The 57,671-nt window shown below is 61.7% G+C and carries 41 protein-coding genes (1 of these 41 running past the window's edge); 25 read left to right on the top strand and 16 right to left on the bottom strand.

Features of this window, described 5'->3' with window-relative positions:
• Positions 1-696, bottom strand: partial view of a pyoverdine-tailoring dipeptidase-like protein PvdM gene (pvdM, locus tag H043_RS0124230; protein ID WP_027614032.1) — the 5' portion only. Its footprint begins 675 nt before the window's first position; only the first 696 of its 1,371 coding nucleotides appear in the window; it begins with the start codon at positions 694-696; its stop codon lies beyond the left edge, outside the window.
• Between the two features lie 320 nt (positions 697-1,016).
• On the opposite strand from pvdM, the gene H043_RS0124225 reads away from it, so the two are divergent.
• Positions 1,017-2,636, top strand: coding sequence for a hypothetical protein (locus tag H043_RS0124225; RefSeq protein WP_027614031.1), 1,620 nt, complete (start codon positions 1,017-1,019; stop codon positions 2,634-2,636).
• Positions 2,637-2,800: 164 nt separating this feature from the next.
• Here H043_RS0124225 and H043_RS0124220 read toward each other — a convergent pair whose 3' ends face one another.
• The 3 genes from H043_RS0124220 to H043_RS0124210 are packed head-to-tail and all read right to left on the bottom strand — an operon-like array spanning position 2,801 to position 7,346.
• Positions 2,801-4,192 (bottom strand): efflux transporter outer membrane subunit, encoded by a 1,392-nt coding sequence (locus H043_RS0124220; protein WP_027614030.1) that lies wholly within the window; start codon positions 4,190-4,192, stop codon positions 2,801-2,803.
• 7 nt (positions 4,193-4,199) lie between these two features.
• Positions 4,200-6,173, bottom strand: a complete 1,974-nt coding sequence (locus H043_RS0124215; protein ID WP_027614029.1) for a MacB family efflux pump subunit — start codon at positions 6,171-6,173, stop codon at positions 4,200-4,202.
• Entirely contained in the window at positions 6,174-7,346 is a 1,173-nt protein-coding gene (locus H043_RS0124210; protein WP_027614028.1) for an efflux RND transporter periplasmic adaptor subunit, read from the bottom strand.
• Positions 7,347-7,666: 320 nt separating this feature from the next.
• On the opposite strand from H043_RS0124210, the gene H043_RS0124205 reads away from it, so the two are divergent.
• The 7 genes from H043_RS0124205 to H043_RS0124175 all read left to right on the top strand — a co-directional run bounded on the left by H043_RS0124205 (position 7,667) and on the right by H043_RS0124175 (position 18,312).
• On the top strand, positions 7,667-8,149 hold the full coding sequence (locus tag H043_RS0124205; protein ID WP_027614027.1) for a sigma-70 family RNA polymerase sigma factor: 483 nt from the start codon (positions 7,667-7,669) through the stop codon (positions 8,147-8,149).
• A 134-nt stretch (positions 8,150-8,283) separates the two neighbouring features.
• Positions 8,284-9,618, top strand: a complete 1,335-nt coding sequence (locus H043_RS0124200; RefSeq protein WP_027614026.1) for a lysine N(6)-hydroxylase/L-ornithine N(5)-oxygenase family protein — start codon at positions 8,284-8,286, stop codon at positions 9,616-9,618.
• Between the two features lie 568 nt (positions 9,619-10,186).
• Positions 10,187-12,886 carry a magnesium-translocating P-type ATPase gene (gene mgtA, locus H043_RS0124195; RefSeq protein ID WP_027614025.1) on the top strand — a complete coding sequence of 900 codons (2,700 nt, stop codon included), beginning with the start codon at positions 10,187-10,189 and terminating at the stop codon, positions 12,884-12,886.
• A gap of 142 nt (positions 12,887-13,028) precedes the next feature.
• Positions 13,029-13,745, top strand: a complete 717-nt coding sequence (locus H043_RS0124190) for an MgtC/SapB family protein (RefSeq protein WP_027614024.1) — start codon at positions 13,029-13,031, stop codon at positions 13,743-13,745.
• 136 nt (positions 13,746-13,881) lie between these two features.
• Positions 13,882-14,316 (top strand): hypothetical protein, encoded by a 435-nt coding sequence (locus H043_RS0124185; RefSeq protein WP_027614023.1) that lies wholly within the window; start codon positions 13,882-13,884, stop codon positions 14,314-14,316.
• A gap of 142 nt (positions 14,317-14,458) precedes the next feature.
• Positions 14,459-15,085 carry a response regulator transcription factor gene (locus H043_RS0124180; protein WP_027614022.1) on the top strand — a complete coding sequence of 209 codons (627 nt, stop codon included), beginning with the start codon at positions 14,459-14,461 and terminating at the stop codon, positions 15,083-15,085.
• Positions 15,086-15,093: 8 nt separating this feature from the next.
• On the top strand, positions 15,094-18,312 hold the full coding sequence (locus tag H043_RS0124175; protein WP_027614021.1) for a transporter substrate-binding domain-containing protein: 3,219 nt from the start codon (positions 15,094-15,096) through the stop codon (positions 18,310-18,312).
• Between the two features lie 4 nt (positions 18,313-18,316).
• Here the strand turns inward: H043_RS0124175 and dkgB are convergent, their stop codons facing one another.
• Entirely contained in the window at positions 18,317-19,120 is an 804-nt protein-coding gene (dkgB, locus tag H043_RS0124170; RefSeq protein WP_027614020.1) for a 2,5-didehydrogluconate reductase DkgB, read from the bottom strand.
• A 291-nt stretch (positions 19,121-19,411) separates the two neighbouring features.
• Between dkgB and H043_RS0124165 the strand changes: the two genes are divergently transcribed.
• The 3 genes from H043_RS0124165 (at position 19,412) to H043_RS0124155 (ending at position 22,467) form a co-directional block, all read left to right on the top strand.
• Positions 19,412-20,278, top strand: a complete 867-nt coding sequence (locus H043_RS0124165) for a pirin family protein (RefSeq protein WP_027614019.1) — start codon at positions 19,412-19,414, stop codon at positions 20,276-20,278.
• 208 nt (positions 20,279-20,486) lie between these two features.
• Entirely contained in the window at positions 20,487-21,929 is a 1,443-nt protein-coding gene (locus H043_RS0124160) for a mechanosensitive ion channel domain-containing protein (RefSeq protein WP_027614018.1), read from the top strand.
• A gap of 97 nt (positions 21,930-22,026) precedes the next feature.
• A complete protein-coding gene (locus H043_RS0124155; protein ID WP_027614017.1) occupies positions 22,027-22,467 on the top strand; it encodes a carboxymuconolactone decarboxylase family protein in 441 nt (146 codons plus the stop codon).
• Between the two features lie 132 nt (positions 22,468-22,599).
• Here H043_RS0124155 and H043_RS0124150 read toward each other — a convergent pair whose 3' ends face one another.
• Both H043_RS0124150 and H043_RS0124145 read right to left on the bottom strand, forming a co-directional pair.
• Positions 22,600-24,192 (bottom strand): DHA2 family efflux MFS transporter permease subunit, encoded by a 1,593-nt coding sequence (locus H043_RS0124150; protein WP_027614016.1) that lies wholly within the window; start codon positions 24,190-24,192, stop codon positions 22,600-22,602.
• Positions 24,189-25,310, bottom strand: coding sequence for an HlyD family secretion protein (locus tag H043_RS0124145; RefSeq protein WP_027614015.1), 1,122 nt, complete (start codon positions 25,308-25,310; stop codon positions 24,189-24,191). The genes H043_RS0124150 and H043_RS0124145 overlap by 4 nt, the downstream gene beginning before the upstream one ends.
• Positions 25,311-25,653: 343 nt before the next feature.
• On the opposite strand from H043_RS0124145, the gene H043_RS0124140 reads away from it, so the two are divergent.
• From H043_RS0124140 to H043_RS0124130, 3 genes are all read left to right on the top strand, one after another.
• Entirely contained in the window at positions 25,654-27,381 is a 1,728-nt protein-coding gene (locus tag H043_RS0124140; protein ID WP_027614014.1) for a ShlB/FhaC/HecB family hemolysin secretion/activation protein, read from the top strand.
• Between the two features lie 113 nt (positions 27,382-27,494).
• Positions 27,495-31,964 (top strand): hemagglutinin repeat-containing protein, encoded by a 4,470-nt coding sequence (locus tag H043_RS0124135; protein WP_027614013.1) that lies wholly within the window; start codon positions 27,495-27,497, stop codon positions 31,962-31,964.
• Between the two features lie 333 nt (positions 31,965-32,297).
• Positions 32,298-32,678, top strand: coding sequence for a hypothetical protein (locus H043_RS0124130; protein WP_027614012.1), 381 nt, complete (start codon positions 32,298-32,300; stop codon positions 32,676-32,678).
• Between the two features lie 174 nt (positions 32,679-32,852).
• Here the strand turns inward: H043_RS0124130 and nhaA are convergent, their stop codons facing one another.
• Positions 32,853-34,061 carry a Na+/H+ antiporter NhaA gene (gene nhaA / locus H043_RS0124125; protein WP_049827947.1) on the bottom strand — a complete coding sequence of 403 codons (1,209 nt, stop codon included), beginning with the start codon at positions 34,059-34,061 and terminating at the stop codon, positions 32,853-32,855.
• Positions 34,062-34,285: 224 nt separating this feature from the next.
• Here nhaA and H043_RS0124120 point away from each other — a divergent pair, with 224 nt between their 5' ends.
• From H043_RS0124120 to H043_RS0124105, 4 genes are all read left to right on the top strand, one after another.
• Positions 34,286-34,663 (top strand): c-type cytochrome, encoded by a 378-nt coding sequence (locus H043_RS0124120; protein ID WP_027614010.1) that lies wholly within the window; start codon positions 34,286-34,288, stop codon positions 34,661-34,663.
• 94 nt (positions 34,664-34,757) lie between these two features.
• The gene (locus H043_RS0124115) at positions 34,758-35,258 is read left to right on the top strand and encodes a sigma-70 family RNA polymerase sigma factor (RefSeq protein ID WP_003223490.1); all 501 of its coding nucleotides are present in this window, start codon (positions 34,758-34,760) and stop codon (positions 35,256-35,258) included.
• Between the two features lie 40 nt (positions 35,259-35,298).
• Positions 35,299-36,282, top strand: a complete 984-nt coding sequence (locus tag H043_RS0124110) for a FecR family protein (protein WP_027614009.1) — start codon at positions 35,299-35,301, stop codon at positions 36,280-36,282.
• A gap of 98 nt (positions 36,283-36,380) precedes the next feature.
• Complete coding sequence (locus H043_RS0124105) at positions 36,381-38,804, top strand: TonB-dependent receptor (protein ID WP_027614008.1); 2,424 nt, start codon at positions 36,381-36,383, stop codon at positions 38,802-38,804.
• Between the two features lie 54 nt (positions 38,805-38,858).
• Here H043_RS0124105 and H043_RS0124100 read toward each other — a convergent pair whose 3' ends face one another.
• Both H043_RS0124100 and H043_RS0124095 read right to left on the bottom strand, forming a co-directional pair.
• Complete coding sequence (locus tag H043_RS0124100; protein WP_027614007.1) at positions 38,859-40,367, bottom strand: serine protease; 1,509 nt, start codon at positions 40,365-40,367, stop codon at positions 38,859-38,861.
• Positions 40,368-40,460: 93 nt separating this feature from the next.
• Positions 40,461-41,612, bottom strand: a complete 1,152-nt coding sequence (locus H043_RS0124095; protein WP_027614006.1) for an MFS transporter — start codon at positions 41,610-41,612, stop codon at positions 40,461-40,463.
• 370 nt (positions 41,613-41,982) lie between these two features.
• Here H043_RS0124095 and H043_RS0124090 point away from each other — a divergent pair, with 370 nt between their 5' ends.
• A complete protein-coding gene (locus tag H043_RS0124090) occupies positions 41,983-42,963 on the top strand; it encodes a DeoR family transcriptional regulator (RefSeq protein WP_027614005.1) in 981 nt (326 codons plus the stop codon).
• A gap of 128 nt (positions 42,964-43,091) precedes the next feature.
• Here the strand turns inward: H043_RS0124090 and codA are convergent, their stop codons facing one another.
• From codA to H043_RS0124065, 5 genes are all read right to left on the bottom strand, one after another.
• Positions 43,092-44,339: a cytosine deaminase gene (gene codA, locus H043_RS0124085; RefSeq protein WP_027614004.1), complete on the bottom strand. Its 1,248-nt coding sequence runs from the start codon at positions 44,337-44,339 to the stop codon at positions 43,092-43,094.
• Between the two features lie 14 nt (positions 44,340-44,353).
• Complete coding sequence (gene codB / locus H043_RS0124080) at positions 44,354-45,625, bottom strand: cytosine permease (RefSeq protein WP_027614003.1); 1,272 nt, start codon at positions 45,623-45,625, stop codon at positions 44,354-44,356.
• A 243-nt stretch (positions 45,626-45,868) separates the two neighbouring features.
• The gene (locus H043_RS0124075) at positions 45,869-46,681 is read right to left on the bottom strand and encodes an alpha/beta fold hydrolase (protein WP_027614002.1); all 813 of its coding nucleotides are present in this window, start codon (positions 46,679-46,681) and stop codon (positions 45,869-45,871) included.
• A gap of 202 nt (positions 46,682-46,883) precedes the next feature.
• Positions 46,884-47,240, bottom strand: a complete 357-nt coding sequence (gene queD / locus H043_RS0124070) for a 6-carboxytetrahydropterin synthase QueD (protein ID WP_007915588.1) — start codon at positions 47,238-47,240, stop codon at positions 46,884-46,886.
• 95 nt (positions 47,241-47,335) lie between these two features.
• Positions 47,336-48,415 (bottom strand): patatin-like phospholipase family protein, encoded by a 1,080-nt coding sequence (locus H043_RS0124065; RefSeq protein WP_027614001.1) that lies wholly within the window; start codon positions 48,413-48,415, stop codon positions 47,336-47,338.
• Between the two features lie 261 nt (positions 48,416-48,676).
• Between H043_RS0124065 and H043_RS0124060 the strand changes: the two genes are divergently transcribed.
• Genes H043_RS0124060 through H043_RS0124045 form a run of 4 tightly spaced genes read left to right on the top strand, consistent with a single transcriptional unit; the run spans position 48,677 to position 51,278 of the window.
• A complete protein-coding gene (locus H043_RS0124060; RefSeq protein ID WP_027614000.1) occupies positions 48,677-48,985 on the top strand; it encodes a PepSY domain-containing protein in 309 nt (102 codons plus the stop codon).
• On the top strand, positions 48,985-49,296 hold the full coding sequence (locus tag H043_RS0124055) for a PepSY domain-containing protein (protein ID WP_027613999.1): 312 nt from the start codon (positions 48,985-48,987) through the stop codon (positions 49,294-49,296). Before H043_RS0124060 ends, H043_RS0124055 begins: the two co-directional genes overlap by 1 nt.
• A 3-nt stretch (positions 49,297-49,299) precedes the next feature.
• Positions 49,300-49,968: a response regulator transcription factor gene (locus H043_RS0124050; protein ID WP_003223514.1), complete on the top strand. Its 669-nt coding sequence runs from the start codon at positions 49,300-49,302 to the stop codon at positions 49,966-49,968.
• Positions 49,965-51,278, top strand: coding sequence for a sensor histidine kinase (locus H043_RS0124045; protein WP_027613998.1), 1,314 nt, complete (start codon positions 49,965-49,967; stop codon positions 51,276-51,278). The genes H043_RS0124050 and H043_RS0124045 overlap by 4 nt, the downstream gene beginning before the upstream one ends.
• Positions 51,279-51,410: 132 nt before the next feature.
• Here H043_RS0124045 and H043_RS0124040 read toward each other — a convergent pair whose 3' ends face one another.
• Positions 51,411-53,558: a methyl-accepting chemotaxis protein gene (locus H043_RS0124040; protein ID WP_027613997.1), complete on the bottom strand. Its 2,148-nt coding sequence runs from the start codon at positions 53,556-53,558 to the stop codon at positions 51,411-51,413.
• Between the two features lie 454 nt (positions 53,559-54,012).
• On the opposite strand from H043_RS0124040, the gene H043_RS0124035 reads away from it, so the two are divergent.
• A complete protein-coding gene (locus H043_RS0124035; protein WP_027613996.1) occupies positions 54,013-55,332 on the top strand; it encodes a Na+/H+ antiporter family protein in 1,320 nt (439 codons plus the stop codon).
• Positions 55,333-55,527: 195 nt separating this feature from the next.
• On the top strand, positions 55,528-57,210 hold the full coding sequence (locus tag H043_RS0124030; protein ID WP_027613995.1) for a methyl-accepting chemotaxis protein: 1,683 nt from the start codon (positions 55,528-55,530) through the stop codon (positions 57,208-57,210).
• The last annotated feature ends 461 nt before the right edge of the window (positions 57,211-57,671 follow it).

Below are 57,671 nucleotides of genomic sequence, written 5' to 3'. Positions count from 1 at the left end.
CTTGACCGCCTGCTTGCCCAGATCCGAGAGACCGTCGAGGGCGTCCGGCGAATCATTGAGGAATGGCAGCGGCCGCGACGAATCCGCCCAGTCGTTGTTGCCGATGTAGCTGAAACCGAACATGCGCATGCCGCGCGCGGTCCACAGGTCCAGCAGGTTGAGGTCGTGGCCCAGCGGATAGGCGTTGAGCATGCTGATGAAAATCGCGAATTTGCCTTCGCCGTGCAAGCGCCGGAAGTCATCGGGGGTGTAGGCGATGGCCACCTGATTGGGGTAGTCGCGAACCATCCCGGAGATGATCTTGAAGCGGATTTCCTGCTGGTTGCGCGCCTCGTCGACGAAGCCGGGGGTTGGCTTGTGCGGGGCGTTCGGGCCGTTCCACATTTCCGGCCAGCCGAAGATGGTCAGCGCGGCGCCTGACAGGCGCCCGCGGTTGGCCTTGGCGAGGTCGAACTGGCCGTCGCCGTCCTTGTCGGCTTCGTGGCCATCGGTGCCGAAATTTTGCGTCAGGCTGACATGGCTGTCGAAAGAGAGCATGCGTTCGTGCAGCTCATCGGCCTGCTTCATGACTTTGGCCGGGTAGCCGAGGTCGTCCTTGAACCAGTGATGCCACACGGCAAAGCCTGCGCCGGCGCTGATCGCCAGGGCCAACGGCAGGCCGATGAATAGAGCCTTTTTCGAACGTGGTTTTGTCATTGCCATCTCAGTCAGGTTCGCCATCGAGGTGCAGGCGCGGGGGCCTTCGCTATCTGGGAAGAACGAGTGGTTGGCGGCAAAATTTAAGCCTGGTGCTGTGGCGAGGGGATTTATCCCCGATCGAGTGCGAAGCGCTCGCAAGGCCTGCCAGCGCAGTCCCTTCTGGTGTCGCCGCCAGCGTCGGATGGGAGTTGCTTCGCAACTCATCGGGGATGAATCCCCTCGCCACAAGTCATCATCGCCGGGCGCGTTAAATTTGTCGGGGCAACAAACGTTCTAGCTTGGATAAAGCCTGCTTCATGGCTGACACAGGTAGGGCAATGAAGATTTCTCGACGATGGTTCATGGCGGGCCTGGCGCTGACCGGCGCTGCCGTGCCTGCGGCGTATTTCGGGCATCGTGAATGGACGAAGCCGGACCCGACGATCACCCCGGGCGAAGCGTCTTTCGACGTCGCCGACATGGCCGGACAGCGCCTGGCGAATGCGTTGCGCGGGGTGTGGGATATCCGTTTCGAAGGTGCCGATGCCGGCCTCGAGGGCTTGCCGCTCAAGGGTCTGCAAGTGTTTCTCGACATCGGCCAGAAGGGGCGCGGCGTGTGCGGTTTTCTCGACACGCCCGAGCGCCTGCGTTCCGCTGAAACACCGCGTTACCGAATTCTGGGCGACCTCGCGAAAGCTGATGCGGCGAAGCTGAGCTGGCGCCTGATCGGTGCCGACGGCCAGATCAGCTATGAGCTGGAGATGATCCTCGATGAGGTCTGGGCCGACTTCGGCAATGCCGGCAGTGGCACCCTCAGCGGCAAGGCCTTGCGCCTGGACCGGTCGCTGGCCTTGCCGGCGCAGGACAATCGCTTCGTCGCCGTCAAGCGGCTGTTTCCCGAAGCGCGCGAGCGCACGCCGCTCAACCCGACGTTGCTGGCGTGGTTGATCTCTCCCGAGCATCGCCTGTTTCACCAGTTGTGGCATGCGACCCGGGACAAGTGGCACAAACTGCCCGAGGACAAACGCGAGGCCTTGCGCGGCATCGGCTGGCAGCCCGGCCCGCGCGACAAGGAGCGCGATGCCCGTGGTCCGCGCAAGGATCGCAATGGCTCGGGCGTGGACTTTTTCTTCATGCACCGGCACATGCTCGGGACGGCGCGCTCGATGCAGGAATTGCCATCCTGGGAGTTTTTCCCGCTGCCGCAGCCGGAGCTGGTCCGCGACCGCGTCGGCTTCGCCCGCTATTTCGACAACCACGACGGCACGGCTTTACCGCCGACCTGGACGGCGGCGGGTGATGACGAATTCAGTCAGTGGGTCAGCGACATCAAGACTGCCGAGACTTACGAAAGCAACTTTCAGGTCTGGGAGTCGCAGTATCGCGATCCGGCGTATCTGGCCCGGCTCACCCTCGGCCAGTTCGGCTCCGAAGTCGAGTTGGGCCTGCATGACTGGCTGCACATGCGCTGGGCCTCCGTGCCACGCGATCCGTCCAACGGTCAGCCGGTGCCGTTTGCCCGCGATCCGGCGGACTTCGCGGCGCGTTGGTACAACGCCGAAAATGATTTCCTCGGCGATCCGTTTTCTTCCCACGTCAACCCGACGTTCTGGCATTTCCATGGCTGGATCGACGATCGCATCGAGGACTGGTTCCGCGCCCACGAGCGGTTCCATCCGGGCGAAGTCACGCGGCTGCAGGTCAATGGCGTGCCATGGTTTGCCCCGGGGCGCTGGGTGGAAGTCGACGACCCGTGGCTCGGGCCGATCACCCATGGCTGCAGCACCACGCCGGGATTGCAGATGGGCAAGTCGGTGGAGATGGATCCGGAAACCATGAAGCTGGCGCTGCGCATCACCTTCATCACCGACGAGGAAAAACTCGCCGGCCTGTTCCGCCGCGTGCCGCAAAGGCCATGGTATGCGCGCAATCTGAAGCCTAAAACCAGCCCGGCTTGAGGGCTGCGTCATCGATCATTCGCGAGCAGGCTCGCTCCCACGGGTTCAGGTGTCAGCCCACAATGTCCGGGCTGACTTCTACATGAGAACGCATTCTTACTGATGGAACGCGTTCAAATGTGGGAGCGAGCCTGCTCGCGAAGGCGATCTGTCAGTCGCCGCAATTACAAGGTCTGCCACCCGCCACCAAGCGCCTTGTACAGCGCAATGCTCGCCTGCATCCGCGCCAGGCGCAGTTGCACGTTCTGATCCTGCGCTGCGTACAAGGTGCGCTGGGTTTCGAGGACAGTCAGCAAGTCTTCAGCGCCGGCCTGGTAGCGGCTCTGCGCGATGTCGAATGCGGTCTGCGCCTGATTCAGTTCTTCGTTCTGCCACAACCGCTGCTCATCCAGGCGGCGAATGCTATTGAGCGCTTTTTCCACATCGGCGAAACCGTTGATGATCGCCCCACGGTAAGTTTCCAGCAGCTCTTGCTGGCGCGCAGAGGCCTTGTCGCGTTCAGCGCCGAGGCGACCGTTATTGAAAATCGGTGCGACCAGTCCGGCGGTCAGGTTGTAGAAAGGGCTGCGGATCAAATCGTCGAACTGATTGGCGCCCGAGCCGAGTTGGGCGGTCAGGGTCAGTGCCGGCAACATGGCCGCGCGAGCGACTTTGACGTCAGCTTCGGCGGCGGCCAGTTGGGCTTCGGCGCGTGCGATGTCCGGACGATGCGTGAGCAACTCGCTGGGCACGCCAGCGGCGATGTCTGGCCATTGCAGGTGATCGAAGGACTCTGTCGTCGACAGTTGCTGCACCGGTCGGCCAAGCAGGGCGGCGAGGCTGATCAGCGCGTCCTGGGCTTGCTGTTGCACGCGCGGCAATTGCCATTGCTGGGCGGCGACCAGGCTCTTCTGTTGCGCCAGTTCCAGCGCGGTGGCTGAGCCTGAATCAAACCGCGTCTGCACCAGTTTCAGCACGCTTTGCGCGTTGGCCAGATTGAGTTCGGCGATGCGGCTCTGCTCGCGTAGCGACAAGGTTTGCGCATACGTGCTGGCAACGCCGCTGAGCAATGTCAGTTCGACCGTCGCCCGGTCGAATTCGCTGGCCTGCAGAGCGAACTGCGCACTGTCGCGCGAGGCGCGTTTGCCGCCCCAGAAATCGATTTCGTAGGTGGCGCTCAGGTTGGTATCGAAATAGTCCACCGCCTTGTTGCTGCTGTTGGCATCGAGTTGGCTGTAGCCATTGCCGCGCAGCAGTTTCTGCCGATTGGCATTCAGACCGGCCTTGACCTCCGGCAACTGTGAGCCGCCAGCGATGACGGTGGCCGCCTGCGCCTGATGCACTCGAGCAACGGCGGCCGCGAGGTCGAAACTGCCGACGCGAGCCTGTTCGATCAGACGATCCAGTTCCGGGCTGCCAAATTGCGTCCACCACTGCGGGTTGTTGCGGGCAACGCTGGCGCCATGGGGCGACTGCCAGGCAGTTGGCGTTTGCACGCCACTGTCCGGGCGCTGAACGGGACTGCCGCAGGCACTGAGGATCAGGCACACGGTCAACAGGCTGAGGCGCGGTTTCATAGATCGATCATTCACTGGTAAGGGCCGTGACCGGGTCGAGCCGGGCAGCTTTGCGGGCAGGCATGAAGCCGAAGACAACACCGGTGACCAGGGCGCAGCCGAACGCGCCGAGTACCGCCATCAAGGAAAAAGCCACGGCCACTTCGCTGAGGATCAGCACGCCGCCGACGATCAGCGCCAGGGCGATGCCGGCAATGCCGCCGACCACCGAGAGCATCACCGCTTCGGTGAGGAACTGCCGGAGGATGTCGCGCTGACGTGCGCCGGTGGCCATGCGAATGCCGATCTCGCGAGTCCGCTCGCGCACGGTCATGAGCATGATGTTCATCACGCCGATGCCGCCGACCAGCAGCGAAATCGCCGCAATCGAGCCGAGCATCAGCGACAGGGTGTTCTGGGTGCGGGCCTCGGCCTGGATCATCGCGGCGTTGTTGGTCAGTTCGAAATCCTTCTTGCCGTTGTGCAGGCGCAGCATCAGTTGCTCGATGGCCTGCTCGGTGTCCTTGACCTTGCGCGCGTCGGCGGCGGCGATGGCCACGTATTCCGGATTGCGTGTGCCGAACAGCCGGACGCTGGCCGCCGAATAAGGGATGGCGATGCGATTGTCGCTGTCGGAGTCGCCGGAACTGGCGCCTTTTTCGGCGAGCACGCCGACCACCTGGAACGGCACATTCTCGATCAGGATGAACTGGCCGATCGGGTTCGGCACATCCTTGAGCAGTTTGCTGCGGACTTTGTGGCCGATCACCGCGACGGCTGCAGCATTCTGCTCATCGGCCTCGGTGAAGTAACTGCCTTGCACCACCGGCCAGTTGAAGATCGCCGGGAAGTTGGTGTCGTTGCCGCCGACGTAACTCAGGTGGTCGGCATTGCCGTAACGTACGCCGGCCTCGGCGCCGTTGACCGGCATGATCCGCTGCACTTGCGGCAGGCTGGCCAGCGCGTGCACATCGTCGAGGGTGATGATCCCCGGCGGCGTGCGCGGGTTGGGCGCCGAGCCGCTGAGGTAAATAATGTTCGAACCGAACGCGCCCATCTGCGCCATCACCTGGCGTTTGCTGCCTTCACCGACCGCCAGCATCACCACCACCGACGCCACGCCGATGATGATCCCGAGCAGGGTCAGTGCGGTGCGAAAGCGGTTGATCCACATCACCCGCCACGCCGCGTGCAGGGCATCGACCAGTTCGCCTTTCCAGGCGCCGGTGGCTTCGGCGCCGTCGGCCAGACGCTGGCGCAGATCCACCGCTTGCAGGGCGCCGGGGTTGGCGCTGGTCTGGGCGTGGGGATTGTCGCGGGCGCTGTCGCTGATGATCAGGCCGTCGCGTATTTCGATGATGCGTTTGGCCCGGGCCGCGACTTCGCGGTCGTGGGTGATGAGGATCACCACGTGGCCCTGACTCGCCAGTTCGTCGAGCAGCGCCATCACCTCTTTGCCGCTGTGGCTGTCGAGGGCGCCGGTGGGTTCGTCGGCGAGGATGATGTGGCCGCCGTTCATCAACGCCCGGGCAATCGACACCCGTTGCTGCTGGCCACCGGACAACTGATGCGGGCGGTTGCCGGTGCGCGAGGCCAGACCGAGGCGGTCGAGCAGGGCAGCGGCGCGGGCGTGACGTTCGGCGGCCGGGGTGCCGGCATAGATCGCCGGCATCTCGACGTTTTCCTGGGCCGAGCCGGACGGAATCAGGTGATAGCCCTGGAACACAAATCCAAAGGCTTCGCGACGCAGCCAGGCCAGCTCGTCGCTGTCGAGGCCGGCAACGTTTTCCCCGGCGAAGCGGTACTCGCCGGAGGTCGGGCGGTCGAGGCAGCCGAGGATATTCATCAGGGTCGATTTGCCGGAGCCGGAAGCGCCGACAATCGCCACGAATTCACCAGCGTGAATCGACAGGTCGATGCCGCGCAACACGTGAACTTCAGGCGCGTCACCGCCGCCGTAGGATTTGCGAATGTCCTGCAGATCGATCAGAGGCGTTTGCATTCAGCCTCCGCTGCCGTCGACCGGGCCGATCAACAGGTGATCGCCTTCGTTGAGGCCGTCGACAATCTGCACCTTGAGCCGGTCGCTGATGCCGGTGCGTACCTCGCGTTGCTGGATGTCGCCGTTGGCCGCCACCACCTGCGCGGTTTGCAGGTTGGCCGTGGTGCTGCCCTGCAACGCGGCGACCGGCGCGGTGAGCACGCCTTTGGCCTGATTGGCGACGAAAAACACCTGAGTGGTCATCTCGGCCATCAAGGCGTTGTCGGCGTTATCGACGTCGAGCAAAACCGTGTACAGCACAACGCGGGCGCTGCCGCTTTTACTGCTGCTGGCTGGGCTGCCGCCGCCCTGGCTGGTCTGGTCCAGCGGCTTGGGCGGCACCGGCAGAATCTGCCGCACGGTGCTGCTCCAGCGCCGCTGGCCGCCGCTGAGGGTGGTGAAGTAGGCGGTCATGCCCGGTTTGACGTGACCGATGTCAGCCTCGGAAACCTCGGCCCACACGGTCATCGGTGACAGCTTGGCGATGCGCAGGATCAGCGGCGTCTGCTGTTGCGCGTTGAGGGTCTGGCCTTCGCGGGCGTCGAGGGCAACCACGGTGCCGGCCATCGGCGCGTAGATCCGCGTGTAGCCGAGTTCGGCCTGATCGCTGCGCAGGCTCGCTTCGGCCTGGCGGATCTGTGCCTGGAACATGTCGACGCGGGCCTGAGTGGCTTTCAGTTCGGCGCGGGCGGTCTGCACGTCTTCTGCACGGGTGGCGCCGCCGGCGGCGAGATTCTGCTGGCGCTGATATTTCTGCCGCGCCAGTTCATGCTGGGCGCGTTGCTCCTGCAATTGCGCCTTGAGGTTTTCGATGGAGAAGCGTCCGGCGTCGAGTTTGGCCTTCTGCGTGGACGGATCGATTTCCACCAGCAGTTGACCTTCCTTGACCACGTCACCGACTTCGACGTGGATTTTCTGGATCTGCCCGGAGGCCTGCGCGCCGACATCGACATACCGGCGCGGTTGCAGGGTGCCCAGCGCGGTGACGCTGCTCTCGATGTCGCCACGGCTGACTTGCACGGTGGCGAAGCGCTCGCGGCCCGGCGGCATGATTTGCCACGCGGCGTAGGCAACAACAGGAATCAGACAAAGGACTGCGAGCAGGGCGCGTCGAGCGGGGCGAGGACGTTTCATGCAGGGTTCCGGCCAGTGGAATTCGGCCCGTCGTCCGGCTGCACGCCACAGCGCGCAGCCGCAGAACGCTGTCGCAGGGCGCGACAGACACGGGGAGCTGTCCTGTAAACGATGAATACGCGGGGGAATTTAAGCGAAGACACAGGATGTTACAGGTATAGAACGGCACTATTTAGCGGGCAACGACAAACGCCACTTTAAATCTATATGAGAATTACTATAAATTACGCACCTCAGTTGCCACTATCTTGCTACCCGTGTTCGCGGGCCGTCGATCAGTGTGCTCAAGGATCGAATCCGCATCGATGCGGCCGGGAGTCATGTTGGAAAACTACTATCGCGAGCTGGTGTGTTTCCTGAACGCCAAGCTCGGCAACCGTCAGGTCGCCGAAGATGTGGTGCATGACGCTTATGTGCGGGTTCTGGAACGCTCCAGCGACACGCCCATCGAGCAGCCCCGAGCCTTTCTTTATCGCACTGCGTTGAATCTGGTGATCGACGATCATCGGCGCAACGCCTTGCGCCAGGTCGAGCCACTGGAAGTGCTCGACAGCGAAGAGCGCTATTTCACCCCGTCGCCCCATGGCACTCTCGATCACGGCCAGCGTCTGGAGATGCTCCAGCGCGCCCTGGCGGAATTGTCGCCGCTGTGCCGCGACAGTTTTCTGCTGCGCAAGATCGAAGGCCTGTCGCACCCGCAGATTGCCGAACAGCTGGGAATTTCCAAGGCACTGGTGGAAAAACACATCGTCAATGCGATGAAGCATTGCCGTCTGCGCATCAAGCAATGGGATGCCCATTGAGCCGCCATCGCTAAATTTTATTTCACTGTCCTCGTTCCTACTCAACAGACGACCTGCTGTCCTGCTCAAGGCCAGTCGGGTCACTTAGGCTCTCCTTTCCCCTTGTTGAGGGGTTCATCCAGAGGACACTGGAAATGACTCAGGCAATTGCATCGCCCATCGTTCACGACCTGATCGGCGTCGGTTTCGGCCCTTCGAACCTGGCGCTGGCCATCGCTCTGCAAGAGCGCGGCCCGACCCACGGCGAGCTGGATGTGCTGTTCCTCGACAAGCAGGCCAACTACAGCTGGCACGGCAACACCCTGTCGACCCAAAGCGAATTGCAGATTTCCTTCCTCAAGGATCTGGTGACCCTGCGCAACCCGACCAGCCCGTACTCGTTCGTCAATTACCTGAAGGCCCACGGCCGTCTGGTCGACTTCATCAACCTCGGCACCTTCTACCCGTGCCGCATGGAGTACAACGACTACCTGCGCTGGGTCGCCGGGCAGTTCACCGAGCAGAGCCGCTATGGCGAAGAAGTGCTGACCATCGAACCGGTGCTGCACAACCATCAGGTTGAAGCGCTGCGCGTGATCTCCCGCGACAGCGAAGGCCAGCAGTTCGTGCGCACTGCGCGTTCGGTGGTGGTCAGTGCCGGTGGCACGCCGCGAATTCCTGAAGCGTTCAAGGCACTGAAGGGCGACAGCCGCGTGTTCCACCACTCGCAGTATCTGTCGCAGATGGCCAAACAGCCGTGTGTGAACAACCAACCGATGAGCATCGCGATCATCGGCGGCGGGCAGAGCGCGGCGGAAGCCTTTATCGATCTGAACGATTCGTTCCCGTCGGTGCAGGTCGACATGATCCTGCGCGGTTCGGCCCTCAAGCCTGCGGACGACAGCCCGTTCGTCAACGAAGTGTTCTCGCCGGAGTTCACCGATCTGGTGTTCCAGCAAAACAGCGCCGAGCGTGAGCGGCTGGTCAACGAGTACCACAACACCAACTACTCGGTGGTCGACATCGACCTGATCGAGCGCATCTACGGCATCTTCTATCGGCAGAAAGTCTCGGGCATTGCCCGTCATGCGTTCCGTACCCTGACCACCGTCGAGAGCGCCACCGCCACCGAACGCGGCATCGAACTGGCGGTGCGCAACAACGCCACCGGCGAAGTCACCGTGCGTATCTATGACGCCGTGGTCCTGGCCACCGGTTACGAGCGGCAGATGCACCGCAAACTGTTGGCACCGCTGGAAGAATACCTCGGTGATTTCGAGGTCGATCGCAACTACAAACTGATCACCGACGAACGCTGCAAGGCCGGTCTGTACATGCAGGGCTTCTGCCAGGCCAGCCATGGTCTGAGTGATACGTTGCTGTCGGTGTTGCCGGTGCGTGCTGACGAGATTGCCGGCTCGCTGTATGAGCATGGCAAGAACCGTGGGCATCGTTCGGTGGCGGATCTGTTGTTGGCGACCGCCAGCTGAATCTGCTTTGCCTGATACACCGCCTTCGCGAGCAGGCTCGCTCCCACAATGGTTCTGTGTACGCAGAACAAAATGTGGGAGCGAGCCTGCTCGCGAAGGGCCGTCAAAAACACCCTGAAATCTGAATCCTGAACCCTTCCTGAACACCCGCCACATTCCCCGACACACCTCCTTCCACGGGTTTACTCTCAAATCATCGAGGCGTAAGCTTCGCGCGTTTTCATCAATAGCGGAGACCCAAAGTGGGTACTTGTTCGAGTGACAGTTGTCGGCCGGTCTCGGTAACCGGCAGATTCTCGGCAAGATAACGCGCAGCCTTTCTCTGCCGTTGTCTCGCCGTAAAGCGAGCAGCGGCATCCCGATCATGGTCAGTTGAGACCATGTCCCGACGTCCTTCTCATCGACACTGAAAGTATGTGATTTCGACCGTGTGGTCGCGATCGCAAACCTATCGACACGCCTGTCCTTGTGATCGGCGCGCCAAGCCTTGCCGTGCCGGATTTTCCGGCGTACGAGGCGCGGTCGTACCTGCTCGACGGTTTCCCGGCTGACCATAGGGGCAACAGCCATGAAACTTACGCTCAAGGAATTTTTCGCAGGCTTCCTGCGCACACGCCACATCGCCCGGCACTTCCGCCGTCTGGCGCTGCTGGAATCGATCAACGACACCACGGTCAGCCGTGAAGTCCCGCCCACTCTGGCCAACACCCTGGTCGATGCAGCCCATCGCGACAGCGGTGAACTGCTGTCGTCGCTGGGCACTCACACCGACGGTTTGACTGACTTTGAAGTCGACGCCCTGCGTGCGCAGTACGGCCTCAACGAAGTCGAACACGAGCAGCCGCTGCCATGGTGGACCCACCTGTGGCACTGCTACAAAAACCCGTTCAACCTGCTGCTGACCCTGTTGGCGGTGATTTCGTGGCTGACCGAAGACCTGAAAGCCGCCACGGTGATTTTCTCCATGGTGGTGCTGTCGACGCTGCTGCGCTTCTGGCAGGAAAGCAAATCCAACCAGGCCGCCGACGCGCTCAAGGCGATGGTCAGCAACACCGCCACGGTGATGCGCCGCGACGAGCCGCGGATCGAACTGCCGATCAAGCAACTGGTGCCGGGCGACCTGATCGTGCTGTCCGCCGGCGACATGATTCCTGCCGACTGCCGGGTGCTCAGCGCCAAGGATCTGTTCGTCAGCCAGGCGGCGATGACCGGTGAATCGATGCCGGTGGAAAAATTCGCCCGTCAGGCCGACCGCGACACGCGTAATCCGCTGGAGCTGGAGAACATTCTGTTCATGGGCACCAACGTGGTGTCCGGTACGGCGGTGGCGGTGATTCTCACCACCGGCAACAGCACCTATTTCGGCGCGCTGGCGCAGCGGGTCGGCGCGACTGACCGCGCGGTGACCTCGTTCCAGCTGGGCGTGAACAAAGTCAGCTGGCTGCTGATCCGCTTCATGTTCGTCATGGCGCCGCTGGTGCTGTTCATCAACGGTTTCACCAAGGGTGACTGGACCGAAGCGCTGCTGTTCGCGCTGTCGATTGCCGTGGGCCTGACCCCGGAAATGCTGCCGATGATCGTCACCTCGACCCTGGCCAAAGGTGCGGTGTTCCTGTCGCGCAAAAAGGTCATCGTCAAACGTCTGGACGCGATCCAGAACTTCGGCGCCATGGACGTGCTGTGCACCGACAAGACCGGCACCCTGACCCAGGACAAGATCTTCCTCGCGCGCAATGTCGACGTCTGGGGTGAAGACTCCGATGACGTGCTGGAAAAGGCCTACCTCAACAGCTACTACCAGACCGGGCTGAAAAACCTGCTCGACGTGGCGGTGCTGGAACATGTGGAAATTCACCGTGAACTGAAAGTCGGCACGGCATTTCGCAAGGTCGATGAGGTTCCGTTCGACTTCAATCGCCGGCGCATGTCGGTGGTGGTCGAGGGGCGTGGCGAGCCGCATCTGCTGATCTGCAAAGGCGCAGTGGAAGAAGTGCTGGCGGTGTGCACCCGCGTGCAGCACGGCGAAGTCGAAGAAGCCTTGAGCGATGAATTGCTGACCCGGATTCGTCAGGTCACCGCAGCATTCAACGCTGAAGGCTTGCGCGTGGTGGCGGTGGCTGCCCGCTCGATGCCGGCAGGTCGCGACACTTACAGCCTGGCGGATGAACAGGAGCTGACGCTGATCGGTTATGTGGCGTTCCTCGATCCACCGAAGGAAAGCACTGCTCCGGCGCTCAAGGCTCTGGCCGAGCACGGCGTGGCGGTCAAGGTGCTGACCGGTGACAACGAACTGGTGACCGCGAAGATTTGCCGCGAAGTCGGTCTGGCGCAACAGGGCTTGCTGATGGGCAACGACATCGAGCGCATGAGCGACGCCGAGCTGGCGGTGGCGGTGGAGAACACCAACGTCTTCGCCAAACTGACGCCATCGCACAAGGAGCGCATCGTGCGCATCCTCAAGGGCAACGGGCATGTGGTCGGCTTCATGGGCGACGGCATCAACGACGCCCCGGCGCTGCGCACCGCCGACATCGGAATCTCGGTGGACAGCGCGGTGGACATCGCCAAGGAAGCCGCTGACATCATCCTCCTGGAAAAGAGCCTGATGGTGCTGGAGGAGGGCGTACTCGAAGGGCGTCGCACCTTCGCCAACATGCTCAAGTACATCAAGATGACCGCCAGCTCCAACTTCGGCAACGTGTTCTCGGTGCTGGTCGCCAGTGCGTTCATTCCGTTCCTGCCGATGCTGCCGATGCACCTGCTGGTACAGAACCTGCTGTACGACATTTCGCAGATCGCCATTCCGTTCGACAACGTCGATGACGAGATGCTGAAAAAGCCGCAACGCTGGCAGCCGGCTGATGTCGGGCGCTTCATGCTGTTCTTCGGACCGATCAGTTCGATCTTTGACATCCTGACGTTCGCCTTGATGTGGTATGTGTTCGATGCCAACACCCCGGATCACCAGACCCTGTTCCAGTCCGGCTGGTTCGTGGTGGGGTTGCTGACCCAGACGCTGATCGTGCACATGATCCGCACGCCGAAGATTCCGTTCCTGCAAAGCCGTGCAGCCATGCCGCTGCTGGGGATGACCGGGATCATCATGGCGGTCGGGATCTTCCTGCCGATGGGGCCGCTGGCCAACTACTTCAAACTGCAGGCACTGCCGTCGATGTACTTCGTGTTCCTGCCGGTGATCCTGCTGGCGTACATGGCGCTGACCCAGGCGGTGAAAGGCTTCTACATCCGCCGGTTCGGCTGGCAATAACAGCAGGACAACGCTGTTCCCTCTGTAGGAGTGAGCCTGCTCGCGATGGCAATCCGTCAGTCAAAATTTCAACGACTGACACACCGCTATCGCGAGCAGGCTCACTCCTACAGGGGATTCGGATGTTTTCAAGGACTAGACTATGCAAGCCATCAACAACCTCAACCTCGACTCACTGCTCGACACGCTGGTCAGCCTCAGCGCCGCGTTCATCCTCGGTGGCCTGATCGGTTTCGAGCGCCAGTACCGGCAACGCACGGCGGGCCTGCGCACCAACGTGCTGGTGGCGGTCGGCGCGGCGATTTTCGTCGACATGGCCAACCGTCTCGGCGGCGCTGAAGGCGCGGTGCGGGTGGTCGCCTACGTGGTCTCCGGCATCGGCTTTCTCGGTGCCGGGGTGATCATGCGCGAAGAAGGCAACGTGCGCGGCCTCAACACCGCCGCAACTCTGTGGACATCAGCCGCTGTCGGTGCCTGCGCCGGTGCCGACCTGCTGGCCGAAGCGGTGCTCGGCACGCTGTTCATTCTGGCCGCCAACACCTTGCTGCGGCCGATCGTCAACAACATCAACCGCCAGCCACTGGACGTGGTCTCGGCCGAAGTCACCAACATCGTTTACGTGATCGCCCGGCGCTCGCAGCAGAAAGCCGTGTTCGCCCTGCTCGAAGCCGAGCTGGAACGCAGCAACTACCCGGCCAGCGACGTCGATGTGCACGCCTTCGGTGCCGACGAAATCGAGATAGAAGCCACGCTGGCGACCACTTCGGTCGACGGCGATGAACTCGATGCGCTGGTGGCGCGGATCTCGACTTCAGCGCTGGTGGTGCAGGCGTTCTGGAGTCCGAGTACCACCGAATAAGGCCACAACGTCGGGCAGCCATTCGGCATGGCTCATGAGTGCGGATGAATGACCGGTTTTTTAGGAAAAGTCCTACAGAACTGCTCCTGAGGCTTGCGTAGTCTTGGCGCACCCGTCCACCTCCACGAGATCGAGCATGATCAATAAAGCCCTGCGTATCCTGATTGCCGATTCGCAGCATTTTCACCGGATGAAAATCGAGCGCCTGTTCAATGGTCTCGAATACTTCCGGGTTGCTCCGGTACAGAGTCTGCTTGAGCTGCTGACCCTGGTGGACTACGGCTGTGAACCGTTCGACGTCGTGGTCATCAACGCCGAGCTGGCGGCCGGATCGCTGGACCTACCGGGGTTTTTCCTCAACAACCCGCAGGTGCGCCACGCCCTGATCTATAACGAGCCCTCGGCACCTGCGCTGACGCCCGCAGGCTTCGCTCAGGAAAACCTGCAGATCAGCCATGTCGGCCTGCCCAATGCGGCCGCGATCAAGCACCTGATGGCGCGGGTCGACGTTGCCCCGGTGTGTGCAGCTAATGCCTGGAACCCGGCGCCAGCCTTGCAACGCCGGGCTTGAGCACGAATTACGTTTTTGCGCAACTGTCAGATCTGACAGGTAGATACGACTGGCTTCCCGTGTAACAGTTCTTGCGCAGCCACCCCAGCGTAACAGCCGCTACCGGTGGCGCCATCGTTTTGTTTTTGCCCTGGGAGCGGTCATGAAGTCAGCGCTGATCGTCGACGATCATCCGGTGGTGCGGGCTGCCGTGAAACTTGTGCTCGAAGCCGAAAGGTTCAGGGTGATTCATGAAGCGTCGAGCGCCAGCGAAGCCCTGGAGCTTAGCCGTGAGCACAAACCTGAACTGGTGATACTCGATCTCAAGTTGCCGGGGGTGGGTGGACTGGAAGCGCTGGAGCGGCTCAAGGCCAACGACCCCGAATGCAGGGTGCTGATATTTACTTCTCAGGATCCGCTCTACTATCAGGACCGCTGTATGCGCGGCGGTGCGATGGGCTACGTAGCCAAAACCAACCAGTTGCTGCAACTACACAAGGCAATCCAGGCACTGATGTCTGGCTATTCCTATTTTGCTGCGCTGCCTGAAAAAGCGCATTCGTCGAGCCCGTTGCACCGCAGCGAAACCCAACTGATCGACCAGCTCTCCAATCGTGAACTGAGCATTCTCGAGCAACTGGCGATGGGCAAACTCAACAAGGCGATCGCCGAAACCATGCACCTGAGTCATAAAACCGTCAGCACTTACAAAACCCGCTTGATGAAAAAGCTCGGTATCAATTCAACTGTGCACTTGCGCGATTTCGCCAAGCGCAACCATCTGATCTGAGTGCTCGGTTGAATCCGCGACGCTGGTGCTGGTTGCTGTGGTTGAGCATCACGGCCACCTGCTGGGCCAGTGAGTCGCCGCAGCCTCTGGAGTTGTTGAGCCAGGCAGCACTGGAGAACATTCAAGTCCCGCTCGACCCCCAGGATCAACAGTGGCTACGCAGCCATTCGACGTTGCACATGGGTATTTCCGGGCCCGATTATCCACCGTTCGAGATCACGCGAAATCGGCAGGAGCTGGAAGGTCTCACCGCCGACTATGCCGAGTTGCTGGCGCAACTGCTCGGGGTGCGGATCGAGGTGCAACGCTACGCCAACCGCGACGCGGTGATGAGTGCACTCAAGCGCGGCGAACTCGACCTGCTGGGCACCTCGAACAATTTCGAGCTGGCCGATGCGGATTTCATCTTGTCGCGCCCCTACGCCGAAGACCAACCGATGCTGGTGACCCGGCTCGACGAAACGTTGCCGGCCGACCTGGCAGGCAAACGCATCGCCATGGTCGAGGACTATCTGCCGCTGACCAGCGTGCAGGCGTTCTACCCCGACGCGAAGGTGCAGCGTTACGCCTCGGCAATGGATGCGCTGGGTGCGGTGGCGTTCGGTGTCGATGACGGCTATCTCGGCGATCTGATCAGTGCCAATTACCTGATCAACACCAATTACCGCAATGACCTGCAACTGGCCGGGCCGTCGGGTCTGGATGCCAATCCCTTCGGTTTCGCCCTGCTGCGCAGTGAGGTGCGCCTAAAACGCATCATCGACAAGGCGCTGGCGGCGATTCCCATGGAGCGTCGTCAGTTGATCGAGCAGCGCTGGAGCGCAGGGCGCGCGCAAATGGCCGCGCAGTCGCAGGTGCGCCTCAGTGCCAGCGAGCAGCAGTGGCTGGAGCAACATCCGCGGGTGCGGGTCGGCGTGATCGAAGACTTCGCACCGCTGACGTTTTTTGATGCCGACGGACGATTCAACGGGCTGTCGGCGCAGTTGCTCAACCTGATCAGTCAGCGTACCGGGCTGCAATTCGAGTTGGTTCGGGGGCGTTCGCTGGATCGTCAGATTGAGCAGCTCAAGGCCGGTGAACTCGACGTGTTGCCGGTGGTGACCCCGAGCAGCGAACGGGAAACCGAGCTGCAATTTACCCGTGCCTACCTGAACAATCCGTTTGTGCTGGTCAGCGCGACGACGGCCGGCAGCCCGCGCAGCCTCGCCGATCTGCCGGGCAAGCGGCTGGCGATTTATCGCGGTCATCCATTGCACGACTTTATTCTGCAGCAGGTGCCCGGGATTCGCCTGGTGGAGGTGCGCAGCCCGGCCGAGGGCATGGAGCAGATCGCCAAAGGCCAGGCCGACGCGACCGTCAGCTCGCTGCTGGTGGCGCGTTTTCTGATCGCCCGCCATTATCGCGAACGCTTGCGCATCACCAACACGATCGGCGATCAGCCGGCACGCATTGCGCTGGCGACCGCAGCGCAGGATACGTCGCTGCACACGATTCTGAACAAGGCGTTGCTGAGCATCGCGCCGCAGCAGATGGACGAACTGGTCGAGCGCTGGAGCCATGACGTGGTCGTGGAAGAGAGCTACTGGCAGCGTCATCGCCGCGAAATCCTGCTGGCGTTTGCCGGTGCGGCAGGGCTGCTGTTGCTGGCCTTGGCCTGGATCGGTTTTCAGCGCTCGCAGCTGCGTCAGCGTCAGCAGTGGCTGCAGCAGTTGCAGCAGGCCAAGGATGCCGCCGACGACGCCAATCGGGCCAAGACTACGTTTCTGGCGACCATGAGCCATGAAATCCGCACGCCGATGAATGCCCTGATCGGCATGCTCGAAATGGCCCTCAAGCGTGCCGAGGAGGGCGTCACCGACAAGCTGGCAATCGAGGTCGCGTCCGCTGCCGGCCAGCAATTACTGGCGTTGATCGGTGACATTCTCGATATCGCACGTATCGAGTCCGGGCATTTGTCCCTCGCGCCGCAGCGGGCCAATCTGCGCGAACAAGTGATCGCGGTGTGCCGCGTATTCGAAGGGCTGGCGCGGGAGAAACGCCTGCTGTGGCAGGTCGAACTGGATGCGCACAGTGACGTCGACGTCATGCTCGACCCGACACGCTTCAAGCAAGTGCTGTCAAACCTGTTGAGCAACGCGATCAAGTTCACCGAGCACGGGCAGGTCAGTCTGCAACTGTCGGTAACCAGGACAGCGCTTGGCCAGTTGGCCGTGAAACTAGCGATTGCAGACAGCGGAATCGGCATCAGTGCCGATGACCGCAAACGCCTGTTCAGTCCGTTCGTCCAGGCCGCTAACCAGGGCCAGTCAGCGCGTAGCGGCTCGGGACTGGGCCTGGTGATCAGCCGTAACCTCTGCGAAATGATGGGCGGCACACTGCACCTGGACAGCGAGCCGGGGCATGGAACGCGGGTCGAGGTAAACCTGCAGTTGCCGCTGTTGACCGCGCTCGAACCCGAGACGGCAGGCCCGCAAGTGGCGGACACGCCAGCGCGTTCGCTGAGCGTGCTGGTGGTGGACGATCATCCGGTCAACCGCTTGCTCCTGTGCCGGCAATTGAGTGAACTGGGCCACGCTACGGTCGATGTCGAGGATGGTGAGCTGGGCTTGCAGCGCTGGCGAACACAGGCTTTCGATGTGCTGATCACCGATTGCAACATGCCCCGGCGCAACGGTTACGAACTCGCTCGGACACTTCGTGAAGAAGAGGCGGCGAGCGGTCGGGCACGCTGCCTGATCCTCGGCTTCACTGCCAACGCGCAGGTCGAGGAGAAAGTCCGTTGTCTTGAGGCCGGCATGGACGATTGTCTGTTCAAGCCGATTCGCTTGCACGATCTGCAACAGGCATTGAAGGCGGCCAGTCGCGGTGACGGTGACCAGCTGTCGTACCCGGCACCGCCGTTGCCCGAGATCGACCTGAGCGCGCTTGAACAGATGGCCGGGGACAATCCTGCAGTGATGCAGCGCCTGCGCGAACAAGTGTTGCGCAGTCTGCACGAGGATCTGCAACGGCTGGACGCTGCGCGCCAGCCACAGGACCTGAGCGAATTAACTACCCTGGCGCACCACATCAAGGGCGGTGCGCAAATGGTCGGTGCCGCGCGGGTGGCGGCGGCGTGCACCGATCTCGAAGAGGCGTGCCGCGACGCCGAAACCCTGGCGGTCCACCGCTCGGCGGATGCGCTGCGCAGGGCCATGCTCGGCCTCGCGCAGCGACTTCAGGACTGAGCGATCAATCCCACTGCGGGGCAATGCCTTTCGGGCTGGTCAGGCGCTGGCCGCGCTCCAGACCGGCGATCAGCGCCATGTCGGACTCGCTCAGGGTCAGCGCGGTGGCGCCGAGGTTGCTTTGCAGGTTGGCGCGTTTGGTCGACGATGGGATCACCGCGTAACCCGACTGCATCGCCCAGGCCAGAGTGACCTGCGCCGGGGTCGCTTGCAGGCGTTCCGCGATCTGCTGGATCACCGGATCCTTCAGCACTTCGCCATAGGCGAGGGTCATGTAGGAGGTGATCTGGATGCCTTGGCTGCGGGCGAACTCGACCACTTTGCGATTTTGCATGTACGGGTGCAGCTCGATCTGGTTGGTGGCGATGTTTTCCGCGCCGACCGCTGCGATGGCCTGTTGCATCAAGTCGATGGTGAAGTTGGACACCCCGATCTGCCGGGTCAGGCCCAGACGCTTGGCTTCGAGCAGCGCGCCCATGAATTCGCCGACCGGCACCTGATCTTCCGGCGACGGCCAGTGGATCAGCGTCAGGTCGAGGTAGTCGGTCTGCAATTTCTGCAGGCTTTCCTTGAGGCTGTCGATGAGACGATCCTTGGCGAAGTTGGCGATCCAGATCTTGCTGGTGATGAACAGCTCTTCGCGAGCAATGCCGCTGGCGGCGATGGCCTGGCCGACCTCGGCTTCGTTCTCGTAGATCTGCGCGGTGTCGATGGCGCGGTAACCGAGTTCAAGGCCGGTGCGCACCGAATCGATGACCACCTGACCTTGCAGGCGAAACGTACCCAGACCAAAAGCGGGAACAGACATTGATGACTCCAGGGTTGCAGTGGGAATGGGCAGGAGTATCCGCGTCTGCGTGCTTGGGAAAAACCGCTGCTGGGGCAAAGCACTGTTGAGCAGAAGTCATGAATCTTTCCCGATAGTGGTGTTGTCTGGACCGGCCCCTTCGCGAGCAAGCCCGCTCCCGCAAGGATCGAGATTCAACGGTGGGACTGTTCTATAAATGGAACACTAAAGCCGGTTTTTGCCGTCTAGTTCTAAAAACGCTATGGATTTAAGCTTAATCCATTGCGTCACCCACCTTTTCTGGAGGCAACCATGAAAAACATCATCGGTATCTACACCAGCCCTCGCGGCCATTGGGTCGGCGATGGTTTCCCGGTGCGCACTCTGTTTTCCTATGACAACCTGGGCAAACACATCAGCCCGTTCCTGCTGCTCGATCACGCAGGCCCGGCCGAATTCACCCCGACCACCGAGCGCCGTGGCGTCGGCCAGCACCCGCACCGTGGTTTTGAAACGGTGACCATCGTCTACGACGGCGAAGTGCAGCACCGCGACTCCACCGGCAGCGGCGGCACCATCGGCCCCGGCGATGTGCAGTGGATGACCGCCGCGTCCGGGATCCTCCACGAGGAGTTCCACTCGGATGATTTCGCCAGAACCGGCGGCAAGCTGGAAATGGTGCAGCTGTGGGTCAACCTGCCGGCCAAGGACAAAATGGCTGCGCCCGGCTACCAGACCATTCTCGACGGCGATATTCCGAATATCGCGCTGAAGGACGATGCCGGCCGGCTGCGGCTGATCGCTGGTGAGTTCGATGGGCATAAAGGCCCGTCGCACACTTTCACGCCGATCGACGTCTGGGACCTGCGGCTCAATGCCGGCAAGTTGCTGACGCTCGATCTGCACGAGGGACGCAACACCGCGCTGGTGCTGTTGAAAGGTTCGGTGCAGATCAACGGCGTGGAAACCGCGGGTGTCGGGCAGTTGGTGCTGTTCGAGCGCGACGGTCGTCAGTTGACCCTTGAGGCCAGTGAAGACGCAGTGGTGCTGCTGCTCAGCGGCGAGCCGATCGACGAACCGATTGTCGGACATGGCCCGTTCGTGATGAACACCGAGCAGGAAATTCATCAGGCATTCGCCGACTTCCAGTCCGGTCGGTTTGGCCAAATGCACGGGTAAGTTTCACCCCTGTGGGAGCGGGCTTGCTCGCGAAAGCGCAGTGCCAGTCAATGCATGTCTGACTGATCCACCGCCTTCGCGAGCAGGCTCGCTCCCACAGGGGTTTTCCGGTGTTTTTGCGCTGGTGTTCTGCCTCTGAAATCAATTACTCCTACACTTGCCCAATCTGTGCGATCTTCTCGCGATTGGCCCCTGTCGGAGTGCTTTGATGTTGTCTTTTTTGACCGAACATCCGTTGTTTTGCGCGTTGATCCTGATCCTCCTCGATTTGGGGCTGTGGCGTCTGATCAGCTCCCGTGGCAGCGAGTGGAAGCTGCTGGTGCGGGTGCTGATTTTCAGCCTGTTCAGCGTGCTGTTGTTCAACGAAGGCCTGAATCCGATGGAGCCGGCGCCATGGGCCGACAACGTGCCGCTGCACCTGGCGGCGACCGGCTTGCAGATCGGTTGGTGGCTGTTCGGCGCGCGCACCCTGACCGTGCTGATCGGTGCGGTGATGATGCAGCGCGTCGGGCACACCGGGCGGCTGTTGCAGGATCTGCTCGGTGCGGTGATTTTCCTGATCGCGATTATCGCGGCCCTGGCCTACGTGCTGGATCTGCCGGTCAAAGGTGTGCTGGCGACGTCCGGCGCCTTGGCGATCATCGTCGGTCTGGCGTTGCAGAGCACGCTCAGCGATGTGTTTTCCGGGATCGTGCTCAACACCACCAAGCCCTATCAGATCGATGACTGGATCTCCATCGACGGCACCGAAGGCCGGGTCGTCGATATCGACTGGCGCGCCACGCGCCTGCAAACCAGTCAGGGCAGCATGGCAGTGATTCCCAACTCGCTGGCGGCCAAGGCCAAGATCATCAACTTCAGCCGACCGAGCAACATGTTCGGGGTAGCCGTCAGCGTCCAGGTCAGCCCGCACGCTCGCCCCAACACGGTGATCGACGCGCTGGAACGGGCGATGCAGGGCTGCCGCCCGCTGCTGGACAATCCCTCGCCAAGCGTCGCGCTGAAAAGCTCCACCAGCGCCGGTGCGGAATATGAAATCAGCGGTTTTGTCTCGTCGATGGATCAGAAGCGCTCGGTGCGCAATCAGCTGTTCGATCTGGCTTACCGGCATCTGCAGGCGTCCGGGGTCAATCTGTTGTCGAGTGTCGAACCGATCGTCGCCGGCAACCTCTCGCGGCCACGGGCGCTGCTCGACAGTTCGCCGATTTTTTCCACGCTGCGCCAGGAAGAAAAAGACACCTTCAGCCAGAATATGACCCTGCAAACCTTCCGTGCCGGCGAGACGATCCTCGAAGCCGGGGAGGTCAGCGATCATTTGTTCATCATCGAATCGGGCGTGGTCACCGTGACCTTGACTCGCCATGGCAGCCCGTTTGAATCCGGGCGCATGGGGCCGGGGGAGGTGATCGGCGAGGCCGGCATCCTCTCCGATTCGTCTGTGCCGGCGACCTTTGCGGCGAAAACCTTCTGTGCGCTGTACCGCATCGAGAAGACCTACCTGAAGCCGTGCCTGGATGCCCGCCACGACATCAACGAGGCGATGAAAGCCTTGCTCGATTATCGCCTGCACAAGGCCCAGACCCTGACGCAGGACGTGCCGACCGTGGTGGCGAAAACCGGGTTCCTGCACTGGTTGCGCAATCGCGTGTGACAGGGTGGTCTACTCGTCTTCCGGGAGATTGGCTATTTGTCCGGGGCAAGTGCGGGACTACCTTAGTCACACATTCACTGGCCCCGGAAACTCAATCATGAAAGCTCGTACCGATTTCTACACCGCCTCCCCAGACGCCCTGAAAGCGATGATCGCCCTGGAAACCGCGGTCTCGAAACTGCCGCTGGAAAAGACCCTGATCGAACTGGTCAAGCTGCGCGCTTCGCAGATCAACGGCTGTGCGTTCTGCATCGACATGCACACCGCTGACGCGATCAAGGGCGGCGAAACCCCGCGTCGACTGTTCGCCGTGACCGCGTGGCGTGAAGCGCCGTTCTTCACCGAGCGCGAACGTGCTGCGCTGCTGTGGACCGAATCGCTGACCCAACTGAGCCTGACCCACGCCCCGGACGAAGACTACGACATCGTCGCGGCGCAATTCACGCCCAAGGAAATGGTCGACCTGAGCGTGGCGATCAGCACCATCAACAGCTGGAACCGTCTGGCCGTAGGCTTCCGCAAAACCCCGCAGCTCTAAGCCCCAGACACAATCTTTTGTAGGAGTGAGCCTGCTCGCGATAGCGATTATCCGTTCAACATTAATGTTGAATGAACTGGCGCCATCGCGAGCAGGCTCACTCCTACAGGGGGCATGCATTGCAGATCTGGATCAATGCCCATCCGCACTCGGCGCGGCCGGTGGTTGTACCTTGCGCATCAAGGGCACCATCGCCGTGGCGATGATGAAGCACAGCATGATCATCAAAAAGGTGTCGCCGTAGGTCTGGGTCTGCGCCTCGCGGTAGGTCAGCAGCCACAGTTGACGCAGGCCTGCGGTGACGCCGACGTCACCACTCTGACCCAGTGTCGCCAGATTGCCACCGACCTGCGCCAGCCACTGATTCATCGCCTCGTTGCTGCTGTTCAAATGCTCGGCCAAGCGGGTGAAGTGCAGGTTGGTGCGGTCATTGAGAATGGTCGCGCACGCGGCAATGCCGATGGCTCCGCCCAGATTGCGCATCAGGTTGAATAGCCCCGAAGCGTGCTTCAAGCGTGCCGGTGCCAAACCTCCCAGAGTCAGTGTCACTGCCGGCGGCACCGCCAGTTGCTGGGCGATCCCGCGCAGCGCTTGCGGTAGCATCAACTGGCCGGAACCCCAGTCGTGGGTGATCGGACTGAACTCCCACATCGACACGGCAAACAAGCCCAGGCCGATCATCATGATCCAGCGCAGATCCATGCGATTGGCGAGAAAGGCGTACAGCGGAATCGCCATGATCTGGAACACCCCAGTGGAAAAAACCGCCAGACCAATGTCCAGCGCGCTGTAGCCACGCACCCGTCCAAGAAACAGCGGAGTCAGGTAAATCGTTGCGAACAGACCGATCCCGGTGACAAAGGAAAAGAAACAGCCCAGGGCAAAATTGCGATCCTTGAGCGCGCGCAGATCGACGATCGGATTGGCCACGTGCAAGGTGCGTCCGATGAAGGCCAGACCCGCCAGACCGCTGATCCATGCCGTGGTCAGAATCGTTTGATCGCTGAACCAGTTCCAGCGCGGGCCTTCTTCGAGGGTGTATTCCAGGCAGCCGAGAAACAGCGCGAGAAACACCATGCTCAGGTAGTCCGCGCCCTTGAGCAGCGCCAGCTCCGGCTGGTCGATTTTCACCAGCATCGGCACGGCCACCGCAACGAAAATTCCCGGCACCAGGTTGATGTAGAACAGCCAGTGCCATGAGGAAATGTCGGTGATCCAGCCGCCGATCACCGGCCCCAAGGTCGGCGCCAGCGACGCCACCGCACCGATGGTTGCGGCGGCGATCACCCGTTGTTTGCCGGTGAAGAAAAAGAACGCGGTGGTGAACACCAGCGGAATCATCGAACCGCCGAGAAAGCCTTGCAGCGCACGAAAGGCGATCATGCTCTGGATGTTCCAGGCCACGCCGCAGAGCAGGCTGGCCAGGGTGAAACCGACGGCCGAGGCGCAGAACAGCCAGCGTGTGGAGAACACCCGCGACAGCCAGCCCGACAGCGGGATCACGATGATTTCGGCGATCAGATAACTGGTCTGCACCCACGCGGTTTCATCGGTGCCGGCCGAGAGCCCACCGCCGATATCGCGCAACGACGCCGAGACAATCTGGATGTCCAGCAGCGCAATGAACATGCCGATGCACATCGTGGCGAAGGCGAAGACCTTGGTCGCGGTGGCCATGTCGGCGGCATTGAACGGTTGCGCCGGGGCGGTGAGGGCGGTGCTCATGGCGCGACGGCCACGGCGCTGGTTTCGGCTTGTGCGCGGGTGTCGACTTCAGCGGTCACCGACAGCCCCGGCCGCAGATGCCCGAGCACGCCGTCGGCCGGATCGAGCAGGATTCGCACCGGCACTCGCTGGACGATTTTGGTGAAGTTACCGGTGGCGTTCTCCGGCGGCAGCACGCTGAATTGCGAGCCGGTGGCGGGGGCGAGGCTGTCGAGGCGGCCATGGAATTCCTGGCCGGAGAGTACGTCGGCGCGGATGCTCACCCGTTGCCCGGGTTTCATCCGCGCCAGTTGGTCTTCTTTGAAATTGGCATCTACCCACAGACCGCTGGCCGGTACCACCGACAACTGTTGCGACCCGGCCTGGGCATAGGCGCCGACCCGTGCGCGACGGTTGCCGATCACGCCATCGACCGGCGCGCGCAGTTCGGTGTAGCCGAGATTCAATTGCGCCAGATCACGCTCGGCGCGGGCTTGTTGCAGGGCGGCGCGGGCCTGTTGTTTCTGGGTGTCGATCACCGCCAGTTGGCGCTGGGCGGCGAGCAATTCAGCCTGGGCGCGAGCGCTCAGGGCTTGCGCGGTCTTGAACGTCGCGTCGGCACGCTGGGCACTTTCCACCGACACGGCATTGGTGCTCACCAGACGTTTGTAGCGCGCATTGTCATCCCGCGAGCGGGCGGTTTCGGCACCGGCGGCATCGATGCCGGCGCGGGCCTGGCCGATCACCGCTTGCTGCAGTTGTTCAGTGGCGTCGAGGTTGGCCAGCAGCGCCTCCTCGGCGGAAACGGCGCCCTCGGCTTTGGCGAGGCTGGCGCGATAGTCACGTGCGTCGAGGCGGATCAGCACCTCACCGGCCTTCACCAATTGGTTGTCGCTGACCAGCACTTCTTCGATGTAACCGGCGACCTTCGGCCCGATCACCGTGACGTCGCCACCGATGTAGGCATCGTCGGTCTCTTCAAGAAATCGCCCGGTGCCCCACCAGTGCGCGGCATACATGCCGACCACGACCAGCGCGACCAGGCCAGAGCCGGTCAGCAGCAGGCGTTTGCGCAGTGGCGGCTTGGCGGAGGTGACCGGGGCAGACAGGTCTGGCTCAACGGTTGGCATGCTGGTCATGGCGTAATACCTGCGGAAACGGGCTGTTATTACGGCTGTAATATGACGCAAGTAATATTTTGTGGCAATTATGTTTTTGTGCCGATCGTCAGTTGCTTACCCGGCCTCGGGGTTTGGAGCGGTTTCGACAAACGACAGCGCCCGTAATACGGGGGCAAATCTTCGAGAACTCGATGAAAGCCCTCGGGGAACCCCTGAGGCGGTGACGTTGAACGCAGTAAAATCAAATGTTTAAGAAATGTAAGCGTTGTAGGAAGCGTCTTGCATTTGTGTAGGAAGGCTCTGACTATCACTCGCATTGATGAGGTGGCATTACGCTACTTTATGATTGCAAGGATGTTGCGTGCCGTATTTGCTTTGCGCTGTTTTCCGTCGTCGTTCCACGCTTTGCCCGCTGTTGTCGGCCTTTGTGTTGAGTGTGTGTGCCTCCTCGATTCAAGCGGCTGATCCTGTTGTGCCGGGCCAGGAAGTGCTGCGCCAGCAGCAACAGCAACAGCGCGATCTGCAACAACTGCAGATGGAACAACGCAAGCGCCAACTGGAGCGCGGTGCGTTCGGTCCTGCGCCCGCCACCCCAGTGCTCCCGCAGACCGTCACCCCCGATGAACGCTGCTGGCCGCTAAGCGGCACGCGCATTGGTGGCGTCACGCTGATCGACAGCGCCAAGCTCAACGCCCGGATCAAACCGCTGCTGGCGCCGTGCATGGGCGTCGGCCAGATCAACCATCTGCTGGCGACCATCACCGCGGCCTACGTCGAGCAGGGCTACATCGCCAGCCGCCCGTACCTGTTGAGCGCGCCAGCGGCGGGGCAGTCGCTGGACATCATGATCGACGAGGGCTACATCGAGTCCATCGAGCTGGCCGATCAGAGCCTGCCCGTTTCGCTGGGTGGCGCGTTCCCGCACATGCTCGGCCAGCCGCTGAACCTGCGCGATCTGGAGCAGGGTCTGGATCAGTTGAACCGTTTGCGCTCGATTGACCTGACCGCCGACATCGCCCCCGGCAGCCAGCCCGGCGCGTCGCGAATCATCCTGAGCTCGCGCACTTCCGGGCAGTCGCGCTGGGCGTTGGGCCTGGGCATGGACAACCTTGGCAGCGCCAGCACCGGGCGTGATCGCGACAGCGTCAGCCTGAGCTTCGACAGCCCGCTGCAACTCAACGATCTGTTGAGCCTCAGTGCCAGCGACACGTTGAATCAGGGCGACCGCTACAGTCGCAACGCCAGCCTGTATTACGCGATTCCCTACGGCTACTGGACCTACAGCGCATTCGCCAGCCACGCCGAATATCGCGCGCCGTTCAAACTGCCCAGCGCGACCTTGTACAGCACCGGCATCACCGATCAACTGAGCCTGCGCGCCGACCGCGTGTTGTGGCGCGACCAGAGTCGCCAGCTCAGCGCCAACCTGCAACTGGCGCACAAAGACGTCGACAGCTATCTGGAAAATGTCCGTCTGGGCATTCAAAGCCCGACCCTGACCGTGGCCGAAGCCGGACTCAATCTGTTCTGGCTCGACCGTGCGGTGTGGAACCTCGACTTCACTTACTCGCAAGGCCTGCGCTGGCTGGGCGCCGATGACGACGCCAATCACGCGGTCAGCAACCTGCCCAAAGCGCAGTTTCGCAAGTACCGCGCCGGCCTCAGCCAGTGGCGCAACGGCCAGTTCGGCGCGCAAGCGTGGCAGTGGCAGAGTCAGCTCAATCTGCAATACAGCCCCGACCCGTTACCGGCCATCGAACAGTTGCTCGGCACCGATGATTCGGCGGTGCGCGGCTATCGGGTCAGCAGCGCATCCGGGGCCAGCGGCGCGATCTGGCGCAACACCTTGCGTCTGCCGCTGCGCAGCGATTGGCCGGTGCAGATCACCCCGCGCGTGGGCCTGGACAACGGCTGGCTCAAGGCCGACCACGGCGCCCAGGGCCAGCGCCTGAGCGGCGCCAGCGTCGGGCTGAATCTGGGCTGGAAGAATCTGCAAGTGGACGTCGATTACCAACGCGCCCTCAACACCCCCAGCGGTTTGCAGCACGAGCCGGAGACCTGGCTGATGCGCGTGGGGTTGCAGATATGAGCACCAGCGAGACTCATCAAGCAGTGAACAAACAGCCGTCGGATCTGAGCGCGACAGCCACGGCCAAGACCAAATCGCGTGCCGTGATGCCGTACTTACATGGAGACGTTTTTATGCCAGCACACACCTTTGCATTCCATCTTTCTCCTCGGGGCAAACTGCGCTGGGCGATCGCCAGCCTGTTCTTCGCCGTGCACCTGCCCAGCGCCATCGCCGGCGGTGTGGTGGTCGCTCCCGGCCCCGGCGGCACCGCGCAATTGCAGACGCAGGGCGGCGTGCCCATCGTCAATATCGTCGCGCCCAACGGCTCGGGCCTGTCGCACAACCAGTTCCTCGACTACAACGTCGACCGTCAGGGTCTGGTGCTGAACAACGCCTTGCAGGCCGGGCAATCGCAGCTCGCCGGGCAACTGGCAGCCAACCCGCAACTGCAGGGCCAAGCGGCGAGCGTGATCCTCAACGAGGTGATCAGCCGCAACCCTTCGGCGATCAACGGCGCCCAGGAAATCTTCGGCCGCGCGGCCGATTATGTGCTGGCCAACCCCAACGGCATTTCGGTGAACGGCGGCAGTTTCATCAACACGCCTAACGCCAGTCTGCTGGTCGGTCGTCCGGAATTGAACGACGGCAAACTGCAAGCCTTGAACACCCGCGACGCCAGCGGTCAGTTGCAGATCCAGAGTGGCGGCCTGCGTAACGCCGAGGGTTCGGTCAATCTGATCGCCCCGCGTATCGACAGCCAGGGCCGCATCGATGCCCGCGATCAGTTGAACCTCACCGTCGGGCGCAATCAGGTCGATTACGCCAGCGGTCAGGTCAAAGCCGTGGACCCGGCGGGCAACACCAAAGATCAACGCATTGACGCCAGCCTGTTCGGTGCGATGCAGGCCGGGCGCATCAACATCGTCAGCACCGCCGAAGGCGCGGGCGTGCGTGTGGGGGCGGTGCAAGTGGCCGGGCGTGACGGGGTGCAGATCCGTTCGGCTGGCGATCTCAGCGTCAGCGGTGAAGCCATCCCCAACAGCCTCGAAGTGACGCGTGCCAGCATCCGCAGCAGTCAGGGTGATGTCGGCCTGCACAGCGGCAACGACCTGACGCTGGCCGCCACCGATGTCAGTGGTCGCGACGTCAACGTCAATGCCAAGCGCAACCTGACCCTGAGCACCGTCGAAAGCCGCAAGCTTCAGCAGACGCGAGAAAACTGGAGCAACAGCACCATCGGCATCACCTGGGAAACCTACGACCGGACCCAGACCGACAGTGAAACTCGCCAGCACGGCAGCCAGATCGTCGCCACTCGTGACGCCAAATTGTCCTCCGGCAAAGACAACGAACTCAAAGCGGCCAAGGTCGAAGCGGCGAAAAATCTCGATGTGCAGAGCAGCGGCGATCTGCGCCTGAGTGCGGCCACCGAAAGCCACACCCAGACCGATCAGGGCAACCATCGCAAGCATCTATGGAAGGCCGACTGGAACAACAGCAGCGAAGAGCAGCGCAGCATCGGCAGCCAGCTGAAGGGCGGCAATATCGCTTTGCAGACCGCCGCGTTGCTGCGCGCCGAAGGTGCCGAACTGAACAGCACCGGCGATGTGAAACTGGCGGGCAAGCAAGTGGACGTCACCACGGCCACGCGCACCAGTCGCAGTAATAACAACAGTTACTCCGGCGACCTGGTTGGCGGCGGATTCTTCGGCAAGACCGGTGATGCCGACAAGGGCCAGACCCGGCATCAGGGCAGCAAAATCAATGCGGCCGGCAAACTGATCGTCAAGGCTGACGACGTGCGCATCAGCGGCAGCCAGGTCCGTGGCGGCACCGAGGCCAGCGTGATCAGCGATCAGGGTTCGCTGGTGATCGACGGCGTGCAGGACACCTCGCACAGCAACAACCACGACAAGGACAGCAAGTTCTTCGGTATCACCAAGGACGAGTCGCGGCAGAACGCCAAAGACAGCACCACGCTGCGTAGCGAGCTGGTTTCCGACAGCAACCTCAAGCTCAAAAGCGCCAAGGACATCGAAGTGGCCGGCTCTACGGTCAAAGCTGGTGGCGTGCTGACGGCGGACGCAGCGGGTGATGTGAACGTGCATTCCACGCAGAACACCCACGACAGCAGCTCGACCACCGAGACCCGTGGCTTCGATGCCTACGCCAAAGAGCAAACGCCGGAGCAATACCGCGCCGGGGTGCACTACGAAGACAAGCAGCAGACAGTCACCCGCAACGACGTCAACCAGCAAGGTTCGAGCCTCAGCGGCGGTAGCGTGCAGGTGAAGGCCGGCGGCGATCTGACGATCAAGGGCGGTGAAGTCAAATCCACTGCTGGCGACACTACGCTGAGCGGCAAGAATGTGTCGTTGCTGGCCGAACAGGACAGCCTCAAAACCTCGACCGACACCTCCAGCACCGGCGGTGGTTTTTACTACACCGGTGGCCTCGATCGTGCCGGCAGTGGCGTCGATTTTGCCCACAGCACCACGCAAGACAGCAGCAGCAAAACCACCGCGCAAACCACCAATGTGCAAAGCAGCGGCAGCCTGAACATCAATGCCGACAAACTGCTGACCGAAGGCGCGCAGGTCAAGGCTGGCAACGGTCTGAACGTCGCGGCCAACGAGGTCGACAACCGCGCGGCGAGCAACACCGAAAGCAGTACGCACAACCAGAGCAACTGGTCGGCGGACATCGGCGCTAACGTCGAGTACAAGGACATCGCCCGCCCGATTGCCGGTGCGGTCAAGGATGTGCTCAACGGCAAGGTGCCGGACAAGGAAGCCCTGAGCAATCTCGGCCAGCCGAACGTCGGCCTCGACGTGGCGATCGGTCACGGCAGCGCCGACCAGACCGAGCAGAGCAGCAACGCTGTGGTCAGCCGTTTCGACGGCGGCAGTGTCGACGTGAAAACCGCCGGCACCCTGCACGACCAGGGCACCCAGTACAGTGCGAGCAACGGCATGGTCAACATCAGCGCTGACAAACTGGTTGCCGATGCCGCGAGCAACACTCACAGCAGCACCGATAACTCGGTGGACGCCAAGGTCGACGTGCGCGTCTACACCAAGACCGGCGAGGACGTGAACGTCGCCGGCAGCGGCGCGGGTGGCAACAGCTACAGCAGCAAGGACAGCAGCACGGCGGTGGTCGGCGGCTATGCCGGCAGCCAAGGCGTGAACATCAAGGTGGGCGGTGACGCGCAGTTCGCCGGCAGCCGTTTCGACGGCGGGCAGGGCGGTGTGAGCATCAAGACTGGCGGCGATCTGGCGCTGAATCAGGCAAACGACCGTCAGAGCAGCAGCGACTCCAGCCTGCGCGGCAACGGCTCGCTGACGGTCGGCACCTTGCCGGGCACCGACGGCACCAACGTCGACCTCGGCGCTGGCTTCCAGCTTGACCACACCGGCAAGCAGACCAATGACACCCAGGCTCACGTGGCGAGCATCAGCGGCAACGGCCCGGTGCAACTGAGCAGCGGTGGCAATCAGGTTCAGCAAGGCACCAAGATCGACAGCGTCGGCGCCATCGATTTGCACGCTGACGGCAAGCTTGATCTGCAAGCGGCCACCGATACGCACACCGCGACCGGCAGCAATCTTGGCGGCGGTTTGAAGGGGGGCGGCAGCAAATCCAGCAGCGAGAAAAGTCGCGATCAGGGCGGTAATCTGAGCGGCAACTTCAACATCGGCCGCATCAACGAAAACTCGCAAACCCTGACCGGTGGCCAGCTCAACAGCCAGAGCCAAATCGCCTTGAGCGGTGACGCGGTGCACCTGCAAGGCACGCAAGTCAGCGCGCCGAACGTCAGCATCGATGCGCAGAAGGGCGGTTTGGTTCAGGAATCGGCGCAGTCCACCGAGAGCCGCAACAACTGGAACGTCGCGCTGAATGCCGGCGGCAACCTGAGCAGCAAGACCCCGACCGCAGCCGATGAAAAGGCCAGCAGTGACCACGGCTTCAACGCCGGGGCCAAGGTCGGCGTCGATTACCTGCAAGGCACCACCCAGCAGAAAAGCCAGATCAAGGCTGACAGCGTGGTACTCAATAGCGCAGGCGATGCACAACTGTCTGGCGCGCGGATCGACGCGAACACTGTCGGCGGCAAGGTTGCCGGTAATCTGACCGTCGAAAGCCGTCAGAACTCGAAGACGCAGGCCAAGGTCGATGTTGATCTGGGCCTGACCGCGAAGAAAAATCCACCGAGCGACAAGGAAAAGCTCGCCGGCACCGACTATAAACCGACGCTGAAAGCGCAGGGCGAATACGCGCACAAGGACAGCGTCGCGCAGGCGTCCGGCATCAGTGGCAATCAGGGCGTGAATCTTGCGGTGGGCGGCGCAACGCAGCTGACTGGCGCGCGGATTTCATCGCCTGAGGGCAAGGTGGATCTGGGCGGTTCGAAGGTCAGTAGCAGCGATCTGGTCAACCGTGAATATGGGGTGAAAGCCGGACTGGACCTGCCGCAGAAAACCGAGGAGAACGCACTGAAGGTGTCGTTCGATAACGGCAATCTGAAAGTCGGTCCGGTGACCCTGAGCGGCAATCTGGACAGCCAGACCCTACAGGCCGGGATCGACGAAAAAGGCTGAGCAGCAACGCTGTAAAAACTGCGGGCTTGCTCGCGAAGGCGTCAGTTCAGTCAGCCAAGCTGTCGACTGAACCAGCGCCTTCGCGAGCAAGCTCGCTCGTTTTGATCTGTCGCATTACCGCGAAGATAGTCGCTGCGCAACCATCGCATGCAAATACGCAGGTCGAATATATATATATCAAAAATGAATATTCGGCATAGCGAAGAGTTTTAAAAAACTGTCATTTATAACAGTTGTGAGAGTTTCCTTGAAAACTGAAGATCAGGTTCCGGTACTTCAAACCACATTGGTTTTATCCCGGCCTTCATCAAGTCATTTCAAGGAGCTGCAAAAATGAGCGATATCACATTTCCGGATGCAAAAGACGGCGTCATCAATTGCCGTTCGAATCCAATGGGCGGTGTAAGGGTTAAAGTGAGGCTGTTGCCAGACACGCAGATCGGGGCCGTATTGAAACTGAACTGGCAGGGATATACCGATCGAGCGGGCGAGCAACCCATTGTCGGTACCGAGACTTCGCTCAAGCACGCTATCACTTCGGAGGACATCTCCGAGGGTGTTGTAATAACAGTTGGTGATTGGTCAACGCATATCAAGCCTATTAAAGATGGATCGGCCCGTGCTACCTATGCAATCAATGGTGGCGAGGTGGGGGATGCACTGGTCCAGGTAAGATTGTTAAATGCTGCAGGGCAGTCATGCGACGAAGTTTGAGGTGCAAAAAGGCTGATTTGCACAGTGAAGCGGGATCTGTTGCGGGCGCAACGTCTTGAGGTGACTGAAGGATCCAGAACCATCGGGGCGCAACAGTTCCGGATCGCGTAGCTCGGTTGCAATCGCCTCAGTCCCAGTCAACGCGAGTTGACCGGGACTGCTTGCCGCAGAGGGTCAGCTCGAAGCCTTCGCCTTACCCGCATTCATCAGCACGACCACCGCCAGCAGCGCCGACAGGATCGAACCCAGCAACACCCCAACTTTCACCGAATCGACCAGATGCGGCGCGCCCGGGAACGCCAGCGCGCCAATGAACAGGCTCATGGTGAAGCCGATCCCGCAAAGCAGGGCGACGCCATACAGCTGCAGCCAGCTCGCGCCTTGCGGCAGTTGTGCCAGACCACTGCGAATCGCCAGGGCGCCGAGGCCGAGGATGCCGATCTGCTTGCCGAACAACAGGCCCAGCGCCACGCCCAGTGGTACCGGCTCAAGCAGATTGCTCGGAGAAATGCCGGTCAGCGACACACCCGCGTTGGCGAAGCCGAAAATCGGCACCACGGCGAACGCCACCCACGGATGCATTTTTTCTTCGAGGTACAGCAGCGGCGAGTTGTGCTCGTCTTCGGGATTTCCCAGCGGAATGCACAGGGCCAGAATCACCCCGGCGAGGGTCGCGTGGATCCCCGATTGCAGCATGAAGAACCACAGGAAGGCGCCGGCGATCAGGTATGGCCAAAGCTTTCTGACACCGCAGCGGTTGAGGATTACCAGCAGTGCAATCACCGCCAACGAGGCCAGCAGCATGCTCACCGACAGGCCGCTGGTGTAGAAAATCGCGATGATCACCACTGCGCCCAGGTCATCGAGGATGGCCAGCGCCGAGAGGAAGATTTTCAACGACACGGGCACTCGTTTGCCCAGCAGCGACAGCACGCCCAAGGCGAAAGCAATGTCGGTGGCGGCGGGGATCGCCCAACCGCTCAGGGTTTGCGGATTGCCCCAATTGATCGCGACGTAGATCAGGGCCGGGACCAGCATCCCGCCCAGCGCGGCGAAGCCCGGCAGCGCGCGCTGACCCCAGGTCGACAACTGACCGGCGAGCATTTCGCGCTTGATCTCCAGGCCCACCAGCATGAAGAAGATCGCCATCAGGCCATCATTCACCCAATGCTCGATCGACAGACCGGCGATCTTGATGTGCAAGGTCGAGAAATACGTGGCCGCCCAAGGCGAGTTGGCGACCAGCAGCGCGGCCAGGGCAGCGGCCATCAGAATCAGGCCACCGGCGGATTCGGCAGCGAAAAAACGCGAGAGAAAGGCCAGGGCAGAAGGCGACTCCTGGCGGGCAGGGGCAGTCTGCAGGCGTGACGGATCGTGGCTCATAGGCACAGCAACTCCGCGCGGCGGCCCGACCTGCGCTGAATTAAACCTGCCCTGCCGCGTTGTTGCGGTGGCACCCGGGCGGCATTTTACACAATAGGCGGGACGGCTGCGAAAAACTCGACGACGTGGGTCGCTGCCCGGCAATTTCTCGATACGTGGAAATTGGCTTCCTGATGTGTGCTTAGCTGTGCGCCGTCCGTTTCAGCCTCTGACCCTTTATAAAAATGAAAACAACCCTCGTCGCCTTATTCGCTTTGTTATCAGTCATTCAGACCTCCCTGTCCGTGGCAGAAAATGCCAACGGCAAAAATCTTTATGTCCAGCGCTGTGCTGTGTGCCACGGCGCCGATATCAAGGCAACCGGGCCATTGGCCAATAAAAGCAATCCGCCAACGCCTGACCTGACAACAGCCACCTTCAAGAAACGCCTTAAGGATTATCCGGGCGTCATCGTGTCCTCGATCATCCTTCGTCCCAATGGAAACCTGATTCCAAAAACCTTGCAGGACAACGGCGTGAAGATCGCGCCGCACGCCTGGAGCGTTCAGGATTTTCGCGATCTGCATCAATACATGAGTGAGGTGATTGCAAAAGCACGATGACCTGGAGATGAACGGCGGATCGGGTCTCCAAGGAATGAATTGCCGGCCTTAATAGGAAGCATTACTATTCACGCCCTTTCCACAGCACGCTGTCATGAACCCCATGCTGCCCCGCAGACCCGGCTTTTTCGAGCATTACGAAGAGTTGATCGGCACCTGGACCCGGCGTCTGCGCAATCGCGCGCAGGCCGAGGATCTGGCGCACGACACCTTTGTGCGGGTGCTCGAATCCGATTCGGCAGCGGTGCAGCAGCCACGGGCGTATCTGCACCAGACCGCACGCAATATTGCGGTCGACGGTTATCGGCGTGAGGACCGACGGGAAGCCATGGAGTCGCAGGCGATCGATCACAGTGTGTCGTCCACCGGCGACCCGGAGCATTACATGCAGGCGATCCAGCTGGCCGACTCCATCGAACGGGCGCTGCAGGAACTGCCGCTCAACTGCCGGAAGATTTTCGTCTGGCAGAAGATCGAAGGGCTGACCCAGGCGGAAATCGCCGAACGCCTGGGGCTGTCGAGGAACATGGTCGAAAAGTATATGATCCGCACCCTGCGCCACTTGCGCGATCGCCTCGACGGCATGCAGTCATGAGCGGCCGCCGCTTTTCATCTTCAGCCCGACAGGACACTCCATGATGGATACCCGTGATTGCGCGTGCGGGCAAACAACGGTGCGCGATGAAGCGGCACGCTGGTTTGTGCGTTTGCAGGAACCGCTGATCAGCGCCGACGAACAGCAGCGCTTCGATGCCTGGCTGAACCAGCATCCGCAACACCGTGACGAATTCCAGTTGCTGCAAGGCCTGTGGACGGCGGCCGATCTGCTGCCGGCGCCACGTCTCAAGTCCCTCGTCGAAACCCCGCCGGCCCGTCGCGAACGTCGCCCGCTGCTGCGCTATGCCGTGGCCGCCAGTGTGCTGGCGGTGGCGCTCGGCCTCGGTCTGTTCAGCGGTCTGAATCTCCCCGACGGCTACAGCGCCGAGTTCGCGACGGCGCTGGGTGAGCGCAAGCACGTGGCGCTGCCGGACGGATCGGTGATCGACCTGAACAGCCGCAGCCGTCTGCAGGTGCGTTTTGAGAAGGATCGGCGGCTCATTGAATTGAGTGAAGGCGAGGCGCTGTTCAGCGTTCAGCACGACACCGCGCGCCCGTTCGTGGTCGAGGCCGGCAGTGGCAAGGTCACCGTGACCGGTACGCGGTTCGATGTGCGCCGCGACGTCATGCAAACCCGGGTCGCGGTGGAGCAGGGCACGGTAAAGGTGCAGGGGCGCAATGCGCCGGACAACGAGTTCATCAACTTGACGGCAGGTCTCGGTACCCACGTCGATGCCGAGGGTCGCGTCGCCGCCGCATATGCGGTCAACCCCGCCGAACTGACGGCGTGGCGAAGCGGCAAACTGGTGTTCAACAACGCCAGCCTCGGCGAAGTGGCAGCGGAAGTTTCGCGTTATCGCGACAAGCCACTGACGGTCAGCAACCCGGCCGTGGCCAGTTTGCGCCTGACCAGCGTGTTCAAATCGGACAACACCGACGCCTTGCTCAAGGCCCTGCCAAACATCCTGCCGGTGGCCGTTCGCACCCTGGCCGATGGCAGTAAGGAAATAATTTCAAAATAACATTCAGGTTTTTTTCGAGTTCATCGTCTTCCTGTTCAACTGCAACTGGTTTGCATTAACAGACGCACACTCTTGCGCTCCACAGGACTACGTTCGACGTGAAAAACACCTCAACCAACAACAAAAAATCCCCCTGGTTACCGCTGGCCCTGGCGTTGGCGGTCAACGCCGCCGTGCCGCTGGCCTTCGCCGCTGAAGCCATTCACATCCGCGCCCAGCCGTTGGGCCAGGCCCTGAGTGAACTGGGCCAGCAAACTTCGCTGCAAGTGTTTTTCAGCCCGGAACTGGTGGCCGGCAAACAGGCACCCGCGGTCGATGGCAACATATCTCCCGAGCAGGCGTTGCGCCAATTGTTGCAGGGCAGCGGCCTGGACTATCAGATCAACGAAGGCTCGGTGACCCTGGCCCCGGCCGCCACTGCCGCCAGCAATGGCCCGCTGGAACTGGGCGTGACCGACATCAAAGTGGTCGGCGACTGGCTCGGTGACGCTGACGCCGCCGTGGTGCAGAACCACCCGGGCGCACGCACGGTGATCCGCCGCGAAGCCATGGTCGAGCAGGGCGCGATGAACGTCAGTGATGTGCTCAAGCGTGTGCCGGGCGTACAGGTGCAGGACTCCAACGGCACCGGCGGCAGCGACATCGCGCTGAACGTCGGCGTGCGTGGCCTGACTTCGCGCCTCTCGCCACGCTCCACGGTGCTGATCGACGGCGTGCCGGCCGCGTTCGCGCCGTACGGCCAGCCGCAGCTGTCGATGGCGCCGATCTCCTCGGGCAACCTCGACAGTATCGACGTGGTACGCGGTGCCGGTTCCGTGCGTTACGGCCCGCAAAACGTCGGCGGGGTGATCAACTTCGTCACCCGCGCCATTCCGGAAAAAGCCACCGGGGAAATCGGCACCACGCTGGAGACCACCCGTTACGGCGGCTGGAAGCACATCGACACGGCGTTCCTCGGCGGCACTGCCGACAACGGCATGGGCGTGGCGCTGTTGTATTCCGGGGTCAATGGCAACGGTTACCGCGAGCGCAACAACGGTAACGATATCGACGACGTGCTGCTCAAGACCCATTGGGCGCCGACCGATCAGGACGATTTCAGCCTCAACTTTCATTACTACGACGCCAGCGCCGACATGCCCGGTGGCCTGACGCAGAAGCAGTACGACGACAAACCGTACGACTCGGTGCGCGATTACGACAACTTCAGCGGTCGGCGCAAAGACGTGTCGTTCAAGTGGATTCGGCAGATCGACGAGCGTACTCAGGCAGAAATCCTTACCTATTACACCGACAGCTTCCGCGGCAGCACCATCGCCGCCCGCGATCAGAAAACCCTCAGCTCGTACCCGCGTTCCTACTACACCCTCGGTGTCGAACCGCGTGTGTCGCGGGTGTTTGACGTCGGCCCGACCACGCAGGAAGTCAGCGTCGGTTATCGCTACCTGAAAGAGGCGATGCACGAACAGTCGAGCCGTCTGGCGCTGGTCAACAATCAGCCGGTGGTCACGCCGACGTCCGACGGCCATGTGTTCCAGGACCGCACCGGCGGCACCGAGGCCAACTCGGTGTACGTCGACAACAAGATCGACGTCGGCAACTGGACAATCACTCCGGGCATTCGCTTCGAACACATCAGTACCGACTGGCATGACCGCGCCGTGCTCGATACTTCGGGCAAACGCGTGCCGGAGAAAAACCGCAGCATCGAGAGCAACGAACCGCTGCCAGCGCTGAGCGTGATGTATCACCTGTCGGACGCGTGGAAACTGTTCGCCAACTACGAAACCTCGTTCGGCAGCCTGCAGTATTTCCAGCTCGGCCAGGGCGGCTTGGGCGACCAGACCGCCAACGGCCTGGAGCCGGAAAAAGCCAAGACTTACGAGATCGGTACGCGCTACAACGATGACGTGTGGGGCGGGGAAGTGACGCTGTTCTACATCGACTTCGATGACGAACTGCAATACATCAGCAACGATGTCGGCTGGACCAACCTCGGCGCGACCAAGCACCAGGGCATCGAAGCCTCGGTGCACTACGACATGGCAGCGCTCGATCCGCGTCTCGACGGTCTGACCGCCAACGCCGGTTTCACCTACACCCGTGCGACTTACGAAGGCGAGATTCCGGGCTTCAAGGGCCGTGATCTGCCGTTCTATTCGCGGCAGGTGGCGACCGTGGGCTTGCGCTACGACGTCAATCGCTGGACTTACAACATCGACGGTTTCGCCCAATCGAAACAGCGCTCCCCGGGCACCGGGGTCAACGCCGATGGCAGCTTCAACGGCAACTACATCACCGAAGGCACGGCCGACGGGCAGTACGGCGACATCCCGGGTTACGTGACCTGGAACGTGCGCGGCGGGTATGACTTCGGGCCGCAAGTGTCGAATCTGAAACTGGGTGCCGGGGTGAAAAACGTCTTCGACAAGCAGTACTTCACCCGCTCCAGCGACAACAATTCGGGGATGTATGTCGGCGCACCGCGTACGTTCTTCGTGCAGGCCAGTGTAGGTTTCTAAGGCGCTGTTGTGGCTGAACCGGTTTCACACGGTTCAGCCACAAAAAGCCTGAAGCTATTGAGGGATCAGAAACTCGATGGTCGGCCCGGGATTCCCGGCCAGGTCTGCGCCTTTGAGGCAGACGTTCTTTCGGCCATTGGCAATGGAAACATGGAACACGCCTGTGGAGGGTGATACGCGTTGAAATCCCTGCCCGTCATTGCAATTGATGCTCCCTGGCTGGCCGTACTTGTATTGAAACCGGGCGGGATCCAGATCCGGTGAAACCGGAAATACTCTGATGTCGTATTCGTCGCCACCTACCGCTTCGACCTTATAGGCAGGCTTCAGCGGTGCGGGCGCGTCCATCATCCAGCGCCAGTAGACGCTGGGTGTTCTTCCGGCCCATTGCTTGGGCACGTCCGTAGGCCGCTGTTGGCCAATCAGGCAGAGAAAGTACAGGCCTGAGCCGTCTTTAAGTTCATGACTCAATTGAATATCGGCGTCCGGTGCAGCCGTTTGCACTTGGCTATAGCCATCAAGGTTCTGACATTCGTCCAGAGTGCGCGTAAAGCGATAGCGGTGGTAAGGCGCGGTTGTGGTGAACGTTTGCAGCCATCGCCAGGGCACGACTTGTCCATGTTCGTCGCGCTCGAGCTTGATGTAATCGCTGTTTTGCGACGAACCAGGAAACGACCAGTTCTCCCCCAGCGGGCAACCGCCCAGACGTGGATTGAAATGTCCGTTGGCGAAACAGGCGTCCAGCCCATCGGTTGTGGAGGCGTAGTTGGTGTTGCTACGTTTGTCGACCTGTCCCCCCACGACTTCGCAGGGCGCGCCCTTGTCGCAGCGATTGCGGTCACTCCCGCGAGTGGTGGTGCCGAGCACACCCACAATTTCATTGCTGTAACGCGCAAGCAGTGGCGAGCCTGACAGCCCGCTGACAACATCGAGACAACGGTTGCTCAGTTGTCCGACCCAACGCCATGGGCCTTCAATAATCGCCGCCGAGTGTTCTTGTTTGCAGGCCATGCGCTGAATGAAACCGTTCATGGGCGCGCCGGTGATCAGAATATCGTCTTCGCTGACCAATGGGGTCCGCGCCAGTTTCAACGGCTGGATACCGTCTCTGATCAACTGTTCCAGAGGCTGTTCAAGCTCAATGATAGAGAGGTCTTGACCGCGTAGCGTGCTCCAGCCAATGCGACTGACCGTGTAGGAACGGCTTTGCGGTTGCGTGTCGAAAAAATAATTGAACGTCACCCGACCCTTTGCAGGTTGATTGACGATGATCTCGTTATTGCCTATCTCCGGATGTGTGCAGTGTCCGGAGGTCAGCACGTAGGCGGGTTGCGATACTGCTCCGGGTTCTCGAGTGTCAATCAGCGTGCCGGAGCAGGTCATGCCGTCTTCAACTTCAACACGGCCAATGGCTTGCCAATGCGCATAGTTCCCGCCGGCATTGGCCAGGCGCTCAGCGGGCGCAAAATTGGCAGTGCCTTCACCCCAGTCGTATCGATTGACGGAGGCACATCCCTGGAGAATAGTGATTAGCGCGATAACTGATCCTGTTCCAATGTTCATGCCGGATTTCCTTTTCTCCTGAGCTGGAAATCAACCCTATGATTGGGGTCAGGGCTTGTCTACTGTCAAACCTGACAGGTACCGCGCCAATGTTCAGACTTTCAAGGTCTTGCCGCCGATGGCCACCGCCACCAACAACACCGCCATCAAGCCAAACGCAAAACTCAAACTGCTGGCATGCGCGACAAAACCGATCACCGCCGGCCCCGCCAGAATCCCTGCGTAACCCAGCGTGGTGATTGCCGGCACCGCAATGCTTTCCGGCATCACCGTCTGCTTGCCCACCGCCGTATACAGCACCGGCACGATGTTCGAACAGCCGGCGCCGACCAGCGCATACCCCAGCAGCGCGGCTTCCCAGCTCGGGGCGAAGGTCGCCAGAAACAGGCCTGCCGCTGCCAGCAGCCCGCCAAACAGAATGATCCGCGTAGCCCCGACACTGCGCACGATCCGGTCACCCAGCAAGCGTCCCGCCGTCATGGTCAGGGCAAATGCGGCGTAACCCAAACCCGCATACGCCGTGTCGATCCCGCGTTCCTGCGCAAGGAATACCGCGCTCCAGTCCAGCGCTGCGCCTTCGGTGAGGAACACGATGAAGCACATCCCGCCGATGAACAGCACGATGCCGTGGGGAATGGCGAATGCCGGGCCGGAACTTTCACTGCCGTACGGCAACATGTGCGGCACCGCTTTGAACAGCGCGCCGATCAATACCGCCACCACCACCAGCATCGCCGCCAGCGGCGTCAACCCGAGACCGAGCAGGGCGCTGACACCGGCCGCGCCGACAATCCCGCCGAGGCTGAACAGGCCATGAAACCCCGACATCATGTGCTTGCCGCTGGCCCGTTCGACGATCACCGCTTGCAAGTTGACGGTCGAATCCACCGTGCCCAAACCGGCGCCGAACATGAACAGCGTGGCGATCAGCGCCGGTATCGACGACACCGTTGCCAGCAATGGCAGCGCCGCGCAAATCAGCAGGGTGCCGCCGGTGGCGACTTTGCGGCAGCCGAAGCGCGTGGCGAGAATCCCCGCCAAGGGCATCGCCAGAATCGAGCCGACTCCCAGGCACAGCAGCAACAGGCCCAACGTGCCTTCGTCGAGTCCGGCGCGGGCCTTGGCGTACGGCACCAGCGGCGCCCATGCGGCAATGCCGAGGCCGGCGATGAAAAAAGCGATGCGCGTCGACATCTGTTGCAGGCGTCCGGGGACGAAGGTGTCTTGGGGGTTGAGGCTGGTCATATCGATCCTTGGCAAAAAACGTCGCGTCCCCGAATGACAGTGATAGCGCGTCGAGGTTCGATCGCAGGTCTCGGGGGAGTGCAGCCGACATCCTAACCTGTGGGAGCGAGCTTGCTCGCGAATGCGGTGGTTCAGGCGATGAGATTGGTGGCTGATACGCCGCTTTCGCGAGCAGGCTCGCTCCCACAGGGTTTTGCACAGAACGGACATTTGTGAGCGCCAGTCATCCAATGTGGGAGCGAGCCTGCTCGCGAATACTGTGTATCAGCTAATCAATATGGCGGCTGATGCACTGCTATCGCGAGCAGGCTCACTCCTACAAGGGATCGCGGTTTACAGTGATGGCTCGACAAGGTGAGTGAGGCTAGTGATGACGCAGTTTTACGATGCACGGGGCAATATCTACGGGGTGGTTTCGCCTCAGGCACTTCGTGAGGCGGGGATCGATTTGCCTGTCGGTGCCGCGCAGTGTGCCTTGTCGAGACAGGCATGGAGTCAGGCAGCCATTGCGCTGTGCTGCGACTGGCCTGAGGGGCAGCGTCCGGCGGGGAGCAAATCCCATCGCAGCGATGGCCTGCTGATCGGCCCGTTTCAGTCGGCAGCGCCGTTCGACGTGCTGATCGTCAACACCGACGGCACCTTGGCCGAGCGCAGTGGCAACGGTCTGACGATCTTTTCCCAAGCGTTGCTTGAGCAGGGGCTGATGCGGGAAGAAGGCGCGTTGCTGAAGGTGCATCACGACAAGGGCGACGCCGTGGAAACTTCGGTGAAACCAGCTGCAGTCGAAGGCGTTCACGGCTTCTGGCTGGATCTCGGTCAACCGGGCTTCGGGCCTTCAGCGGTGACCGCCCGGAATGTTGAAAACCGCGAATTCAATGGTCATGAAGTGAGCCATGTAAAACCATTGGCGCAGCTCGATCCCGCGTGGCAGCACAGCCAGTTCGTGCGCATCGGCAATCCGCATTGCGTGACCTTGCTCACCGACGTTGCCGTGTTGCCGAGCAACTCACAAATGCGCGAATCGCCCTGGGCTGAAGGCCTGACCCGAATCGCCTACGCGATGCCGACCGGCGCCGGCCAGCCATGCCCGGCGGGCATCAATCTGCAATGGGCCGCGCTTGAGTCAGCGCAGCGCATCGTCGCCCGAGTATTCGAGCGTGGCGAAGGGCCGACAGCGTCCTCCGGCACCAGCGCCAGTGCGGTGGCGTGTGCCGCATGGGCGGTGGGTTGGGTGGCGAGCGGCGAAGTGCACGTCGTCATGCCGGGCGGGACGGCGCCGGTGTTGCTCGAAGAAGAGCAGGGCGAATTGGTGCGGGTCAGGCTGTTTGGTACGGCTCGATTGATCGACTGAAGCGGCAATCGCCTTCGCTGGCAAGCCAGCTCCCACAGAGTTATGTGGTGAACACAAATCACGCGTTCACTGCTGGATACTGTGGGAGCTGGCTTGCCAGCGATGAGGCCATCAGCCTGACAAAAGTTTCAGATTTGTCCGCTGCTGAACGCCACCACCGGCATCTGCCGCTGCATCAGCACCTTGCCGCCACGAATCGAATACAGCGGCAGGCCCTGGCTGCGGATCACTTCGTAGTCGCTGTCCGCCGACAGAATCAGCAGGTTCGCCGGGCGCCCCTCTACCAGGCCATAACGCTCGCCCAGGTGCATGGCCTTGGCGCTGTTGTCGGTGACCAGGTCCAGCGCGTTCTGCAGGTTGCGGTAACCGAGCATGTGGCAGATGTGCAACCCGGCTTCCAGCACCCGCAGGATGTTGCCGTTGCCTAGCGGATACCAAGGATCGACGATCGAATCCTGGCCAAAACACACGTTCATCCCGGCTTCAAGCAATTCATTCACGCGCGTCACGCCACGGCGTTTCGGGAAGTTGTCGAAGCGCCCCTGCAGGTGAATGCTTTCGGTCGGGCACGAGACGAAACTGATCCCGGAATGCCCGAGCAGGCGGAACAGTTTGGCGCAGTAAGCGTTGTCGTAAGAACCCATTGCCGTGGTGTGGCTGGCGGTGACCCGCGCGCCCATGTCGCGGCTGCGCGCCTCTTCGGCGAGCACCTCAAGAAAGCGCGAGTGCGGGTCGTCGGTCTCGTCGCAATGCACATCGACCAGGCACCCGGTGCGCTCGGCCAGATCCATCAGAAACTTCACCGAACTGACGCCCTGATCACGGGTGTACTCGAAATGCGGAATGCCGCCGACCACATCGGCGCCCATGCGAATCGCTTCTTCCATCAGCTCGCGACCGTTGCGGAACGACTCGATGCCTTCCTGCGGGAACGCGACGATTTGCAGATCGATCAGGTGCCGGGATTCTTCGCGGACTTCGAGCATCGCCTTGAGCGCGGTGAGTTGCGGATCGGTGACGTCGACGTGGGTGCGCACGTGCTGGATGCCGTGTGCGGCCAGGGCCTGGATGGTCTTTTTCGCGCGGGTCTTGGTGTCTTCTTCGGTGATGGTGACTTTGCGCTCACCCCAGCACTCGATGCCCTCGAACAGCGTGCCGCTCATGTTCCAGCGCGGCTCGCCAGCGGTCAGCGTGGCGTCGAGGTGGATGTGCGGCTCGACGAAGGGCGGTACCACCAGATTGCCGCCGGCATCGAGGTCACCGGGGTTGAGGGTCGGGGCTTCGGTCTGGCGGCCGATGCTGCGGATCAGGCCGTCTTCCAGGTGCAATTCGTGCAAACCGTCCTGGTTGCGCAGTCGGGCGTTGATGATGTGCATCAGGCGAATCCTTCTTATAGGTCTGGTAGTGGCGCACTGGCGCGACGGGCGCCGAGCAGGCTGGTGACGATGACATACGTTAGCGCAGCGGCGGCAATCCCTACCAGCGGCGCGACCCAGGGCGAGTGGAACGCAGTGAGCGTGCCGACCGCGTAAGCCCCCAGTCCCGGCCAGTTGAACGCCGGCAGCCGTGCGTCGGCCAGACGCGGATAGCGCCCGCGCCAGCGGAAGAAAAAGTCGGCCATGATCACCCCGCCAATCGGCGGAATCACCGTGCCCAGCAGAATCAGGTACGGCACCAGCATGTCGTACATGCCCAGCAGGGCGAGCAGGGTGCCGATTACCGCGCCGGCCAGGGTCACGGTTTTGCGTCGGCCGGTGCGCAGCAGGTTGCAGCCGGCGACGGCGAAGTTGTAGATGGTGTTGTCCTGGGTGCTCCAGATATTCAGTAGCAGCATGGCCATTGCGGCCATGGCGAAACCTTGCAGCAGCAACACTTCAACCACGTCGGGCTGCTGATAGACGATCGCGCCGTAGGCACCGATCAGCACCATCAAGCCATTGCCGATGAAAAATCCGATCAGGCTCGCCAGCACGGCAACCCGTGCCGAGCGCGAGAAGCGTGTCCAGTTGGTCGCCTGGGTCGCGCCGCTGACGAAGGTGCCGAACACCAGCGTGATCGCGGTCGACCAGTCCAGCGAACCCGTCGGCACCACGCTGAGCAAACCATCGAGGCCACCGACTTTTACCGTCGCGACCCACATCGACAGCATCAGCAGCAACATCATCGCCGGCACCGCGATGTACGACAGGATCTCCAGGCCGCGATAACCGATATACGCCGTGGCGCAGAACACCAGGCCGAACAGCACCATCAAGCCGAGCACTGTGCCTTGCCCCAGATCGAAGTATTTGCCGAGCACCACGGCGGCGGTCGCAGTGCCCCAGGCGTACCAGCCGATCTGGGTGAAACCGAGGATCAGGTCGCTGAGCTTGCTGCCGACTTCGCCAAAACAGAAGCGCCCCATCAGCACGGAGTTAAGTCCGCTCTTGAAGGCGATATAACCGAGGCCCGCCGCATACAGACCGAGCAGCAGGTTACCGACGATGATCACCGCTATCATCTCGCCAAAACTGAACGCCACGCCGAGCTTGCCGCCGGCGAACATGGTTGCGGTGAAAAACGTGAAACCGAGCAACACCATGGCGGTTGAGGCCAGACCTTTGCGGGCATGCATCGGCACTTCGCTGAGCGGGTAGTCGTTGCCGGGATCGTTCTGCGTCATGGGGCGTTCCTTGCTGAAGAGGGGGGACGCGGGTTGGGTTGCAGTGGTCGTGCCAAATGCTGATTGGCGCGGGTTATGTATAGACGAGGCGCATGGATTGGCGCGAAAGCGGTGCAACTGAATGCACCCGAGCCCAATGTGGGAGCGAGCCTGCTCGCGAAGGCGGCGGGTCAGGCGACATTTGCAATGGCTGATATTCCGCTTTCGCGAGCAGGCTCGCTCCCACAAGGGATGGGTGTTGGGTCAGAGGAATCTGAGCAGGGCGGCGACGATGGTTTCCGGCGCGTCCTCCTGGACCAGGTGGCCAGCGTTGGCGATTGGGTGAAATTGCGAACCGGGGATCATCTGGTGCAACGCCCGACCCCGCTCGATGGGAATCCACTGATCGGCTTCACCCCAGAGAATCTGCACCGGGCAGTGGATGCTCGGGTACAGCGGTTCGGCCTCGCGGGTGTAGCGCTCGTCCATCTGCGCGATCTGCCGATAGAACGCCGCTTGCCCCGGATCGCCGAGCCACGGTTGCACGTAGGGCGCCAGTTCAGCGTCGGGGATGTCGCGGTGAATCGCCCCGCGAATGTAGGTCGGGACGATCGCGCGTTGGATGTAGTCCGGCAGGCCGCTGAACGCCGTTTCATGCTGGCGCACATGCTGCACGAACGGCGATCCCCATGGCGTCAGCGCCACCGGATCGATCAGCGTCAGGCTGCGGTAGTCCTTGCCATTGAGCAAATGCGTGCGCAACGCGGTGGCGCCGCCGAAGTCATGGGCAACCACGTCCGGGCGCTGGATGTTCCAGTGATCGAGCAACTGCGCGAGCAGTTGACTCTGCACCCCGAGGGAAACATCGTCATCCGGTTGTGCGGAGCGCCCGTAACCCAGCAGGTCGAAATAATGCACCCGATGACTGGCAAAGAAATGCGGCGCGATGCGGTGCCACACATACGATGAAAACGGCGTGCCATGCACGAACACCAGCGGCGGGCCGTCACCGCGCACGGCGTGGCGCACCGGATGCCCATTGAAATCGAAGACCTGATCCAGCAGCCAGTCTGTCATCGGCCTGTCCTCTTGGCGGGGTTGAGCCAAAAAGCATAGGCATAAAAAAACAGCCGTGAAGGCTGTTCTCTATTTTCCTGACAAACACCGATCCTTTGTAGGAGTGAGCCTGCTCGCGATAGCGTCGGCACATCCGAAATCAATGTGTCTGACAAACCGCTATCGCGAGCAGGCTCACTCCTACAGGGGGATTTGTGTTGGATCACTCACCGCGATAAATGCAACCGCTGGTGCAAGTCTCGTGAATGCGGATCGCGCTGAGTTCCGGCAGCAGCGGCTTCATTTCATTCCAGATGAATTTGGCCAGGACTTCGCTGGTCGGGTTTTCCAGGCCAGGAATGTCGTTCAGGTAGTTGTGATCCAGACGCTCGTATAGCGGCTTGAAAATAGCCTTGATCTCGGAGAAATCACGGATCCAGCCGGTGTGCGGATCGAGGTCGCCGCTCAGGTGCAGCGCCACCTTGAATGAGTGACCGTGCAGGCGTCCGCACTTGTGGCCGTCCGGGACGTGCGGCAGGCGGTGGGCGGATTCGAAAGTAAATTCCTTGAAGATTTCCACAGTATTTTCGGCTCTGTTCAGGTGGCGTTCGCCGCAGCGATTCGGGCAGGCGGCGAGTTTACCAGCTTGTGTTTGGCGATGCGGGAAAACACTGACTAAAGGGTCAGCAAGCGCTCGGCGAGGCGACCGTTGGCCGCCAGTTCGAGAAACTCGTCGCCCAGTCGCCGGCTTTCGTCCATCGCCGCGTGCCAGTATTTCTGCCGACTCGGCGCATCGCCCATGAAGCGCTTGAAGTCGTTACGGTCGGGCAGTTTGCCGTAGGGCAGGCGCGCCAGATATTCCTTGGATGGCGCGAGCAACAGCACGTCCTGCAAGCGCTCGACCGAGGCGCGGCGCCACGGCAGGGTCTTGTCGAACCAGCCCGGAATCACCCGGTCGGTGAAGTGCGGATAGAGCACGATGCCGTCGCCGCTGTAGGGCAGGTCGAGGTGATAGTCGAGCAGCCCGCCATCGCGAAAGGTGCCGGTACCGGCGCCCGGCAGGTCGCGCACGCCTTCCATGACCATCGGGATCGATCCCGAGGCCAGCAGCGCCTGGCGCAGATTGCCGGCGTCGAGGGCGACGAAGCGCGACGGAAAGTCATTCAGCGCATTCACCGGCGGGGCGAGGCGCGGGTCGTGAATGATCAGGCGTTCGAAGTGCCGCGACAGCCGCGCCCGCCCGCGCAGGTTATCGGCAATCACCGAGCCCAGCGCCAGACCGAGGCGGCCACGATGATCGTCGGCCAGGCGTCCGTGGCTTTTCACCACCATGATGTTCAGGCGGTAGTCGGCGTTGTTGAGGATGCTGGCGTCGCGGCCGTCGAGCAGGTCATTGAGCATGCGCTGCGAGCTCTGGCTGATCTCGGCCATGGTCACGCCTTTGTTGAAGTTCTGCTCGGCGTACAACTGACCGAGGCGGCGGATGCCTTCAGCGGCGTCCGGCAGGCAGGCGCTGGCGAAGCGCCAGGAGCCGACTGAAGCACCGATAAGCGAGCGCTCGCGTGGCGCGCTTGGTAGCCATTCGCCGAACAACGCCAGGTCCAGCCCCTGAATCCCCAATGCCTTCGGCCCGCCGGCCGCACCGGGCAGGGTGCCGACGTCAGCGGCGTTCAGGCCTTGGGCACGAATGCGCGCCATGGCCCGTGGGCCGGCCTTGAGGGTAAGGGCAGGGAACTTGATGTGGATGGCAGTCATACCGGTCTCGATCGTTAGCAAGCTTTGGATTATAGGCGCACTACTTGACCCTGTGGGAGCGGGCTTGCTCGCGAAAGCGGTGTATCAGTCGCCATCATTATTGCTGACCCACCGCCTTCGCGAGCAAGCCCGCTCCCACAGGGTTTTGCATGAATCTGCAAATGAGGTTGGTGCCAGGGGCAATGATGGCAATTCAGTTTCAGTTAAGTTCGCACCGCTATGGTGCCGACCGTAGCTGCACATAAAAACACGGAGACACCCATGAAAACCCTGACTGCCCTGTCCATTGCCTCGATCATCGGCCTGACCGCCAGCCTCGCCCACGCCCGCGATCTTGGCCCCGATGAAGCCCTGCGCCTGCGCGACGCTGGTACTATCGTCTCCTTCGAGAAGCTCAACGCCACGGCGCTGGCCAGACACCCGGGCTCGACCATCACCGAAACCGAGCTGGAAGAGGAGTACGGCAAGTACGTCTACCAGGTCGAAATGCGTGATCCTCAAGGGCTGGAGTGGGATCTGGAATTAGACGCGGTCACTGGGCAGGTTCTCAAGGATCATCAGGATACGTAATGAAGGTTAATGTTCGCGCCACCAGCCGCACGGCGTTGGCGCTTGTGATTGTTTGCTCGGCGGCGATGGCCCGCGACCTCGATCAGGACGAAGCGCTGAAGCTGCGTCAGCAGGGCGTGATCCTGCCGCTGGAGCAGGTGCTGCAACAGGCGCTGGATCGCTATCCGGGGGCCAAACTGCTGGAGGTCGAGCTGGAGGAAAAGCACGACGTCTATGTTTATGAAGTCGAGCTGCTGACGGTCGAGGGCGTGGCGCGCGAGCTGCATCTGAAAGCCGATACCGGCCAATTACTCAAAGACAAGGAAGATTGACCGATGCGTTTGCTTCTGGTGGAAGACCACGTGCCGCTCGCCGACGAACTGATCGCCGGCCTGCAGCGCCAAGGCTACGCGGTGGACTGGCTGGCGGACGGACGCGATGCGGTCTATCAGGGCAGCAGCGAGCCCTATGACCTGATCATTCTAGACCTCGGTCTGCCCGGCGTTCCCGGGCTGGAGGTGCTGGCGCAATGGCGTGCCGGTGGCCTGTCGACCCCGGTGCTGATCCTCACCGCCCGCGATTCCTGGGCCGAGCGCATCGAAGGCCTGAAGGCCGGCGCTGATGATTATCTGACCAAACCGTTCCATCCTGAAGAACTGCACTTGCGGGTGCAGTCGTTGCTGCGCCGCTCCAAGGGCCAGGCCAACCAGCCGACGCTCAAGGCGGCCGGCCTGCATCTGGACGAAGGTCGCCAGTGCGTGATTCGCGACGGCAGTGAGATTCAGCTGACCGCCGCCGAATTCCGCCTGCTGCGTTATTTCATGCTGCACCCGGAACAGATCCTGTCGAAAACCCACCTCGCCGAGCATCTCTACGACGGCGAAACCGAGCGCGATTCCAACGTCCTCGAAGTTCACGTCAACCACCTGCGGCGCAAGCTGGGTAAAGCGGTGATCGAAACCCGTCGCGGCCAGGGTTACCTGTTCGGCGGGCAAGCTTCGTGAGGTCGATCCAGCGCCGTTTGAGCCTGGGATTGATCAGCGTGATGGTGATCGTCGGCCTGGTGCTGGCGCAAACCAGTCTGTGGTTGTTCGAAGTCGGTTTGCAGCGTTATCTCGAAGCCGGCCTGCGCAACGACAGTGAAAGCCTGCTGGTCGCGCTGGTGCGTGGCCCGCAAGGTTTGCAACTGGATGAACGGCATCTGTCGCCGGCCTATCAGCGGCCGTTTTCCGGGCATTACTTCCGCATCGATTTTGCCGACAGCCACTGGCGCTCGCGTTCGCTGTGGGATCAGGATCTGCCGCTGCTGGAACACCCGGGTTTGCACAGCAATCTGCAACTGGGCCCGGACGGTCAGCAGTTGCTGGTATTGCGCTCGGACTATCGACGTCTGGGGCAGTCGATCTCGATCAGCGTCGCCCAGGATTACACCCCGGTGCGCGAGAGTTTCCAGCGCATGCGCCAGATCGGCCTCGGGCTGGGCCTGGCCGGTTTGCTGCTGATTCTGCTGCTGCAACGGCTGACGGTGCGCCGCGCGTTGAAGCCGCTGGAACGGGCGCGCGAGCAGATCGCCCAGTTGCAGCAGGGCCAGCGCTCGCAACTGGACGATCAGGTGCCAGTCGAGCTGGAGCCGCTGGTGGCGCAGATCAACCATTTGCTCGCGCACACCGAGGACAGCCTCAAGCGTTCACGCAATGCGCTGGGCAATCTGGGGCATGCGCTGAAAACGCCGTTGGCGGTGCTTTTGAGTCTGGCGTCGAGCGAAAAACTCGATGCCCACCCGGAGCTGCGCCGAATCCTCAAGGAACAACTGGAGCAGGTGCAACAGCGGCTCAATCGCGAGCTTAATCGCGCGCGGTTGTCAGGTGATGCGCTGCCCGGCGCGCTGTTTGATTGTGACGCGGAACTGCCGGGATTGCTGGCAACGCTGAACATGATCCACGGCGAGCATCTGGCGTTGAGTTACGTCGCGCCGCCGGGGCTGCAACTGCCGTGGGACCGCGAGGACTTGCTGGAACTGCTCGGCAACCTGCTGGACAACGCCTGCAAATGGGCGGACGCCGAGGTGCGTCTGAGTGTGATCGAACGTACTGACGGTTACGCCCTGAGCGTTGAAGATGACGGGCCGGGAATTCCTGAGGAGCAACGCACTCAGGTGTTCAGCCGTGGCACGCGGCTCGATGAGCAGACTGACGGGCATGGCCTGGGGCTGGGAATTGTGCGCGATATCGTCGAGACGTGGGGTGGGTTGCTGATGTTGGGCGAGAGTGAGTGGGGCGGGTTGAAGGTGGTGATCGAGTTGCCTAAACGCTGATCACCCCAACACCATAAATCCGCTGTGGGAGCGAGCCTGCTCGCGAATGCGCTGAATCAGACACATCATCGCTGACTGACATACCGCTTTCGCGAGCAGGCTCGCTCCCACATTGGGTTTGGCAATGGGCTGTCAGACCCGGAACTGATCCATCAGACTCTGCTGTTGATTCGCCAGGCTGTTCAGCGACTGGCTCACCCGCGCCGACTCATTGGCCTGTCCGGACAGCGATTCGGTCACGTCACGAATGGTCGCGACGTTGTTGTTGATCTCCTCGGCCACCGCGCTCTGTTCTTCCGCCGCGCTGGCGATCTGCAGGTTCATGTCGCTGATCACTGTCACCGCGTCGCCGATCTGGCGCAGTGCGGTCACCGCTTGCCCGACCTGTTCGACACTGCCCTGCGCCTGACGATGGCTGTTGCCCATCGAACCGACCACATCCTGGGTACCGGTCTGCAGTTGCTCGATGACCTGACGGGTTTCTTCCACCGACTCCTGCGTGCGGCGGGCAAGGTTGCGCACTTCGTCGGCGACCACGGCAAAACCACGCCCGGCTTCACCGGCACGCGCTGCTTCGATCGCGGCGTTGAGGGCCAGCAGGTTGGTCTGTTCGGCGATGGCGCGGATGGTTTCCAGCACGGTGCCGATCTTCTCGCTGTTGGCAGCCAAGCCTTCGACCTGAACCATCGCCGCGCTCATGTCGGCGGCGAGCGTGTCGATGCTCGCGGTGGTGCGGTCGATCACGGTCAGGCCCTGACGGGTGGCGCGGTCGGCGTCCTTGGCCGCTTCGGCGGCTTGCGCGGCGCTGCGTGCAACGTCCTGCGCGGTGGCGCTCATTTCGTGGGAGGCAGTGGCGACCTGATCGACCTGACGGTATTGCTGCTCCATGCCGGCGCTGGTCTGGGTGGCGATGGCCGAGGACTGGTCGGCGGTGTTGCGCGCATCCTGCACCGAGCGTTTCACCTCGGCGATGATCGGCTGCAGCTTGTCGAGGAACTTGTTGAACCAGCCGGCCAATTGACCGAGTTCATCCTGCTTGTCATAGGCCAGGCGCCGGGTCAGGTCGCCTTCGCCACTGGCGATGTCTTCCAGCATATTGGCCACGCCGAGGATCGGTTTGGTCACGCTGCGTGCCATCAGCCACACCAGCAGCAGGCCGACCAGGGCTGCGAGCACGCCAAGGCTCAGTTCGATCAGAGTACCGGAGTTGTTGCTCGCATCCAGTTGCTGCTTGAGCGCTTCGGCGCGGCTGACCAGCACCTTTTCCGGCACGTCGAGCAACACGGCCCACGACGGGCCGCGGGGGATCGGCTGGAACGGCGACAGCACTTTCAACTGGCCGTTGCTGTGCAGGCTGCTGACGCTGCTGCTGGCCGCGAGCTGACGCAGCAGTTCAGCGCCGCTGACGGTGTCCACGGCATCCAGGCGCTTGCTCAGTTTGCTGGCGTCCGGGCTGTAACCGGCGAGCAGGCCGGTGGGGCTGATGATGCTCACGGCGGTCTGGCCGTCGTAGAGTTTTTTGCTCGCGCCCTGGCTGATCGCCTGCAGGCTGTTGAGGTTGATGTCCACCGACAGCGAGGCGATGACTTTACCGTTGACCATCAGCGGGAAGACGATGCTGGTCATCAGCACGTTCTGGCCGTCGATCACATAGAAGTACGGTTCGATCACGCACGGTTTGAGCGTGGTGCGCGGGCAGGTGAACCAGGCGTTGGCCGCCTGACCGCTGGGGCCGGTGCTGGTGTCGGCCATGTCGCTTTCCGGCAGGGCCATCGAGGTGACTTTGCCGGGAGTCGGCTGCGACCAGTACAGGGCGAAGCGGCCCTTGTCGTTGCTGCCCAGTTCGGCCTGACCGGCGAACAGTTCATCCTTGCCATCCAAGGCGTTGGCTTCGAACACCAGCGACAGACCGAGCAGATCCGGGTTGGCTTGCAGCGCGGACTTGACCTGACGGGTCATGTCTTCGCGCAGGTCGAAGGCATCGAGGAAGCGCTTCTCGGCCTGTTCGCGCAGGAACAGCACCTGCCGCGAGAAGCCGTGGCCATATTGATAGGCGTCCATGAACTGCTGGCGAATCCCGGCAGCCTGCACCTCACCCTGCGACTCAATGCGCGCCTGGGCCGACTCGGTCAGCATCTCCATGCTCGAAGCCTTCACCAGCTCGGAGCTGTGCTCCATGCGGTACAGCGAAAGACCCACCAGCAGGGTCACGATGCCCGCCAGGCACAGGCCGGCGAGCAGGGTGATTTTCCATTGAATGGAAAGTTGTCTGAGCGACATGGAGACGTCCTTATTCGATAAATATCTGAGACTTTGCACTGTAACGGCCGCGTTTCGGCTTTCTTTATTGTTCAAGCGCAATATGACCAATTGCCGCATGCTGGCGATCAGATACCTGTGGTGAGGGGATTTATCCCCGATGGGTGGCGAAGCCGCCCTCACAATTGTTCAGAGAAATTGCATAGTCAGGTTTGGCGACTGCTGCGCAGCCGATCGGGGATAAATCCCCTCGCCACACGGTTCTCCATTGCCCGTTACATTGATCTCCTTACCGCAGGGTTCTGCATTGCCAGTTACATTTCAGTTCAGCCGCTCGCTTTGACACCATCGCCACTCTGCGGCACAGTGCGCGCCCTTCTAATAAGACCCTCTTTGCAAATCCGCCGGTTAACCGTTGGCGGACTCATCCTGTCTGGCGGTGATGATTTCATCGCAGTGTTTTTGAGGTAGTGAAATGAATGCAGTGATTGCTGCGGTCGGCGTCATGCTGATCCTCAGCCTGTCCCGCGTGCACGTGGTGATTGCCCTGATCGTCGGTGCGCTGGTCGGTGGCCTGACCGGTGGTTTGGGCATCGACGCCACGCTCAAGGCGTTCAACAGCGGTCTGGGTGGCGGGGCGACGGTGGCGTTGTCCTACGCGTTGCTCGGCGCTTTCGCCGTGGCGATTGCCAAGTCCGGCCTGGCCCATGCGCTGGCCGACAAGGCCCTGGCGATGGTCGATCGTCAGCATTCGACCGGCGGCGGCAGCGTCAAGTGGCTGCTGATCGGCCTGCTGTGGGTGGTGGCTATTGCCTCGCAGAACATCCTGCCGATCCACATTGCGTTCATCCCGCTGCTGGTGCCGCCGCTGCTCTATGTACTGACCAAGTTGCAGCTGGATCGCCGGTTGATTGCCTGCGTCATGACCTTCGGCCTGATCACCCCGTACATGGTGTTCCCGGTGGGTTTCGGCAACATCTTCCTCAACCAGATCCTGCTGGCCAACGTCAGCAAGGCCGGGGTCGACATCAGCCAGATCAACGTCATGCACGCCATGGCGATTCCGGCGCTGGGCATGGTCTTCGGCCTGTTGCTGGCGGTGTTTTTCAGCTATCGCAAGAAGCGCGTTTACGATCTGCAGAAGATCGAACAAGTCGAGCAAGTCAGCGTGGCGTACAACCCGAAGACCATTGGCATTGCCGGTCTGGCGATTGCCGCCGCGTTCATCATTCAGTTGCTGCTGGATTCGATGATTATCGGCGCACTGGCCGGGTTCCTGATCTTCTCGGCCTCGGGCATCGTCAAGTGGCGTGAGACCGATGACCTGTTCACCGAAGGCATGAAGATGATGGCGATGATCGGCTTCATCATGATCTCTGCCTCGGGTTTCGCCGAAGTGCTCAAGGCTACCGGCGAAGTGCGCTCGCTGGTCGAAAGCGCGGCGGCGTGGATCGATCACAGTCAGGCGATCGGCGCGCTGTTGATGCTGCTGGTGGGCCTGATGGTGACCATCGGTATCGGCTCGTCGTTCTCCACGGTGCCGATTCTGGCAGCGATTTTCGTGCCGCTGTGCGTGCAGCTGGGCTTCAGCCCGATGGCCATCGTGTGCATCGTCGGCACCGCCGGGGCGCTGGGCGACACCGGCTCGCCCGCCTCGGACTCGACGCTGGGCCCGACCTCCGGTCTGAATGTCGATGGCCAGCATCACCACATCTGGGACACTGTGGTCCCGACCTTCCTGCACTACAACCTGCCGTTGCTGGCGTTCGGCTGGGTGGCGGCGATGGTTCTCTAAACCCGCCAATCACCTGTGGGAGCGAGCCTGCTCGCGAAAGCGGTGTGTCAGCTAAAAACAGGCTGGCTGACACGACGCCTTCGCGAGCAGGCTCGCTCCCACAGGGAGATACAGTGTCTGCAGACTCAACTTTTGCTTTTGCGTGCCGTTAACGCCTTTAACCACGCCAATAAAACCAAAAGAGTGAGCCCCCCAATGCGCTTGAGTCTCAAGGCCAAAGTCCTGTCCCTTGCCGTCCTGCCGGTGCTGCTCTTTGCGCTGGTCATCAGCCTGACCACGCTGTTTATCCTCCAGCAACAGGCGCACACCGAGGTCGAACAGACCCGCGAGCGCCTGCTCGCCGACGCCAAGGCCACGCTGCAAAGTTACGTCGCCGTGGCCATGACCACGATCAAGCCGCTGTACGACGCGGCAGCCCCCGGTGACAACGCGGCGCGGGCGCAGGCGATCAAGCTGTTGTCGGGCATCCGCTACGGCAAGGACGGCTACTTCTTCGGCTACGACTCCGAGACCGTGCGCCTGTTCAAGGCCAACGACCCCGAAGGCGTGGGCAAAAGCTTCAAGGACAACCGCGACCCGAACGGCGTCTACGTCAACCTCGGCCTGGTGAAAGTGGCGAAGGACGGCACCCACTATCTGCAATACAGCTCGCCGCTGCCGGGCAATGCCAACGTGCTGGTGCCGAAACTCGGCTACACCGAATACCTGGCGAAGTGGGACATGGCGGTCGGTACCTCGGTCAACCTCGACGGCATTGAAGCGCAAGTGGCAATGGTCGAGGCGCAAGTTCAGGAGCGCATGCAAGGCGTGATCCTCAGTATCGTCGGCGTGGCGGTGCTGGTGCTGCTGGTGATCGCTATCGCGGGGATGCTGCTGGCCAACACCATTCTGCGGCCGTTGAACCTGATGAAAGCCAACCTCGACGACATCGCGGCGGGCGAGGGCGATCTCACGCGCCGGTTGAACATCACCAGCCAGGACGAACTCGGCGAACTGGCCGGCTCGTTCAATCGCTTCGTCGACAAGATCCACGGCCTGGTGCGGCAGATCACCGAGATGACCACGCAACTCACCGGCCTGGTGACCCAGGTGTCGGATCAGGCCCAGCGCTCGGATCAGGCGATGGAGCGTCAGCGCCACGAGACCGATCAGGTCGCCACGGCGATCAACGAAATGTCCGCAGCCGCCCAGGAAGTTGCCAAGAGCGCGCAGAACGCCGCGGTCGCTGCGCAGCAGACCGACGAAGAAGGCCAGAGCGCCAAACGCGTGGTGGCCGGCAGCATCAAACAGATTCATGCGCTGGTGGATGACATTCGCAGCAGCGGCGTGTCGCTCGACAGCCTGCAGCAGGACGTGTCGTCGATTGTCGGCGTGCTCGGGGTGATTCGTTCGATTGCCGAGCAGACCAATCTGCTGGCACTCAACGCCGCGATTGAAGCGGCGCGTGCCGGGGAGGCCGGGCGCGGTTTTGCGGTGGTGGCGGACGAAGTGCGGGCACTGGCCAGCCGCACGCAGATCAGCACCCAGGAAATTCAGGGCATGATCGATCGCCTGCAAGCGGGTACGCAGTCGGCGGTCGAGGCGATGCGCCGTTCCAGTGAAGCGGGCGATGGCACTTCGGCGCAGGCCAATCAGGCCGGGGCGTCGCTGGATGCCATGGCTGACCTGATCGCGACGATCAACTCGATGAACGCGCAGATCGCCAGTGCTGCTGAGGAACAAACGGCAGTGGCCGAAGAGATCAACCGCAGCGTGCATCAGATCGCGGTGGCGGTGGACAGTGTGGCGGATGAGACCCAGTTGGGCGCGCAGACTTCGCGCAGTCTGGCGGAGCTGGGGCAGCGGTTGGGCAAACTGGTGGGCCAGTTCCGCATTTAAAAAACTCTGCAAAAAACCATTGTGGGAGCGGGCTTGCTCGCGAAGGCGTCATGTCAGTCAGTATTTTTGTATCTGACACACCGCCTTCGCGAGCAAGCCCGCTTGTGTCTGAGTAAGGGAATAAACTCTGAGGTGAGAGGGGTGGATGGCAAGCTGTGAGTCCGCGGTGCTTGAAGCACGAGTGGGAGCAAAGCTGCCATCCACCTTTCTACTCTGGCCCATAAGCCCGAACAGTTGGACGAGCGCCACTCGAATCACAAGCGTGGGCAAAGCCAGAGCACTCTCACTTCTGAGTGTAAGAGGGTTTTGCCATGATTTCCTGGGTCGGCATCGATATCTCCAAATCCAATCTGGTCGTCTGGGTTCAACCACAGAAAGACGGCTTTGAAGTTCCCAATACGATTGAAGGCTTTGATGTGCTGGTCGCGCGTTTAGGTCAGTACACGGTTGGCCGCGTGTTG

This window comes from Pseudomonas sp. URIL14HWK12:I6 (genome assembly GCF_000514195.1).
In the GTDB taxonomy this organism is placed as follows: Bacteria; Pseudomonadota; Gammaproteobacteria; order Pseudomonadales; family Pseudomonadaceae; genus Aquipseudomonas; species Aquipseudomonas putida_A.
This window is presented reverse-complemented; position numbering and strand designations above follow the sequence as displayed.

Coding starts and splice junctions, on each gene's coding strand:
- H043_RS0124225 (WP_027614031.1), top strand. CDS start 1,017: ATGAAGATTTCTCGACGATGGTTCATGGCGGGCCTGGCGCTGACCGGC.
- H043_RS0124220 (WP_027614030.1), bottom strand. CDS start 4,192: ATGAAACCGCGCCTCAGCCTGTTGACCGTGTGCCTGATCCTCAGTGCC.
- H043_RS0124215 (WP_027614029.1), bottom strand. CDS start 6,173: ATGCAAACGCCTCTGATCGATCTGCAGGACATTCGCAAATCCTACGGC.
- H043_RS0124210 (WP_027614028.1), bottom strand. CDS start 7,346: ATGAAACGTCCTCGCCCCGCTCGACGCGCCCTGCTCGCAGTCCTTTGT.
- H043_RS0124205 (WP_027614027.1), top strand. CDS start 7,667: ATGTTGGAAAACTACTATCGCGAGCTGGTGTGTTTCCTGAACGCCAAG.
- H043_RS0124200 (WP_027614026.1), top strand. CDS start 8,284: ATGACTCAGGCAATTGCATCGCCCATCGTTCACGACCTGATCGGCGTC.
- mgtA (WP_027614025.1), top strand. CDS start 10,187: ATGAAACTTACGCTCAAGGAATTTTTCGCAGGCTTCCTGCGCACACGC.
- H043_RS0124190 (WP_027614024.1), top strand. CDS start 13,029: ATGCAAGCCATCAACAACCTCAACCTCGACTCACTGCTCGACACGCTG.
- H043_RS0124185 (WP_027614023.1), top strand. CDS start 13,882: ATGATCAATAAAGCCCTGCGTATCCTGATTGCCGATTCGCAGCATTTT.
- H043_RS0124180 (WP_027614022.1), top strand. CDS start 14,459: ATGAAGTCAGCGCTGATCGTCGACGATCATCCGGTGGTGCGGGCTGCC.
- dkgB (WP_027614020.1), bottom strand. CDS start 19,120: ATGTCTGTTCCCGCTTTTGGTCTGGGTACGTTTCGCCTGCAAGGTCAG.
- H043_RS0124165 (WP_027614019.1), top strand. CDS start 19,412: ATGAAAAACATCATCGGTATCTACACCAGCCCTCGCGGCCATTGGGTC.
- H043_RS0124160 (WP_027614018.1), top strand. CDS start 20,487: ATGTTGTCTTTTTTGACCGAACATCCGTTGTTTTGCGCGTTGATCCTG.
- H043_RS0124155 (WP_027614017.1), top strand. CDS start 22,027: ATGAAAGCTCGTACCGATTTCTACACCGCCTCCCCAGACGCCCTGAAA.
- H043_RS0124150 (WP_027614016.1), bottom strand. CDS start 24,192: ATGAGCACCGCCCTCACCGCCCCGGCGCAACCGTTCAATGCCGCCGAC.
- H043_RS0124145 (WP_027614015.1), bottom strand. CDS start 25,310: ATGACCAGCATGCCAACCGTTGAGCCAGACCTGTCTGCCCCGGTCACC.
- H043_RS0124135 (WP_027614013.1), top strand. CDS start 27,495: ATGCCAGCACACACCTTTGCATTCCATCTTTCTCCTCGGGGCAAACTG.
- H043_RS0124130 (WP_027614012.1), top strand. CDS start 32,298: ATGAGCGATATCACATTTCCGGATGCAAAAGACGGCGTCATCAATTGC.
- nhaA (WP_049827947.1), bottom strand. CDS start 34,061: ATGAGCCACGATCCGTCACGCCTGCAGACTGCCCCTGCCCGCCAGGAG.
- H043_RS0124120 (WP_027614010.1), top strand. CDS start 34,286: ATGAAAACAACCCTCGTCGCCTTATTCGCTTTGTTATCAGTCATTCAG.
- H043_RS0124115 (WP_003223490.1), top strand. CDS start 34,758: ATGAACCCCATGCTGCCCCGCAGACCCGGCTTTTTCGAGCATTACGAA.
- H043_RS0124110 (WP_027614009.1), top strand. CDS start 35,299: ATGATGGATACCCGTGATTGCGCGTGCGGGCAAACAACGGTGCGCGAT.
- H043_RS0124100 (WP_027614007.1), bottom strand. CDS start 40,367: ATGAACATTGGAACAGGATCAGTTATCGCGCTAATCACTATTCTCCAG.
- H043_RS0124095 (WP_027614006.1), bottom strand. CDS start 41,612: ATGACCAGCCTCAACCCCCAAGACACCTTCGTCCCCGGACGCCTGCAA.
- H043_RS0124090 (WP_027614005.1), top strand. CDS start 41,983: ATGACGCAGTTTTACGATGCACGGGGCAATATCTACGGGGTGGTTTCG.
- codA (WP_027614004.1), bottom strand. CDS start 44,339: ATGCACATCATCAACGCCCGACTGCGCAACCAGGACGGTTTGCACGAA.
- codB (WP_027614003.1), bottom strand. CDS start 45,625: ATGACGCAGAACGATCCCGGCAACGACTACCCGCTCAGCGAAGTGCCG.
- H043_RS0124075 (WP_027614002.1), bottom strand. CDS start 46,681: ATGACAGACTGGCTGCTGGATCAGGTCTTCGATTTCAATGGGCATCCG.
- H043_RS0124065 (WP_027614001.1), bottom strand. CDS start 48,415: ATGACTGCCATCCACATCAAGTTCCCTGCCCTTACCCTCAAGGCCGGC.
- H043_RS0124060 (WP_027614000.1), top strand. CDS start 48,677: ATGAAAACCCTGACTGCCCTGTCCATTGCCTCGATCATCGGCCTGACC.
- H043_RS0124055 (WP_027613999.1), top strand. CDS start 48,985: ATGAAGGTTAATGTTCGCGCCACCAGCCGCACGGCGTTGGCGCTTGTG.
- H043_RS0124050 (WP_003223514.1), top strand. CDS start 49,300: ATGCGTTTGCTTCTGGTGGAAGACCACGTGCCGCTCGCCGACGAACTG.
- H043_RS0124040 (WP_027613997.1), bottom strand. CDS start 53,558: ATGTCGCTCAGACAACTTTCCATTCAATGGAAAATCACCCTGCTCGCC.
- H043_RS0124035 (WP_027613996.1), top strand. CDS start 54,013: ATGAATGCAGTGATTGCTGCGGTCGGCGTCATGCTGATCCTCAGCCTG.
- H043_RS0124030 (WP_027613995.1), top strand. CDS start 55,528: ATGCGCTTGAGTCTCAAGGCCAAAGTCCTGTCCCTTGCCGTCCTGCCG.